This is a genomic window from Salinicola endophyticus (assembly GCF_040536835.1).
Classification (GTDB): Bacteria; Pseudomonadota; Gammaproteobacteria; order Pseudomonadales; family Halomonadaceae; genus Salinicola; species Salinicola endophyticus_A.
The window spans coordinates 4,146,290-4,202,387 of the sequence record NZ_CP159578.1 but is presented as its reverse complement, the minus strand read 5'-3'; the positions used below and the strand labels follow the sequence as shown (position 1 = coordinate 4,202,387).

At 67.5% G+C, this 56,098-nt stretch carries 50 protein-coding genes (2 of these 50 cut by a window edge); 23 read left to right on the top strand and 27 right to left on the bottom strand.

Annotated elements, in window-relative coordinates:
- Both otnK and otnC read left to right on the top strand, forming a co-directional pair.
- A protein-coding gene (gene otnK / locus ABV408_RS18945; protein WP_353980425.1) for a 3-oxo-tetronate kinase crosses the window boundary here: on the top strand, positions 1-1,196 show its 3' portion. The gene continues 61 nt to the left of window position 1, outside the view; 1,196 of the gene's 1,257 nt are visible here — the last part of the coding sequence; the start codon falls outside the window, past its left edge; its stop codon occupies positions 1,194-1,196.
- Entirely contained in the window at positions 1,193-1,852 is a 660-nt protein-coding gene (gene otnC / locus ABV408_RS18940) for a 3-oxo-tetronate 4-phosphate decarboxylase (RefSeq protein WP_353980424.1), read from the top strand. Before otnK ends, otnC begins: the two co-directional genes overlap by 4 nt.
- A gap of 86 nt (positions 1,853-1,938) precedes the next feature.
- On the opposite strand, the gene ABV408_RS18935 is transcribed toward otnC, so the two are convergent.
- The gene (locus ABV408_RS18935; RefSeq protein ID WP_353980423.1) at positions 1,939-2,991 is read right to left on the bottom strand and encodes a zinc-dependent alcohol dehydrogenase family protein; all 1,053 of its coding nucleotides are present in this window, start codon (positions 2,989-2,991) and stop codon (positions 1,939-1,941) included.
- A 167-nt stretch (positions 2,992-3,158) separates the two neighbouring features.
- Here ABV408_RS18935 and ABV408_RS18930 point away from each other — a divergent pair, with 167 nt between their 5' ends.
- Positions 3,159-3,623: an Lrp/AsnC family transcriptional regulator gene (locus ABV408_RS18930; protein ID WP_353980422.1), complete on the top strand. Its 465-nt coding sequence runs from the start codon at positions 3,159-3,161 to the stop codon at positions 3,621-3,623.
- A gap of 4 nt (positions 3,624-3,627) precedes the next feature.
- Here ABV408_RS18930 and ABV408_RS18925 read toward each other — a convergent pair whose 3' ends face one another.
- From ABV408_RS18925 to ABV408_RS18910, 4 genes are all read right to left on the bottom strand, one after another.
- Positions 3,628-4,992, bottom strand: coding sequence for a tryptophan 7-halogenase (locus ABV408_RS18925; RefSeq protein WP_353980421.1), 1,365 nt, complete (start codon positions 4,990-4,992; stop codon positions 3,628-3,630).
- Positions 4,989-6,989: a CTQ-dependent lysine 6-oxidase LodA gene (lodA, locus tag ABV408_RS18920; protein WP_353980420.1), complete on the bottom strand. Its 2,001-nt coding sequence runs from the start codon at positions 6,987-6,989 to the stop codon at positions 4,989-4,991. The genes ABV408_RS18925 and lodA overlap by 4 nt, the downstream gene beginning before the upstream one ends.
- A 287-nt stretch (positions 6,990-7,276) precedes the next feature.
- A complete protein-coding gene (recG, locus tag ABV408_RS18915; protein ID WP_207036718.1) occupies positions 7,277-9,355 on the bottom strand; it encodes an ATP-dependent DNA helicase RecG in 2,079 nt (692 codons plus the stop codon).
- Positions 9,352-10,272 (bottom strand): hydrogen peroxide-inducible genes activator, encoded by a 921-nt coding sequence (locus tag ABV408_RS18910; RefSeq protein ID WP_353980419.1) that lies wholly within the window; start codon positions 10,270-10,272, stop codon positions 9,352-9,354. The genes recG and ABV408_RS18910 overlap by 4 nt, the downstream gene beginning before the upstream one ends.
- 158 nt (positions 10,273-10,430) lie before the next feature.
- On the opposite strand from ABV408_RS18910, the gene ABV408_RS18905 reads away from it, so the two are divergent.
- Entirely contained in the window at positions 10,431-11,309 is an 879-nt protein-coding gene (locus ABV408_RS18905) for an SDR family oxidoreductase (RefSeq protein WP_353980418.1), read from the top strand.
- Positions 11,310-11,477: 168 nt separating this feature from the next.
- Here the strand turns inward: ABV408_RS18905 and ABV408_RS18900 are convergent, their stop codons facing one another.
- Together ABV408_RS18900 and ABV408_RS18895 are read right to left on the bottom strand one after the other, a co-directional pair.
- Positions 11,478-14,660: a multidrug efflux RND transporter permease subunit gene (locus ABV408_RS18900; protein WP_353980417.1), complete on the bottom strand. Its 3,183-nt coding sequence runs from the start codon at positions 14,658-14,660 to the stop codon at positions 11,478-11,480.
- A 94-nt stretch (positions 14,661-14,754) separates the two neighbouring features.
- Positions 14,755-16,014, bottom strand: a complete 1,260-nt coding sequence (locus ABV408_RS18895) for an efflux RND transporter periplasmic adaptor subunit (protein WP_353980416.1) — start codon at positions 16,012-16,014, stop codon at positions 14,755-14,757.
- Between the two features lie 367 nt (positions 16,015-16,381).
- On the opposite strand from ABV408_RS18895, the gene ABV408_RS18890 reads away from it, so the two are divergent.
- Complete coding sequence (locus ABV408_RS18890; RefSeq protein WP_353980415.1) at positions 16,382-17,362, top strand: AraC family transcriptional regulator; 981 nt, start codon at positions 16,382-16,384, stop codon at positions 17,360-17,362.
- A 30-nt stretch (positions 17,363-17,392) separates the two neighbouring features.
- Here the strand turns inward: ABV408_RS18890 and ABV408_RS18885 are convergent, their stop codons facing one another.
- The 4 genes from ABV408_RS18885 to gmk form a co-directional block, all read right to left on the bottom strand.
- Positions 17,393-17,782 carry a RidA family protein gene (locus ABV408_RS18885; protein WP_035472899.1) on the bottom strand — a complete coding sequence of 130 codons (390 nt, stop codon included), beginning with the start codon at positions 17,780-17,782 and terminating at the stop codon, positions 17,393-17,395.
- 182 nt (positions 17,783-17,964) lie between these two features.
- Positions 17,965-20,118 (bottom strand): RelA/SpoT family protein, encoded by a 2,154-nt coding sequence (locus ABV408_RS18880; RefSeq protein WP_353980414.1) that lies wholly within the window; start codon positions 20,116-20,118, stop codon positions 17,965-17,967.
- Positions 20,119-20,188: 70 nt separating this feature from the next.
- On the bottom strand, positions 20,189-20,446 hold the full coding sequence (gene rpoZ, locus ABV408_RS18875) for a DNA-directed RNA polymerase subunit omega (RefSeq protein WP_035472905.1): 258 nt from the start codon (positions 20,444-20,446) through the stop codon (positions 20,189-20,191).
- 167 nt (positions 20,447-20,613) lie between these two features.
- Positions 20,614-21,291, bottom strand: a complete 678-nt coding sequence (gene gmk, locus ABV408_RS18870) for a guanylate kinase (protein ID WP_353982256.1) — start codon at positions 21,289-21,291, stop codon at positions 20,614-20,616.
- Between the two features lie 200 nt (positions 21,292-21,491).
- Between gmk and ABV408_RS18865 the strand changes: the two genes are divergently transcribed.
- A complete protein-coding gene (locus tag ABV408_RS18865) occupies positions 21,492-22,691 on the top strand; it encodes an MFS transporter (protein ID WP_353980413.1) in 1,200 nt (399 codons plus the stop codon).
- A gap of 54 nt (positions 22,692-22,745) precedes the next feature.
- On the opposite strand, the gene ABV408_RS18860 is transcribed toward ABV408_RS18865, so the two are convergent.
- Positions 22,746-23,237 carry an RES domain-containing protein gene (locus ABV408_RS18860; RefSeq protein WP_353980412.1) on the bottom strand — a complete coding sequence of 164 codons (492 nt, stop codon included), beginning with the start codon at positions 23,235-23,237 and terminating at the stop codon, positions 22,746-22,748.
- Positions 23,238-23,239: 2 nt separating this feature from the next.
- The gene (locus ABV408_RS18855; protein ID WP_353980411.1) at positions 23,240-23,710 is read right to left on the bottom strand and encodes an antitoxin Xre/MbcA/ParS toxin-binding domain-containing protein; all 471 of its coding nucleotides are present in this window, start codon (positions 23,708-23,710) and stop codon (positions 23,240-23,242) included.
- Between the two features lie 140 nt (positions 23,711-23,850).
- Here ABV408_RS18855 and pyrC point away from each other — a divergent pair, with 140 nt between their 5' ends.
- Together pyrC and ABV408_RS18845 are read left to right on the top strand one after the other, a co-directional pair.
- On the top strand, positions 23,851-24,903 hold the full coding sequence (gene pyrC, locus ABV408_RS18850; protein ID WP_353980410.1) for a dihydroorotase: 1,053 nt from the start codon (positions 23,851-23,853) through the stop codon (positions 24,901-24,903).
- On the top strand, positions 24,896-25,681 hold the full coding sequence (locus ABV408_RS18845; RefSeq protein ID WP_353980409.1) for a carbon-nitrogen hydrolase family protein: 786 nt from the start codon (positions 24,896-24,898) through the stop codon (positions 25,679-25,681). The genes pyrC and ABV408_RS18845 overlap by 8 nt, the downstream gene beginning before the upstream one ends.
- A 31-nt stretch (positions 25,682-25,712) precedes the next feature.
- On the opposite strand, the gene ABV408_RS18840 is transcribed toward ABV408_RS18845, so the two are convergent.
- The 4 genes from ABV408_RS18840 to ABV408_RS18825 form a co-directional block, all read right to left on the bottom strand.
- Entirely contained in the window at positions 25,713-27,842 is a 2,130-nt protein-coding gene (locus ABV408_RS18840) for a TonB-dependent siderophore receptor (protein WP_353980408.1), read from the bottom strand.
- Between the two features lie 150 nt (positions 27,843-27,992).
- Positions 27,993-29,243 (bottom strand): ABC transporter substrate-binding protein, encoded by a 1,251-nt coding sequence (locus ABV408_RS18835; RefSeq protein ID WP_353980407.1) that lies wholly within the window; start codon positions 29,241-29,243, stop codon positions 27,993-27,995.
- Positions 29,244-29,360: 117 nt separating this feature from the next.
- Complete coding sequence (locus tag ABV408_RS18830) at positions 29,361-29,930, bottom strand: histidine phosphatase family protein (RefSeq protein ID WP_353980406.1); 570 nt, start codon at positions 29,928-29,930, stop codon at positions 29,361-29,363.
- A 75-nt stretch (positions 29,931-30,005) separates the two neighbouring features.
- Entirely contained in the window at positions 30,006-31,448 is a 1,443-nt protein-coding gene (locus ABV408_RS18825; protein ID WP_353980405.1) for an aminotransferase class V-fold PLP-dependent enzyme, read from the bottom strand.
- A gap of 137 nt (positions 31,449-31,585) precedes the next feature.
- On the opposite strand from ABV408_RS18825, the gene ABV408_RS18820 reads away from it, so the two are divergent.
- Together ABV408_RS18820 and ABV408_RS18815 are read left to right on the top strand one after the other, a co-directional pair.
- On the top strand, positions 31,586-32,035 hold the full coding sequence (locus tag ABV408_RS18820; protein WP_353980404.1) for an Lrp/AsnC family transcriptional regulator: 450 nt from the start codon (positions 31,586-31,588) through the stop codon (positions 32,033-32,035).
- A gap of 42 nt (positions 32,036-32,077) precedes the next feature.
- Positions 32,078-33,076, top strand: coding sequence for a D-2-hydroxyacid dehydrogenase (locus tag ABV408_RS18815; RefSeq protein ID WP_353980403.1), 999 nt, complete (start codon positions 32,078-32,080; stop codon positions 33,074-33,076).
- A 29-nt stretch (positions 33,077-33,105) separates the two neighbouring features.
- On the opposite strand, the gene ABV408_RS18810 is transcribed toward ABV408_RS18815, so the two are convergent.
- Positions 33,106-34,500 carry a PLP-dependent aminotransferase family protein gene (locus tag ABV408_RS18810; protein ID WP_353980402.1) on the bottom strand — a complete coding sequence of 465 codons (1,395 nt, stop codon included), beginning with the start codon at positions 34,498-34,500 and terminating at the stop codon, positions 33,106-33,108.
- A 132-nt stretch (positions 34,501-34,632) separates the two neighbouring features.
- Between ABV408_RS18810 and ABV408_RS18805 the strand changes: the two genes are divergently transcribed.
- From ABV408_RS18805 to ABV408_RS18795, 3 genes are read left to right on the top strand one after another with little or no spacing between them, the layout of a single operon-like run.
- Positions 34,633-35,361 carry an alanyl-tRNA editing protein gene (locus ABV408_RS18805; RefSeq protein WP_353980401.1) on the top strand — a complete coding sequence of 243 codons (729 nt, stop codon included), beginning with the start codon at positions 34,633-34,635 and terminating at the stop codon, positions 35,359-35,361.
- Complete coding sequence (locus tag ABV408_RS18800; protein WP_353980400.1) at positions 35,358-35,960, top strand: LysE family translocator; 603 nt, start codon at positions 35,358-35,360, stop codon at positions 35,958-35,960. Before ABV408_RS18805 ends, ABV408_RS18800 begins: the two co-directional genes overlap by 4 nt.
- Positions 35,961-35,997: 37 nt before the next feature.
- On the top strand, positions 35,998-36,432 hold the full coding sequence (locus ABV408_RS18795; protein ID WP_353980399.1) for a YqaA family protein: 435 nt from the start codon (positions 35,998-36,000) through the stop codon (positions 36,430-36,432).
- 18 nt (positions 36,433-36,450) lie between these two features.
- Here ABV408_RS18795 and ABV408_RS18790 read toward each other — a convergent pair whose 3' ends face one another.
- Both ABV408_RS18790 and ABV408_RS18785 read right to left on the bottom strand, forming a co-directional pair.
- Positions 36,451-37,389, bottom strand: coding sequence for a sensor domain-containing diguanylate cyclase (locus ABV408_RS18790; protein WP_353980398.1), 939 nt, complete (start codon positions 37,387-37,389; stop codon positions 36,451-36,453).
- A 36-nt stretch (positions 37,390-37,425) separates the two neighbouring features.
- Entirely contained in the window at positions 37,426-38,031 is a 606-nt protein-coding gene (locus ABV408_RS18785; protein WP_353980397.1) for a DUF924 family protein, read from the bottom strand.
- A gap of 218 nt (positions 38,032-38,249) precedes the next feature.
- On the opposite strand from ABV408_RS18785, the gene ABV408_RS18780 reads away from it, so the two are divergent.
- Complete coding sequence (locus ABV408_RS18780; protein ID WP_353980396.1) at positions 38,250-38,651, top strand: RcnB family protein; 402 nt, start codon at positions 38,250-38,252, stop codon at positions 38,649-38,651.
- 106 nt (positions 38,652-38,757) lie between these two features.
- On the opposite strand, the gene ABV408_RS18775 is transcribed toward ABV408_RS18780, so the two are convergent.
- The 3 genes from ABV408_RS18775 to ABV408_RS18765 all read right to left on the bottom strand — a co-directional run bounded on the left by ABV408_RS18775 (position 38,758) and on the right by ABV408_RS18765 (position 40,747).
- Positions 38,758-39,186 (bottom strand): organic hydroperoxide resistance protein, encoded by a 429-nt coding sequence (locus tag ABV408_RS18775; RefSeq protein ID WP_353980395.1) that lies wholly within the window; start codon positions 39,184-39,186, stop codon positions 38,758-38,760.
- 112 nt (positions 39,187-39,298) lie between these two features.
- A complete protein-coding gene (locus tag ABV408_RS18770; RefSeq protein WP_353980394.1) occupies positions 39,299-39,748 on the bottom strand; it encodes a MarR family transcriptional regulator in 450 nt (149 codons plus the stop codon).
- Positions 39,749-39,784: 36 nt separating this feature from the next.
- A complete protein-coding gene (locus ABV408_RS18765) occupies positions 39,785-40,747 on the bottom strand; it encodes a LysR family transcriptional regulator (RefSeq protein WP_353982255.1) in 963 nt (320 codons plus the stop codon).
- Between the two features lie 174 nt (positions 40,748-40,921).
- On the opposite strand from ABV408_RS18765, the gene ABV408_RS18760 reads away from it, so the two are divergent.
- Positions 40,922-41,995, top strand: a complete 1,074-nt coding sequence (locus ABV408_RS18760; RefSeq protein ID WP_353980393.1) for an SDR family oxidoreductase — start codon at positions 40,922-40,924, stop codon at positions 41,993-41,995.
- 262 nt (positions 41,996-42,257) lie between these two features.
- On the opposite strand, the gene ABV408_RS18755 is transcribed toward ABV408_RS18760, so the two are convergent.
- Complete coding sequence (locus tag ABV408_RS18755; RefSeq protein ID WP_353980392.1) at positions 42,258-43,097, bottom strand: inositol monophosphatase; 840 nt, start codon at positions 43,095-43,097, stop codon at positions 42,258-42,260.
- 299 nt (positions 43,098-43,396) lie between these two features.
- On the opposite strand from ABV408_RS18755, the gene ABV408_RS18750 reads away from it, so the two are divergent.
- Both ABV408_RS18750 and ABV408_RS18745 read left to right on the top strand, forming a co-directional pair.
- Complete coding sequence (locus ABV408_RS18750) at positions 43,397-44,620, top strand: carboxylate--amine ligase (protein WP_353980391.1); 1,224 nt, start codon at positions 43,397-43,399, stop codon at positions 44,618-44,620.
- Between the two features lie 58 nt (positions 44,621-44,678).
- Positions 44,679-46,673, top strand: a complete 1,995-nt coding sequence (locus tag ABV408_RS18745; RefSeq protein ID WP_353980390.1) for a hypothetical protein — start codon at positions 44,679-44,681, stop codon at positions 46,671-46,673.
- A gap of 34 nt (positions 46,674-46,707) precedes the next feature.
- Here ABV408_RS18745 and ABV408_RS18740 read toward each other — a convergent pair whose 3' ends face one another.
- Positions 46,708-47,895 (bottom strand): CynX/NimT family MFS transporter, encoded by a 1,188-nt coding sequence (locus ABV408_RS18740; RefSeq protein ID WP_405049921.1) that lies wholly within the window; start codon positions 47,893-47,895, stop codon positions 46,708-46,710.
- Between the two features lie 274 nt (positions 47,896-48,169).
- Here ABV408_RS18740 and ABV408_RS18735 point away from each other — a divergent pair, with 274 nt between their 5' ends.
- From ABV408_RS18735 to ABV408_RS18725, 3 genes are all read left to right on the top strand, one after another.
- Complete coding sequence (locus ABV408_RS18735; protein WP_353980388.1) at positions 48,170-49,102, top strand: helix-turn-helix domain-containing protein; 933 nt, start codon at positions 48,170-48,172, stop codon at positions 49,100-49,102.
- 205 nt (positions 49,103-49,307) lie between these two features.
- Positions 49,308-50,537 carry an MFS transporter gene (locus tag ABV408_RS18730; protein ID WP_353980387.1) on the top strand — a complete coding sequence of 410 codons (1,230 nt, stop codon included), beginning with the start codon at positions 49,308-49,310 and terminating at the stop codon, positions 50,535-50,537.
- A gap of 15 nt (positions 50,538-50,552) precedes the next feature.
- On the top strand, positions 50,553-51,998 hold the full coding sequence (locus ABV408_RS18725; RefSeq protein ID WP_353980386.1) for an amidase: 1,446 nt from the start codon (positions 50,553-50,555) through the stop codon (positions 51,996-51,998).
- Between the two features lie 246 nt (positions 51,999-52,244).
- Here the strand turns inward: ABV408_RS18725 and ABV408_RS18720 are convergent, their stop codons facing one another.
- Complete coding sequence (locus ABV408_RS18720) at positions 52,245-52,631, bottom strand: type II toxin-antitoxin system VapC family toxin (RefSeq protein WP_353980385.1); 387 nt, start codon at positions 52,629-52,631, stop codon at positions 52,245-52,247.
- A gap of 1 nt (position 52,632) precedes the next feature.
- Positions 52,633-52,872 (bottom strand): type II toxin-antitoxin system prevent-host-death family antitoxin, encoded by a 240-nt coding sequence (locus ABV408_RS18715; RefSeq protein WP_353980384.1) that lies wholly within the window; start codon positions 52,870-52,872, stop codon positions 52,633-52,635.
- A gap of 263 nt (positions 52,873-53,135) precedes the next feature.
- Here ABV408_RS18715 and ABV408_RS18710 point away from each other — a divergent pair, with 263 nt between their 5' ends.
- From ABV408_RS18710 to ABV408_RS18700, 3 genes are all read left to right on the top strand, one after another.
- Positions 53,136-54,587, top strand: coding sequence for an aspartate ammonia-lyase (locus tag ABV408_RS18710; protein WP_353980383.1), 1,452 nt, complete (start codon positions 53,136-53,138; stop codon positions 54,585-54,587).
- Between the two features lie 195 nt (positions 54,588-54,782).
- Entirely contained in the window at positions 54,783-55,697 is a 915-nt protein-coding gene (locus ABV408_RS18705; RefSeq protein ID WP_353980382.1) for an MBL fold metallo-hydrolase, read from the top strand.
- Positions 55,698-55,764: 67 nt separating this feature from the next.
- On the top strand, positions 55,765-56,098 hold the 5' portion of the coding sequence (locus ABV408_RS18700; RefSeq protein ID WP_353980381.1) for an FAD/NAD(P)-binding oxidoreductase. Its footprint extends 929 nt past the window's final position; 334 of the gene's 1,263 nt are visible here — the first part of the coding sequence; its start codon is at positions 55,765-55,767; the stop codon falls past the right edge of the window.

Genomic DNA, 56,098 nt, shown 5'->3' with positions numbered 1-56,098 from the left:
TGGTCAAGAGCGGGTTTCGTACCCGCCAGGTCATCGGCGTGCCCGACAGCGACAGCCCAAACGAGCCGGTGGATGCCGTCGTGGTCGCGCTGAAGTCGCGCAGCATTCCTGCCGCGGACGCCGTCTCCCAGTCGCTGGCGGCGCTCGAGTGGTTGCGTCGCCAGGGCTGCGAGAAGTTCTTCTTCAAGTACTGCTCCACCTTCGACTCCACCCCCGAGGGCAACATCGGGCCGGTGGCCGAGGCGCTGATGACTGCGCTGGGGGTCGATGGCACGCTGTTCTGCCCGGCCTTTCCGGCCACCGGGCGCACGGTCTATCAGGGGCATCTGTTCGTGGGCGACCGCCTGCTCAACGACAGCGGCATGGAGCGGCATCCGCTCAACCCGATGCGCGACGCCGATCTGGTGCGCTGGCTGGGGCAGCAGACCCAGGCCGCCACCGGCCTGGTCGACCACGCTTGCCTGAGCCGCGGCGAGGCGGCCACCCGCGAGCGCATCGATCAGCTGATCGCCGAGGGGCGGCCGCTGATCGTCACCGACACCCTGGACGATGCTCAGCTCACCACCCTGGCCCGCGCCAGCGCCCATCTGCCGCTGGTCACCGGCGGCTCGGGGTTGGCGCTCGGCCTCGGCGCGCTCTACCAGCCGGCGGTCAGTGACCCCGGCCAGCTGCCGTCGGCCCAGGGCAGTGCGGTGATCCTGGCCGGTAGCGCCTCGCGCCGCACCCGCGAGCAGATCGAGCACGCCACTGCGCGTCTGCCCACCTATACCCTCGACCCGCAGCGCCTGGCTGATGATTTCGACGCCACCCTCGAGGCGGTCATGGTCTGGGCCACGCCGCAGCTCGGCGAGACGCCGCTGCTGATCCACAGCGACACCCGACCCGAGGCGGTCGAGGCGGCCCAGGCGCAGCTCGGGGTCGAGGCCGCCGGGGCGCTGATCGAGCGCGCCCTGGCGACCCTGGCCGAGCGTCTGCTCGCCCAGGGCGTGCGCCAGTGGATCGTCGCCGGCGGCGAGACCTCCGGGGCGATCGTGCAGGCGCTGGGAATCGCGGCGCTGCGCATCGGCCCCGAGATCGCCCCGGGGGTGCCCTGGACCCACGCCGCCACCGCCAGCGGCGATATCCATCTGGCGCTGAAGTCAGGCAACTTCGGCGCCCCCGAGATGTTCACCAGCGCCTGGGAGATCATTCGATGAGCGACGCCACCAGCGAACGCCAGCTACGCCAGCGCATTGCTACCCTGGGCCAGCGCCTCTATGCCCGCGGCCTGAGCCCGGGTACCAGCGGCAATATCAGCGTGCGTCTCGACGAGCAGAGCTGGCTGTGCACGCCGACCAACTCCTGCATGGGCGAACTCGAGCCGGAGGCGATCAGCCGGCTCGACTGGGAGGGCAACCATCTCGGCGGCGAGCCGCCGAGCAAGGAGTACTTCTTCCATCTGGCCTACTACCGCCATCGGCCGGCGGCGCAGGCGATCGTCCACCTGCACTCGAGCTACTCCAGCGCGGTGGCCTGTCTCGACGATCTCGACCCGCACAACGCGCTGCCGCCGATCACCCCCTACTTCGTGATGCGCATCGGCAACCTGCCGCTGCTGCCGTACCGCCGCCCCGGCGATGCGCGGCTGGGCGACGACATCGCCCGCTACGCGTCCAAGCACGCCGCGGTGCTGCTGGCCAATCACGGCCCGGTGGTGACCGGCAAGACGCTCGACGCCACGGTCAGCGCCGCCGAGGAGCTGGAGGAGACCGCCAAGCTCTACCTGCTGCTGCGCGACAAGCCCTACCGCGAACTCAACCGGTCGCAGATCGAGGAGCTCAAGGAGGTGTTCGGTGCCGAGTGGGAGAGCTGAGCAGGGGAAGTAGAAGAGAAGGAAAAGAGGAGGAAGGACATGCCTGCGCCGGACGGGCGCAGGCAGTTGGTGGTACCCGTCTACGTCTAGGTAGCACACGCAAAGTCGGTGATCACCGTGGCCCCCACACCCTGGAACGAATCCATCGCCATCAGCGCCGCCGGCGCTTCGGCCAAGCCAATACGCCGGCCGACCAGCCGCGCCGGGTCGAGCCGGCCGTGGCGCACCATGTCGAGCATGGCGCCGTAGCGGTGCGCCTGCATGCCGTGGCTGCCCAGAATCTCCAGCTCCTCGGCGATCACCCGGTGCATGGGCAGCGGCGGCGACTGCTGGTCCCCTGCCATCAGCCCCACCTGTACGTGCTTGCCGCGGGTGCGCAGACTCAGGATCGAGTTCTGGCAGGTGAGCCGGCTGCCCAGCGCGTCCAGCGAGACATGGGCGCCACCCTGACTCAGCTCGCGGACCGCTGCGACGACATCCGCACACTGCGTGGCATTCAGCGTCGCCGTGGCACCGAGTTCCCGCGCCAGGTGCAGCTTGGCGTCGTCGATATCCACCGCCACCACCTGGGCGCCCAGGGCGCTGGCGATCATGATCGCCGACAGCCCGACCCCGCCGCAGCCGTAGACGCTGACCCACTGCCCGCCGCTGACCCGGCCCTGATCGACCACCGCCCGGAAAGCGGTGGCGAAACGGCAGCCGAGGCCCGCGGCGGTGGCGAAGTCCATGCTCTCGGGTAGTGCGACCAGGTTGAGATCGGCCTGCTGCAGACTGGTGTACTCGGCGTAGGAACCCCACTGGGTGAAACCGGGCTGCACCTGGTTGTGGCACACCTGCTGGTGGCCGCTGCGGCACTCGTGGCAGGCGCCGCAGCCGCTGACGAAGGGCACGGTGACCCGCGCGCCCGGCTGCCAGCGGGTCACCTCCTTGCCCACCGCGACGATGGTGCCGGCCAGCTCGTGCCCGGGCACGTGGGGCAGCACGATGTCGCTGTCGTGCCCCATCCAGGCGTGCCAGTCGCTGCGGCACAGCCCCGATGCCTCTACCCGCACCACGACACCATGAGGCTCGGGTGAGGGGTCGGGCACGGTCTGGATACTGGGAGGTGTCTGGAAGCTTTCGAAGACCACGGCTTTCATGGCGATGACTCGTACGCTGGAGGGTGGGAGAGCGCGGCGTGACGACTGGCCGATCCTGAGAGACAGGCTACCGCGAATGGCCGAAATAGCTTTGCGTTATTTCCCCTCATCGCGGCTGGATGGCAAGCTTGTTTTAACGAATCGCCAGAATAGAGAAGGATCTTCCCTTGAAGCCGCTGGATGACATCAACCTGCGTCTGCTGGATCTGTTGCAGCAGGATGGCCGCATGACCAACGCCAGGCTGGCCGAAGCCCTGGCGCTGAGCGAGACGCCGTGCTGGCGACGGCTCAAGCGCCTGGAAGAGGAGAAGCTGATCACCGGCTATCAGGCCAATCTGGACCGCAAGCGGCTGGGGCTGGGGGTGCTGGCCTTCGTCCAGCTCAACTGCTCGGAGCACGATGCCGGCTCGGTGGCGGCGTTCGAGCGGATCATCAACGCCAGCCCCAATATCCTCGCCTGCCACAACACCACCGGCGACGACGACTTCCTGCTGATCATCGTGGCCAAGGATCTGGACGATTACAGCCAGTTCGTGGAGCGCGAGCTGCGACGGCTGCCGGGGGTGACCAATATCCGCTCCAGCCTGTCGCTGCGCGAGGTGAAGTCGACCAACCGGCTGCCGCTGGGTTGATGGATCAGGCCACGCGGTGACCCAGCGTGACCAATCCCGCCGCGGCCAGCTCCTGCAGGCCGAGAATGATGCGTTGATCGGGCAGTTCCGGGTGGTGCTCGGCAAAATCACGCACCACCTGGTGGGAGGAGGCGCCCGATCGGCAGTGGGCGAGCAGGGCCCGTGCCTGGCCAGGCGTCAGGTGCACAGAGGCGGCCGCATCGAGCCGGGTTACCGGCGCCACCTCGGACAGTGGCGTCATGGGGTCCAGCTCGACCCGGGTGCGCCGGCGTTGCCAGAACCGCTGGTCCGGCCAGCGCGTTTCGCGGCGGTAGATGTTCCAGCGTGAGTTCAGATATTGCTGGTAGTCATCGTGCAGACTCTGCGCGTAACTGGGCAGCATGTCGGCGTTGTGGGTCAACGCATTGACCGCGACCAGCGCGCCGTGGATGCCGCTGCCCAGGGCATAGGGAATGCCCGTGGAAGACAGCGGGTCGCGCGCCGTGGCCGCGTCGCCGACGGCGACCCAGCCGTCGCCCCCGGGGTCGACGAGACGTGAGGTATGCGCGGGAAAACCGCGTGGGGGCGTGATGAAACGCACCCCTTCGGTCAGTGGCGCGATCAGTGGCATCGCTGCCAGCCGTTGCTGCCAGCACTGAGCGTCTGTCAGTCGCCGTTCACCGGCCAGATCGGCATCGCTCATCGCCACCACCACCAGACGGCGTCCCGGTAAGGGGGCCGCGTACCACCAGCCGTAGTCGCAGGCCTCGACGTGGATGGCCGAAGGGATCGTGGCTTGCGCCGGCAACTGTGCGACACGCGCGATACCGACGAGCCGGTCCTCGTGACAGCGTACCGTGCCGATGTGTCGCGCCAGCCGTCCGCTGCGCCCGGTGGCGTCGATCAGAAATCGGCTACGCAGCGAACGCGGCCCCGTCTCTTCCCCCTGCAGCTGCAGTTGCCACTCCCCCGACGCTAGACGTTGCGCGCTCCGTAAGCGGGTCCGTTGCCACAGGTGACCGCCACGCGCCTGGAACGTCTCGGCCAGCAGGCGATCGAAGCCGGTTCGGTCGAGACTCCAGCCGTTGCCGTGCAGCGTGAACAGGTAGTCGAGCGCCTGAGGGGTCTCGCCGCCCCAGGCGGCGAGACTGCCGAACGATGCCAGCGGCTGGGTGGCGCGAAAGCGCTCCCAGACACCGAGGTAGTCGAGCAGGGGGCGGGCCCCCGGCGACAGGGACTCGCCGATACGGGGTCCGTCATAGGCGTCGGCCTCGACCATGGCGATGGCGAGATCGTCGCGCTGCAGCAGCGTGAGGCCGGCGGCACTACCCGCCGGCCCGCCACCCAGGATCACCACATCCCAGAGCCGCTCCGCCGATGACCGGCTCATGTGCCGGAGGCGCGCTGGATCACGCCTTGCGCCAGGGCGGCATGGTTACGTTCACGCTCGACGAAGTAGGGGAAGCCCTCGGGGCCCTGGTTGACGATGAAACCGAGCCGGCTCCAGTTAGCGATGATCGCGGCGGTCGAGTCGATACCGCGCTGGTAGGGAACGCGCTGTCCGGCGGCGATCACCGTCTGGTCGTCGATGCGCGAGACCACCGCGTCCAGCACCTGAGCGTCGGGCTCGATGTCTCCGGTGACAACGTGCATGGGGCTCTGCGGTGGCCACCAGTAGACATAGAACGTCGGTGGCACCTGGATGCCGGTACCGTCGGCGAACTGGTTGATGCTCGGATTGGTGATGTTGGGCGTCTGCACCGTGCACTCGTGGAAGTCGGCCTGCCACGGGATCGCCATGCGTTTGGTCAGATCGCCCGGTTCACAGCCTTGACCCTCGGCTTCGTCGGCGGTGGGGCTCAGGCCGTGTTCCCGGTAGTACGTCTGCAAGCGGGCGTCGCCATGTTGGTGATGCGCCAGCTTGAGCTGTAGGGGAGCCTGATAGATGGGGGCGTTGCGCACGATCCAGGTGGTTTCGATGCCGGGTGAGAAGGGCGCGCCGACGCAGTTGCCGGTGTGGGCTTCGTCGAGCCGTTCGGCCAGGTCGCGTGATTTGGCGGCGCCGGTGCGGAACTTGCCGGCCGCCCACTGGTGCAGGAAGAAGTACTGGGTCGGCGAGAGGGTCTCGAACTTGTAGATGGGGCCCTGGTTGGTCACCGAGTTGTCGCCGGAGTTGAGCGGCATCAGCGGGATACCGTCTTTCGAGAACAGCTGGTTGGGGCCGTTGGGCACCTTGTCGATCCACTCGGCGTAATCGAGCGGCAGAACCGGCACCCGGAAGTAACCGAAGTAGCGCCAGCGATGTTCGGCATTGGCGGACGAGGCATCGCGCAGATCGAAGCCGGGGTTGGCGAAGTCGTCGAGATAGGGGATGTCGGCGACCCAGCGATAGCCCTGCATCCGTTCGATGATCGGCCTGACCTGGGTCTCGTAGTCGACTTCGTACTCGGGGTCGTAGCCTGCCAATGGGGTGTAACCGGCGTGACTCGGAAAGGCGCTGGCGGCGTCGCAGTTCTCGCGGTAGATCGCCGGGTCGGCGTTCATATGGCGGATCGCGACGTCGTAGGCGGTATCGTACAGCGTGGTGATGTTGACCAGCTCGGGGGCGTACTTGGGACTGCCGATCAATAGCCAGCCGGCCTCGGCCTCGACCGTCTCACCGCTGGTCAGATGCACGGTGGCGAGCACGTAACCGTCGGCGATGTCATCCCAGTAACCGGCGGCGCCACGGAAGGAGGTGATATCGCCGGTGCCGGTGACCTGGCCGAATCCGCTGAGGGCGATCAGGTTGCCGGCGTCATCGAGGCGTAGCTCGCCGAGCGAGTCGATCTGCTCACCACCGGCGTCGAGCGGCGGGAAGCTGCCGCACGGGTAGTCGTCGGGAATGTTGTAGCGCGAGAAAGCGACCTGGTCGCCGGGGCGCTCGATATGGCGCGGGCCGGGGTCGATGATCAGCCGCTGACGTGCCTTGTCACCGATGACACCGGGATTGTTGACCGGAATGTGCTGGTTGGCATAGCTGTTGGCGGCCCCGAACTCGAGATTGCCCTGCAGCTCGGAGAAGGTGTACCAGACCGGCTTCTTGTTGGCGATGTGCACCGTCCAGACGATCTTCTCGATGTCGTCATCGGCCAGCGAGACCGCACGGGTGCCTTCGGCATCGCGCGCGAAGACCTGGAACTTGGCCGCCTGGCGCTTGATTCTGCCGATGCTGTCCTTGAACTGCCGCACGGGCGACGGTGTGCCATCGGTGTCGATAGGATTGCCCGATGCGTCGCAAGCGATCGGCAAGCCGCCGACGCGCTCCGGCGCCAGATAGAATTCGTCCGGGCTGTTGCCCAGGCGTGCCACGCCGATACGTGGATGAATCTCGTAGTGACCGGCCATGCCGACCTCCCTGTGCACATTCGCTGTTATCGGCGGTGCAGTCCGGGTTGGCGGCACCGCTCCACGGGGCGAGTCGGAGCGGCCACTGGCGGTCGTCAGCCTTCCACGCCGGAAGACTCGCTATAGAAAAAATAGCAATTGCTAATGCAGAATTGCCAAATAAAAGAACGGGTAAGTGCATGAGTTGGCAGTTTATTTCGTCTAACGTAAATGGCTTACATAGTTAAAAGGAAAAGGCTTACACGGTTGAACGGTAATGGCTTACAGCGAGGGAGTGGCAGGTTCGTTCACACCTGCCCGTACCTGCCCGCCTCGTCGCCCAGCCAGCGCTGGATCAGCGCCGGGGCCACGTCGGGGGCCTCTTCGAGCAGTGCCGTCGCCAGCGCGGTGACGGTATCGAGCAGGTCGCGGTCGCGCTCCAGGTCGGCGATCTTCATCTGCGCCAGCCCGGTCTGGCGGGTGCCCAGCACCTCGCCGGGGCCGCGCAGTTCGAGATCCTTCTCGGCGACCTTGAAGCCGTCGGTGGTGTCGCGCAGGATGCCCAGGCGCTCGCGGGAGTGGTGCGACAGCGGCGGGTGATAGAGCAGCACGCAGTAGCTGTCGACGCGCCCGCGGCCGACCCGGCCACGCAGCTGGTGCAGCTGGGAGAGCCCCAGGCGCTCCGGGTTCTCGATGATCATCAGGCTGGCGTTGGGCACGTCGACCCCCACCTCGATCACCGTGGTCGCCACCAGCAGATCGAGCTCGCCACGCTTGAAGGCGTCCATCACCTCACCTTTCTCGGCGGCCTTCATGCGCCCGTGGACCAGCCCGATCTGGAGTGCCGGCAGCGCCTCGGTCAGGGTGTCGCGGGTGACTTCTGCAGCCTGACAGGTGAGTGCCTCCGACTCTTCGATCAGCGTGCACACCCAGTAGGCCTGGCGACCCTCGGCGCAGGCGCTGCGGATGCGCTCGATCACCTCCGGGCGGCGCTCGTCGGGCACCGCCACGGTATGCACCGGGGTGCGCCCCGGCGGCAGCTCGTCGATCACCGAGAGGTCGAGATCGGCGTAGGCGCTCATCGCCAGGGTGCGCGGGATCGGCGTGGCGGTCATGATCAACTGATGCGGGGTCAGGCCGCCGTTTTCGCCCTTCTGGCGCAGCGCCAGGCGCTGGTGCACACCGAAGCGGTGCTGCTCGTCGATCACCGCCAGCCCCAGGCGCTGGAAGCTGACGTCATCCTGGAACAGCGCATGGGTGCCCACCACCACCTGGGCGCGGCCATCGGCGATCGCCGCCTTGGTGTCGCCGCGCGCCTTGCCCTTGAGCTTGCCGGCGAGCCAGCCCACCTCGATGCCCAGCGGTTCGAGCCAGCTGCGGAACTGGCGGAAGTGCTGCTCGGCGAGAATCTCCGTCGGCGCCATCACGGCGGCCTGGCAGCCGCCGGCGACCGCGGCCAGTACCGCCATCGCGGCGACCACGGTCTTGCCCGAGCCGACATCGCCCTGGACGAGACGCAGCATCGGTACCTCGCGCTCCAGGTCGCGCCCGATCTCGTCGAGCACGCGGCGCTGGGCCTGGGTCAGCGAGAACGGTAGCTGGGTCAGAAAGCGCGCCTGCAGATGGCCGCTGCCGGCGAGCTTGGGGGCGCCGTCGGTCTGGATGCGCAGGCGCACCTGACGCAGGCTCAACTGGTGCGCCAGCAGCTCCTCCAGCGCCAGCCGGCGCTGGGCCGGATGGCGCCCGGCGGCGAGCACCTCCTGCGGGGCGTCCGGCGGCGGCTCGTGCAGATAGCGCAGCGCTTCGAGCAGGCCGGGCAGGCGAAAGCGCTGGCGCAGCGTCGCGGGAATCCACTCCGGCAGCGCGTCCGGCGCCTCCGCCAGGCGCTTCAGTGCCTGCTGGATCAGCGCCCGCAGGCGCGGCTGGGCGAGCCCTTCGGTGGCCGGGTAGATGGGGGTCAGGTGCTCGTCCACCGGCGGCGCTTCGCTCTGCACCAGACGGTACTCGGGGTGGTAGATCTCGAGCCCGGTGCTGCCGGCGCGGGCTTCGCCGAAGCAGCGCACCTGCACGCCCTTTACGAACTGCTGCTGCTGGGCCGGCGAGAAGTGGAAGAAGCGCAGGCTGAGAATGCCGGAGCCATCCTTGAGCCGCACCAGCAGGCTGCGCCGGCGCCCGCGGATCACGTCGGCGGCGCTCACCTCGCCCTCGACCACCGCCTCGGTCCCTGCCCGCAGGGTGCCGATCGGAGTGATCCGGGTACGATCCTGGTAGCGCAGCGGCAGATGGAACAGCAGATCGGCGATCTGGACGATCCGCAGCCGGGCCAGCTTGAGCGCGAGTGCTTCGCCGACGCCGGCGAGGTCGGTGACCGGTGCGTCGAGGCTCATGCCGCCTCGACGTCGCTACCGTGAACCTGATCGATCGCCTGGATCAGCGCATCGATCGCGCGCGGCCGCGGGAAGCTGGCACGCCAGGCCAGGGCCACGCTGCGGGTGGGGGCGTCACCCTTGAACGGCCGGCTCTCGAGCAGGCCACCCTCGTAGTGGCTGGTGCCGATGGCCAGTTTGGGCAGCACCGTGATACCGAGCCCCGAGGCGACCATGTGGCGGATCGTCTCGAGCGAGCCGCCCTCGGCGATCAGGGTGTTCTCGGGGTTGTTGAGCTGGGCGCTGATCGCCGGGCACGCCTCGAGAATCTGGTCGCGGAAGCAGTGGCCCTCGCCGAGCAGCAGCAGGCGCTCCTTGAGCAGATCCTCCTTGTCGATCGCGGCGCGCTCGGTCCACGGGTGACCGGCCGGCAGCAGGATCTCGAATGGCTCCTGATAGAGCGTCTTGGTGACCACGTCCGGCTCGTTGAACGGCAGCGCGACGAAGATCGCATCCAGCTCGCCGCTACGCAGCTTACGCCGCAGCACGCCGGTGAAGCTCTCTTCGATGTACAACGGCATCTGCGGGGCGATGCGCGACAGCGCCGGAATCAGATGCGGGAACAGATAGGGGCCGATGGTGTAGATGGCGCCGATGCGCAGCGGGCTGATCAGCTGGTCCTTGCCCTCGCTGGCCATCTCCTTGATCAGCGTCGCCTGCTCCAGCACGCGGTGCGCCTGCTCGACGATACGCTCGCCCAGCGGCGTCACCTGTACGGTGGACTTGGAGCGCTCGAACAGCGCGATGCCCAGCTCTTCCTCGAGCTTCTTGACCGCCACCGACAGCGTCGGCTGCGAGACGAAGCAGCGTTCGGCAGCGCGACCGAAGTGACGCTCCTGCGCCAAGGTTACGATGTAACGGAGTTCTGTTAGAGTCATGAGGTGGGACCGAAAGGCTCCCTTAATTCGCAGAGAAGAGAATCATCGCAAAGGGCCGTAGACGTCACTCACGTCTGCGACCTGAGACCGTCTCTCGTGGTCATTCGTGTCTTCACGGATGTATTAACAAGGATGTTTTACCAAGAGGCCAGGGAAAGGTGAAGAAAACCACATTAATTCTAGGTTGCGGCGATATCGGCACCCAGCTCGGCAAGCAGCTGATCGCCGCCGGGCATCGCGTGATCGGCGCGCGGCGCAACGCCGGCGCGCTGGAAGGCACCGGGATCGAGCCGGTGGCGCTGGACGTCACCGACGACGCGGCCTTGGCCGCGCTACCGGATGCCGATTTCGTGGTCTACGCGGTGACCGCCGACCGCTTCGAAGAGAGCGCCTACGCCGCGGCCTATCCGGAAGGGCTCAAGGCGGTGATCGCCCAGTTCGCCCAGCGCGAGGCGCCGCCCAAGCGGCTGTTCTTCGTCTCCTCGACCAGCGTCTACGCCCAGCAGGGCGGCGAGGAGGTCGACGAGACCTCGCCCACCGAGCCCAACGGCTTCTCCGGCACGCTGATGCGCGAAGCCGAGCAGGCGTTGCTCGACCATACGCTGCCGGGCACCGTGGTGCGTCTCTCCGGCATCTACGGCCCGGGCCGCGACCGCCTGATCCGCCAGGTGAAGGAGGGCCGGATCGCCGCCGCCAACCCGCCGATGTACTCCAACCGCATTCATCGCGACGACTGCGCCGGGGTGCTGGCGCATCTGATCGGAATGGCCGAGCGCGACGAGCCGCTGGAGTCGATCTATCTCGCCAGCGACGGCGAGTCGGCGCCGCTCCACGAAGTGATGGCGTGGATCGCCAAGCAGCTCAAGGTGGAAACGCCGGAGGTGATCCAGTCACCGCTGCGCCGGCGCTCGAGCAAGCGCTGCAACAACGCTCGCCTGCGCGCCTCGGGCTACACCTTTCACTACCCCTCCTTCCGCGAAGGCTACGCCGATATCCTCAAGCAGGGCGGTTTTCTGCGCGACACCGCCAAGGCGTGATGTCGGGCGGCGATGATGCCGCCCGCCAACGCTCAGCCAGTCGAGAGATAGCCAGTCAATGCGAGATACGACAGAGCGCCCATTGCCGGGCGCTCTGTCGTTACTGGGTGGTTATCGAGTGGTTATCGAGTGGCTAGCGCCTATTCGGCACGCCTCGTGCGAGCTGGCCTATCTGACGTCGTCCATCCGCTCGGTACTCTCGCCTGCCAGCGTCGAGCCGTGATCCTGGCGCAGCGGCCCGGCCAGCTTGCGCAGCGCGACATAGAACACCGGCGTCAGCAGCAGGCCGAACAGGGTCACCCCGAGCATGCCGGCGAAAACCGCGACCCCCAGCGCCTGGCGTACCTCGGCGCCCGCGCCGTGGCCCAGCGCCAGCGGTATCACCGCCGCGGTGAAGGTGATCGAGGTCATGACGATCGGGCGCAGGCGTAGACGGCAGGCCTCCAGCGCCGCGGCCACGGTCTCGCGACCCTCGAGCTCCAGCTCGCGGGCGAACTCGACGATCAGGATCGCGTTCTTGCACGCCAGCCCGATCAGCACCACCAGCCCCACCTGGACGAAGATATTGGTATCGCCGCCCACCAGGCGCACCCCGATCAGCGCCGAGAGCACGCACATCGGCACGATCAAAATCACCGCCAGCGGCAGGGTCCAGCTCTCGTAGAGCGCGGCCAGCACCAGGAACACCAGCATCACCGCCAGCGGGAACACGATCAGCGCGGCGTTGCCCTGGGTCGCCTGCTGATAGCTGAGATCGGTCCACTCGAAGTCGATCCCTGCCGGCAGCACCTGGGCGCCGATCCGGGTCAGCTCGGCCATCGCCTGGGGCGAGGAGAGCACCCGCGGGTCGGCCTCGCCGGCGAGATCGGCGGCGGGGTAGCCGTTGAAGCGCAGCACCGGGTCGGGGCCGAAGGTCTGGTGGACCTTTATCATCGAGCCGATCGGCACCATCTCGCCCTGGGCGTTGCGGGTGCGCAGGCGAGCGATGTCCTCGACGCTGTCGCGGTAGGGGGCGTCGGCCTGGGCAATGACCTGCCAGGTGCGGCCGAACTGGTTGAAGTCGTTGACGTAGGTCGAGCCCAGATAGGTCTGCAGGGTGTCGAAGAGGTCGGCCACCGCCACCCCCTGCGACTTGGCCTTCAAGCGGTCGACGTCGGCATCGAGCTGGGGCACGTTGGCCTGATAGCTGGTGATCGGATAGGACATCCCCGGGGTCTGCATCACCGCGCCCTGGAAGGCGTTGACCGCTTCCTGCAGCGGGCCGTAGCCGAGGCCGCCGCGATCCTCGAGGAACAGCTGATAGCCGGAGCCGTTGCCGAGCCCCAGGATCGGCGGCGGCATGAACGAGAAGGCGATGCCGTCCTTGAGCGCGCCGAGCTTGCCGGCGAGTTCGGCATTGATCTCCGCTGCCGTGCGGGTGCGCTCGGTGAACGGCGTCAGGGTCAGAAACGCCAGACCGGTGTTGGAGGTGTTAGTGAACTGCAGGGCATTGAGCCCCGGGAACGAGATCGCATGCTCGACCCCATCGGTGTGCATGGCGATATCCACCACCTGGCGCAGCAGGGCGTCGGTGCGTTCGAGGGAGGCGCCCTCGGGCAGCTTGACGCCGGCGATCAGGTACATCTTGTCCTGCACCGGAATGAACCCGGGCGGCACCGTCTTGAACAGATAGCCGGTGGCCCCGAGCAGGATCAGATAGATCACGAACACCGCGCCGCGGCGTTTCAGGCTGCGCGACACCACGCCCCGATAGCGTTCGGAGCCGGCGTTGAAGAGCCGATTGAAGGGCCGGAACAGCCAACCGAACAGGGCGTCGATCACCCGCGTCAGGCGATCCTTGGGCGCATCGTGGGGCCTGAGCAGCATCGCCGCCAGGGCCGGCGACAGCGTCAGCGAGTTGATCGTCGAGATGACCGTGGAGATGGCGATGGTCACCGCGAACTGGCGATAGAACTGGCCGGTCACCCCGGAGAGAAAGGCCATCGGCACGAACACCGCGCACAGCACCAGGCCGATGGCCACGATCGGCCCCGAGACCTCGCGCATTGCCTGATGCGCCGCGGCGCGTGGCGCCAGCCCCTGCTCGATGTTGCGCTCCACGTTCTCCACCACCACGATGGCGTCGTCGACGACGATACCGATCGCCAGCACCAGCCCGAACAGGGTCAGGGTGTTGATCGAGTAGCCGAGCAGCAGCAGCACCGCGAAGGTGCCCACCACCGAGACCGGCACCGCCAGCAGCGGGATCAGCGAGGCGCGCCAGGTCTGCAGGAACAGCGTTACCACCAGCACCACCAGCAGCACCGCTTCCAGCAGGGTCTGGATCACCGAGTGGATCGAATCGGTGACGAACAATGTGGTGTCGTAGACGCTGCGATACTCGAGCCCGGCGGGGAACTGGGTCGCCAGCTCGTCCATGGTGTGGATCACCTGGTCGCGAATCTCCAGCGCGTTGGCCCCGGGCGACTGGAAGATGCCGATCGCCACCGCGTCCTTGCCATCCAGACGGGCGCGCAGGGTGTAGTCGCCGGCGCCGAGCTGCAGCCGGGCAACATCCTTGAGCCTGAGAATGTCGCCGTCGGCGCCGGTCTTGAGCACGATGTCGCCGAACTCCGCCTCGCTGGTCAGGCGCCCCTTGGCGTTGATCAGGGTCAGGAAGTCGCTGTCCGGCATCGGCTCGCCGCCGATCTGCCCGGCGGAGACCTGCACGTTCTGGTCGCGGATCGCCGCCACCACGTCGCCGGCGGTCAGGCCGTGGGCGGCGACCCGGTCCGGGTCGAGCCACACGCGCATGGCGTAGTCGCCGCCGCCGAACAGCTGCGCCTCACCCACGCCGGGGATGCGCGCCAGCTGGTCGCGTACGTGAAGGCGGGCATAGTTGCGCAGGTAGAGGGTGTCGTAGCGGTCGTCCGGCGAGACCAGGTGGACCACCATCAGAAAGGTCGGTGACTGCTTCTGGGTGGTCACGCCCTGGCGGCGCACCGCCTCGGGCAGGCGTGCCAGGGCCTGGCTGACCCGGTTCTGCACCCGCACCGTGGCCTGTTCGGCGTCGGTGCCGGGGCGGAAGGTGACGGTCATCTGCAGCACCCCGTCGGAGCCGGCGACCGACTTGTAGTACATCATCCCCTCGACGCCGGTGATCGCCTCCTCGAGCGGCGCAGCGACGGTGTCGGCGATCTCCTTGGGGTTGGCGCCGGGGTAGACCGTGCGCACCAGTACCGAGGGCGGCACCACCTCCGGATACTCGCCGATCGGCAGGTTGGGGATCGAGATCGCGCCGAGCGCGAGCATGACTATCGACAGCACCGCAGCGAAGATCGGGCGGTCGACGAAGAAACGTGAAACATTCATGCCTTGGGGCTCCTGCGCGGCGGATGCGATGCCCGCCGCTTGTCGTCGTTCCCGTGAATGGGGGGGCCGGCGGCGCACCTGGCGCCGCCGCCGCTCAAGAGCGCGTTGCGAGCGCGCCTTCGGCCGTGGGTTGCGGGTCGGTCGGTCGTGGATCGACCGGATGCGGTGAGATGGTCATGCCGGGGGCGTAGATCTTCTGGGTGCCGTTGACCACGATGCGGTCTCCCGGGGCGAGGCCGTCGCGGATCACCACCCGGTCGCCGACCGCGGCGCCGGTCACCACCGGTTGCGGCGTGACGCTGTTGTCATCGGCCACCCGATAGACGAAGCGCCGATCCTGGTTGGTCAGCACCGCCTGGCGGTCGATCAGCAGCGCCGCGGTGAGCGAGGCGACGGGCATCTCGACGCGGGCGAACTGGCCGGGGCGGATGCGCCCGTCCGGATTGTCGAGCACGGCGCGGTAGGTCAGGGTGCCGGTGGTGGGGTCGATACGGTTATCGACGAAGTCGAGCCGACCGCGATGGGGAAAGCCGCTCTCGCCGGTGAGACTGACCCGCACCGCCACGGGGTGGTCGGGGTCGACGCTCGCCAGCGTGTTCTCGGCGCCGCTCTCGTTGCTGTCGAAATAGACATAGAGTGGGTCGACCGAGACCAGCGTGGTCAACAGCGTCTGGTCGGCGCTGGCCAGGTTGCCGCGGGTGACCAGCGCTCGCCCGATGCGGCCGGCCACCGGCGCGGTGACGCGGGTGTACTCGAGGTCGAGCTCGGCGCTGGTGAGCGCGGCGCGGGCCTGCGCTTCACGCGCACGGGCATCCTGGGCCGCCGCCTGGCGCTGGTCGTGCTGCTCCTGGGAGATCATGTGGCGGCCGATCAGCCGGCGCGAGCGGCTGGCTTCGACATCGGCGAGCTGACGCTGGCTACGCGCCTGGGCCAGGGCCGCCTTGGCGGCATCGACGCGCGCCGCATAGGGGCGCGGGTCGATGCGCAAGAGCAGATCGCCGGCCTTGACCAGCTGGCCCTCGGTGAAGGCGATCTCATCGACATAGCCGCTCACCCGCGGGCGTAGTGCCACGGTCTCGGGCGCCTCGATGCGTCCGGTGAAGGTCTCGGTGAGCGTGATCGGCTCGGCTGCGACGGTGGCGACATCGACCTCGGGCGGTGGCGGGGCGGCGGCCTGGGGCTCGCCGTGGGCATCGCAGCCGGCCAGCAGCAGCGCTGCCAGCAGCCAGGTGGTTGTGAGCCAAGTGATTCGTAGCCAGGTGGTTCGCAGATACGCGATCTGCCGTCCCGTGATCGGCGTGACGGCGGCCAACCTCGCGCCAGGCGCGGGGGGCTGGTTGAACTTCTCCATCATGGTTCGCTCCGTGTGACATTCCCCGAAGGAGGGCAAGCTATTGGCTCAACTTAAGTTGAGGTCAAGCGTGGCGGGGAAACCGCCCGGGGGCATGGAGTGCCAATCTAAAGGCTGGCGGTGGTGGGGCGTTATCGGCTTCCTGTCGATTGCTTGCCCGATTCTCCGCAGAAACCGGTCAGCCACGGAAGGGGTTTCGGGACCGCCTGGGCGAGGGGCTGGCGCAAGGACGGCGTCTTGCCGAATTCTTCAGAGTACTTGCCCGATTCTGCAAGTCTCTGCCAGACGCGCCCAATATCGCCGAAAGTGGGCTTATACTCGCGCTCTATCGCTTGATGCCTTTCCATCCGTCCAGCAGGGGAGTGACGCCGTGACCGCCGCACAGGCCATCCCGAGGCACGCCGAGTCGTCGTTCGACGCCTTGATGAATACTCTCGTGGCGCGCATTCTCGCCCATGCCGACGCGGAGGGGTTCACTGCCAGCGCCATTCCCGGTCTGGAGCTGGTGCGCGCCAATTCGACCACGGCCTGCATGGGCTCGCGGGTCTACGAGCCGGCGCTGTGTCTGATCGCCCAGGGCGCCAAGACGGTGTGGCTGGGGGATCGCCAGATCGACTATGGCCCGCTGAGTTGCATGGTCTCGGCGGTGCCGCTGCCGATTCTGGGCAAGGTGACCCAGGCCTCGCCCCAGACCCCGTATCTGGGCATCAAGCTCACGATCGACCCCCAGGAGGTCACCGATCTGATCCTGGCGATGGGGCTGCCGGTGGCACGGCAGCCGGAGGAGGAGTTGTGCCCGGAGGGGGCCTGCGGGCTCGGCCATGTCCTGGCCGATCAGGGGATGCTGGAAGCGTTGTCGCGTCTGGTCGGGCTGCTGGATACGCCTCAGGACATCGCGATCCTGGCGCCGCTGGTGCGGCGGGAGATCCTCTATCGGGCGCTGGTCGGGGAGTTGGCACCCTATATGCGCAAGTTCGCCATGGTCGATGGCCAGACCCACCGCATGGCCCGGGTGATCGAGGTGCTCCAGGCGCGCTTCCGCGAGCCGCTGCGGGTGGGCGATCTCGCCGACATGGTGAGCATGAGCGAGTCGTCGCTGTTCCACAGCTTCAAGCAGGTGACGCGGATGTCACCGCTGCAGTTCCAGAAGCGCCTGCGTCTGCACGAGGCGCGCCGGCTGATGCTGGCCGAGGGCATGGAAGCCGCCACGGCCAGCTATCGTGTCGGCTACAGCAGCCCTTCCCACTTCAGCCGCGAATACAGCCGCATGTTCGGGGTGCCGCCGCGGGCGGACGTGATCAAGCTGCGCGGCGATCTGCCGGCAGCGACACCGGCATCGGCGGGGCGCTGAGGCGCCGCCACCGTTGCCGGCGTGCGGGGCTCAGTCGCCGATCACCATGACCGCCTCGGCTTCGACCAGGCTGCCCTTGGGCAGCTGCTTGACGCCCACCGCGGCGCGCGCAGGGAACGGGGCGCTGAAGAACTCCTCCATCACCTTGTTGACCACGCCGAAGTTGTCGAGGTCGGTGAGGTAGAGGTTGAGCTTGACGATGTCCTGCAGCGAGCCGGCGGCCTCCTTGCAGACGGCGGAGAGGTTGGTGAATACCTGACGCGCCTGGGCTTCGAAGTCGTCGGAAACCATCTCCATGGTGGCCGGATCGAGCGGGATCTGGCCGGAGAGATAGACGGTGTTGCCGGACTTCACGGCTTGGGAATAGGGGCCGATGGCGGCCGGGGCGTTGTCGGTGTTGATAACGGCTTTGTTGCTCATGGCGTACCCTCCAGGTGTTATCGATTGAGATACCGCGATCTTTTTCTGCGTATCGGGCTGCGCTTCACGTTTTATCGCGTCCCGGAACGACGTAAAAAACGACGCCCCGCCGTGGTTGGCCATGGCGGGGCAGCGTGTGTTCGTCTGTCTGGCCGGCGCGGGTGGGCGTCGGGATCTTGCTATCAGCTTCTCGCGCGAACGATGCGGCCGATGTGATTCAGATTACGCAGGCGCTTGATGATCCGGGCCAGGTGGACACGCCCCTTGACCAGAATGGTCAGGTTGACGATCGATAGCCGGGCATCGCGCTCTTCGATGCCGATGCGCTCGATATTGGCATCGGCGTCGGTGATCAGGCTGGCCAGTTCGGCGATCAGCCCGCGCCGGGTCTCCACCTCGATGCGCAGCGGCACCGGGAAATCCTGCTCGATCTGGTTAGACCACGTCAAGGAGACCAGCTTGTCGGGGTCATCGCGCAGCTCATCGAGATTACCACAATCGTGGCGGTGCACGACGATCCCCTTGCCGATCGACAGATGGCCGATCACCGGGTCGCCGGGCAGTGGGTGGCAGCAGCGGGCAAAGCTGATCGCCATGCTCTCGGAGCCGTTGATGACGATCGGTCCGGTGTGCGGGCCCGTATTCGACGAGGTGTCCGGCGACCCTGGGGCGTCCTCGTCGTCGCTCAGGCTGGCATCGGCAAGGCGCTTGGCGGTGGCGTGGGCCAGCCGGGTACCGAGGCCGATGGTCTCGAGCAGGTCATCTTCGTTGGCCAGGTCGAGCTCCGCCAGCAGCGCCGTGAGACGCTCCGCGGGCAGCTTCTCCAGGCTGGTGTCGAAACTGCCCAGCGCACGGTTGAGCAGGCGCCGGCCGAGCTGGATCGCCTCGCTGCGCTGCTGGCTCTTGAGCGCGTGACGAATCGCCGAGCGCGCTTTGGCGGTGATCACGAAGTTGAGCCAGGCAAGATTGGGCCGGGCGCCGGGCGCGGTGATGATCTCCAGGGTCTGGCCGCTCTCCAGCGGGGTCGAGAGCGGCGCCAGGTGGCGGTCGATACGACAGGCGATACAGCTGTTGCCGATATCGGTGTGCACGGTATAGGCGAAGTCGACCGCCGTGGCCCCCTGGGGCAGCTCCATGATGTCGCCCTTGGGGGTGAAGATGTAGACATCGTCGGGGAACAGGTCGTTCTTGACGTGTTCGATGAACTCCAGCGAGTCACCCGCATGGCGCTGCATCTCGAGCAGCCCGCGGACCCACTCGCGGGCCCGGGCGTGGCTGCCGACGGCGATCGGCCGCTCGGTCTGGCCGGCCTTGTAGAGCCAGTGGGCGGCGATACCGTTGTTGGCCATCGCCTCCATCTCGCGGGTGCGGATCTGTACTTCGATCGGCATGCCGCTGGGCCCGAACAGGGTGGTGTGCAGACTCTGGTAGCCGTTGGCCTTGGGGATCGCGATGTAATCCTTGAAGCGCCCGGGGACCGGCTTGTAGAGGTTGTGCACCGCGCCGAGGATGCGATAGCAGTTGTCGACATCGTCGGTGATGATGCGGAAGCCGAACACATCCATGATCTCGGCGAACGGCTTGCGCTGGTCGTGCATCTTGCGATAGATCGACAGCAGATGCTTCTGGCGGCCGACCACGCTGCCGGTGAGATCGTCCTCGTCCAGCCGACGCTGCAGGCTGGTCTGGATCTGGCGCATGGTCGTGCGGCGGTTGCCACGGGCCCGGGCCACGGCGCGCTTGATGCGCTCGGCACGCATCGGGTGGATCGCCTGGAACGAGAGATCCTCGAGCTCGACGCGGATGGTGTTGATCCCCAGGCGTCCGGCGATGCGGGCGTAGATCTCCAGCGTCTCGCGGGCGATACGGCGCTTCTTGTCGGGTCGCAGCGCCCCCAGGGTGCGCATGTTGTGCAGGCGGTCGGCGAGCTTGACGATGATCACGCGGATGTCCTGGGACATCGCCATCACCATCTTCTGGAAGTTCTCGGCCTGGGCGACCGCCTTGTCCTCGAAGGTGATCTGGGTCAGCTTGGAGACGCCGTCGACCAGCTCCGCCACCGCTTCGCCGAACTGGGCGGCGAGGGCATCCTTGGTCACTCCGGTATCCTCGATCACGTCGTGCAGCATGGCGGCCATCAGGCTCTGATGGTCCATGTGCATGTTGGCGAGGATATTGGCGACCGCGAGGGGGTGGGTGACGTAGGGCTCGCCGGAGCGGCGGGTCTGGCCGTCGTGGGCCTGCTCGGCGTAGTAGAAGGCGCGCCTGACCTGCTGAATCTCCTCAGAGGGTAGATAGCCGCCGAGGCGATCGGCCAGGTCATCGATGGTGAACATACAGCGCGCCTATTCCAGGAGTCGTGCCGGCGTCACGCCGAGGCGCGGGCCGCGGGCTCGCAAAGCTCGTTCAGAGTTCGAAATCCTGGTGCGGTTCGGGGCGCGGACGCGGCGGAGCGGCTTCGACCGGCTCGTCGAGCACGCTCTCGTCGATCTGGCCGGCGGCGATCTCGCGCAGCGCCATCACGGTGGGCTTGTCGTTCTCCCACGGCAGCAGCGCGTCGCGAGAGCCGCGCGAGAGCTGGCGGGCGCGCTGGGAGGAGATCATCACCAGCTTGAAACGGTTCTCGATATGGTCCAGACAATCTTCGACGGTCACGCGTGCCATGGTGGTAACCCTGCTGCCAGAAAATGAGTGGTCGCACCCCAGCCGAAGCGGGGCCATGCGGGACCGTGCAGTCTACTGGACCTTTGGCGTAGCTGACAAGGTGAAAGGCCCGCGTGCCGCCCGCTGGCGCGGGGCGGCGCGATGCTCGCCATGGCGCGGAATGAGGGTCAGCGCGGGGTATCGAGCAGCTCGGCGAGCAGGCTGGCGTAGCGCGTGCGCACCTTGTCGAGACGCGAACGGCGCGCGTGCACGATGCACTCCAGCTCGTGCAGGGCGTGCTCGAAGCTGTCGTTGATGATCACGTGCTCGTACTCGTCGAAGTGCGACATCTCGCTCACCGCATCGCGCATGCGCCGGTCGATGACCTCGGCGTCATCGGTACCGCGCCCGGCCAGACGCTCGCGCAGCGCCTCCTTCGAGGGCGGCAGGATGAAGATCGATTCGGCCTCGGGAGCCAGTTCGCGGACCTGGCGCGCGCCCTGCCAGTCGATCTCGAGGATCACGTCCTCGCCCAGTGCCAGGCGCTTTTCCACCTCGGCGCGGGAGGTGCCGTAGTGGCGGTCGAAGACCCAGGCGTGCTCGAAGAACTCGCCGCGCGAGATCATCGCCTCGAAGGTCTCCTCGGTGACGAAGTGGTAGTTGACGCCGTCCGCCTCGCCGGGCCGCATGGCGCGGGTGGTGTGGGAGACGGCGACGCCGATCGCCGCGTTACGTTCGAGCAGCGCGCGCACCAGGCTGGTCTTGCCGGCTCCGGAAGGGGCGGAGACGATGTAGAGCGTGCCCTGGGCGGCAGGCGTGGCAGCAGCGTTGGCGAAGGCGGAGACCGGGGTGTCGGGTCGAGACATGACGGGGCCGTGATCAGGGTGCGTGAAGCCGCACAGTATGCCACGAATCCACTGGGGGTTGGGATCGATACCCCGCGCGATGATGGCGGCGAGCGGTTGCGCCCTGGCGCGGCATTCACGATGCTTGTCGGCATCATCGCCGTTCACGGCGCGCGCTCCGAGCCCGCGCGGGCGACCCACCTCCTGCACAAGGATCTGTCATGAACGCTTCAGCCACCGCGGCCCGCGGCGGGCGCGCGGTCTTTCTGGGCGCCGCCTTCGCCTTCGCGCTCACCATGATCGGCACCACCATGCCGACCCCGCTCTATCCGATCTATCAGCAGACCTTCGGCTTCTCGCAGCTCACCATCACCATCATCTTCGCGGTCTACGCCGCCGGGGTGATGGCGGCGCTGCTACTCACCGGGCGCTGGTCCGACCAGCTCGGGCGGCGGCCGATGCTGCTGGCGGGGGTACTGATCTCGGCGGCCAGCGATCTGGTGTTCTGGCACGCCCAGGGGCTCGGCCCCATCCTGTTCGCGCGGGTGCTGTCGGGCATCTCCGCCGGCATCTTCACCGGCACCGCCACGGTCGCGGTGATGGAGCTGGTCCCCGACGCCTGGAAGCGGGTCGGGCCGCTGGTCGCCACCGCCGCCAACATGGGCGGTCTGGGGCTGGGGCCGATGGTCGCCGGGGTGCTGGCCGCGCTGGCACCGCTGCCGCTGGTGGTGCCCTACGTGCTGCATCTGGCGCTGGCGCTGCTGGCGGCGCTGTTCATCTGGCGCGCCCCGGAGACGGTCACGCGTCCGGCGCGCATTCGCCTGCGGGTACAGAAGCTCAAGGTGCCGCCGGAGGTGCGCGGGGTCTTCGTGCCGGCGGCGATCGCCGCCTTCGCCGGTTTCATGGTGTGCGGCTTCGCCACCTCGGTGACCCCGGCTTTCGTCGGTGGCCAGCTCGGCTATCACAACCCGGCGCTTATCGGCGTCGTCGCCGGCAGCCTGTTCATCGCCTCCACCCTGGGGCAGATGGTGCAGGACAAGCTGCCCGAGGCCCGGCGTCTGCCGATCGGCTGCGGCGTGCTGCTGGTCGGCGTCCTGCTCCTGGCCTGGGGTATGGCCGCGCAGACCCTGGCGGGGTTCATCCTCGGCCCCATCGTGGCGGGCATCGGCCAGGGCATCGCCTTTCGCGCCGGGCTGGGCGCGGTGGCCGCCGCCAGCCCGGTACAGCACAAGGCGGCGGTGGTCTCGACCTTCTTCGTGGTCGCCTATGTGGCGATCTCGCTGCCGGTGATCGGCATCGGCCTGGTCGCCAGCGTGCTCGGGCTACAGCTCACCGGCCTGCTGTTCGACGCCCTGGTGGCGCTGCTCTGCTGCGTGGCCATGGGCCTGCTGCTGCGCAGACCTACGGCCAAGGCGGGGTGAGGGTGTGAGTCGGAGCGTGTCCAGAATGCACAGCCTCCGTCTCACCTATAACGCCTAACGCGAGGGCGGGTTCAGACGGGTGTCGAGCGAGAATCGCTCTTGCAGGACCACGCGATACTGGCCCTGGGCGGCATGCGGGTTCATTACCAGGTTCGCGCTGTGGCGCGACACGGTCGAGGGCACGACGAAGAAGGGGTGGGCCTCGAGCAGAGTGTCGCCGTAGCGCTGCTGGCCCGCGCTGGGCGTGCCCGGCACCAGCCAGTTGGGATTCGGCAGCGTCTCGGCGTCCACCCAATGTATGCAGCTCGGGTCCGGAATCTCGATGCACAGGAGTGTGTGCGGGTCGGTATCCAGGGTCGCGAAGCCCTTGTGAACCGCGACTTCGAGTATCGCGGTGGCCGCATCCAGCGAGCCATACACGGCGGGCCGGCCGGGGGAGTTCCAGCGCCCGCCCGCGCGCTCTGCGCCGATGCCTTTCTCCCAGGTGGCGACATGGCGGTCGCGTTCCAGGCGCCAGAACCGGAGGCTTCGGCTCGCGGCGGCCATCGTCAGGTGTAGACCCCGTAGTCCAGACGCGTCAGTAGGTCATCGACCAGGTCATGGCCGACCGGGGTGGTGATCAGGTCCAGCGGCTTACGCCCCTCCAGGGCCATGGCCGGGGTATCCAGCCAGCGCTGGGCGGCTTCGGTGCTGCCGAAGACGTCTTCTGCGCGGGTGAGCGTTTCGGCGAAGCGCCAGGCGCGGCCGCTCTCTTCCGGGCTGAGGGTGTCGGGTTTGTCCCGCCGGCGATACAGGGTGCGTTCGGATACCCCGAGGACTTTGACCGCGATCTTTCTGTCCTGAAGCAGATCGACCTCTTCGAAGAACTTGATCACCCCTGACGACGCAAAGCCTTTCTCGATGAGGCGATGGATTTCGAAGGGTGAGGTGACCGCGACCCGGCGTTTACCCGTGAGGCGGCGGATTGCCCGCTCACTGATGCTGGGCTCCAGGGAGGGCTCGAACGGGGTGGTCGTCATGCTGAACTCCTCAAGGCGTTCGCCATATGACAAAATCATAGCGCCATCTGGCGCAAGATGTCATCTCGAGCGGCATCCCCCGGGCCTCGCGGGCTCTGATATGCTACGAGCCCCTCGTTCACCCCTGCCAGGAGTCTCCGATGACCGCCGCGCCCGACACGCTCACCCTCCGCCGCCCCGACGACTGGCACCTGCACCTGCGCGACGACGCGATCACCCGCACCGTGCTGCCCTACACCAGCGCGACCTTCGCCCGCGCCATCGTCATGCCCAACCTGGCGCCGCCGGTGACCACGGTCGAGGCCGCCGCGGCCTATCGTGAGCGTATTCTCGCCGCGCTGCCCACCGGTCACGATTTCACTCCGCTGATGACCTGCTATCTCAACGAGAGCGTGAGCGCCGAGACGCTGACCCGTGGACACGCCGATGGCGTCTTCACTGCGGCCAAGCTCTATCCGGCCAACGCCACCACCAACTCCCAGCACGGGGTCAAGCGCATCAGCGACGTCTACCCGCTGCTGGAGACGATGCAGCGCATCGGCATGCCGCTGCTGGTGCACGGCGAGGTTACGCGGGGCGAGATCGATATCTTCGACCGCGAGAAGGTCTTCATCGACGAGGTGATGAGCGATATCCGCCGCCAGTTCCCCGAACTGCGCGTGGTGTTCGAGCACATCACTACCAAGGATGCGGCCCAGTTCGTGCTCGAGGGAGACGAGTACCTGGGCGCCACCCTCACCCCGCAGCACCTGGCCCAGAACCGCAACGACATGCTGGTCGGCGGTATCCGCCCGCATCTCTACTGCCTGCCGATTCTCAAGCGTCAGGAGCACCAGGCGGCCCTGCGCCGCGCGGTGGCCAGCGGCCATCCGCGCTTCTTTCTCGGCACCGACTCCGCGCCGCACGTGTGTGCCGCCAAGGAGACCGCCTGCGGCTGCGCCGGGGTGTTCAATGCCGAGGCGGCGCTGTCGGTCTACGCCGATGTCTTCGAGCAGGAAGGGGCGCTCGATCACTTCGAAGCGTTCTGCTCCGAGAACGGCCCGCGTTTCTACCGTTTGCCGCTGAATGAAGGCACCGTCACGCTGACGCGCCAGCCCACGCCGGTGGCGCCCAGCGTGGGCGAGGGCGAGAACACCTTCATACCCTACAAGGCCGGTGAATCGCTGACCTGGAAGACGACGCTGAATGACTGAGGCGACGTCTGCGCGATCCGAGCTGGTGATCGGCCTGGTACAGCTGGCGGCGCAGGCCGGCGATCTCGACGCCAACCTGGCGAGGCACGTGGCGGCGGTCGAGGCGGCCGCACGCCAAGGTGTCTCGCTGCTGGTGTTTCCCGAACTCTCGTTGACCGGCTACGAGCCCGGTCTGGCCGCCGCGCTGGCCTTGTCGCCACGCAGCGAGCGTCTGGCGCCGTTGCGTGCAGCGGCCGAGCGCCGAGGCATGCACGTGGTGGCGGGGCTGCCGCTGAACGGTGAAACCCGGCCCCGGGTCGGGGTGGTGATCTTCGACCCGGCGGGCGGTGAGCCTCTGACCTATGCCAAGCGCTATCTGCATCCCGGGGAAGAGGCCGCCTTCGAAGTCGGCGAGACGCAGCTCGTTTGCGAGCTCGGCGGTGAGCGCGTGGCCTTCGCCATCTGTGCCGATACCAACGCCCCTGCGCATGCGGACGAGTGTGCATCGCTGGGCGCGACTGTCTATCTCGCCGGCGCCTTGATCACCGCGGGCGGCTATGACGCCGATACTCGGCGCCTGGCCGAGATCGCCGAGCGTTACGCCATGCTGGTCGGCATGGCCAACCACAATGGCACCAGCGGCGGTATGGCGGCGATCGGAGGCAGTGGCTTCTGGACCGATTCAGGCCCATTGGCCGTGGCCGACGACCATGACGCGCTCGTTATCGCCACCCGCCAGAACGACAGCTGGCACGGTCGGGTGGTTGGGTTGGATCTCGCGACCGTCATGGGGTGTTGACGGTCACGGGAGAACGCGTGAATCAGCCACGCTAGAACGTCACGCTGGCCTGCAGCGTGACTTCCAGCGGATCGCCCACCACCACCCGCGTATCGCCGCCGCTCGAGGGGTAGTAGGTGGTGTCGAACAGGTTGTGGACGTTGAGCTGGAGATGGGTGGCGTCGCCCAGCCAACGGGTCTCCCAGGCGACGAAAGCGTCGGCGACGGTGTAGGCGTCGAGGCGGAAGCTGTTGTCGCTGTCGCCTTCGCGGCTGCCCACGTAGCGCAGCCCGCCACCGACCCGCCAGCGGCCGGTGTCGGGGTCGAGTGCCAGCTCCTGTGCCAGCAGCAGCGCGGCGGTGTGACGTGCCACGTTGGGTAGCGCGTTGCCGGCGGTGCCGCCGTCGGCGTCCTCGATGACCTCGGCATCGGTGTAGGCGTAGTTGGCCAGCAGCGACAGCCGCTCGGTCAGCTGGCCCTGCAGCGACATCCCCGCGCCTCTGGCGCGGCTCTTGCCCACCGCCCGCGACACGCCGTTGTCGCTCACCACGACGTTCTCCTTGGTGATCTCGAAGTAGGCCAGTGCCGCCTCCACCCGCTCGTCGAGCAGGCGGCGCTTGAGCCCGGCCTCCCAGCCGCGGCCCCGCTCGGGATCGAAGCGCTGACCGGTGTCGCTGTCCGGCGTGTTGGGCACGAAGGATTCGCTGTAGCTGACATAGGTCGAGGTCAGCGGGTCGATCTGGTAGAGCAGGCTGGCATGGGGCAGAAAGAGCGTGTCGTCGGTGTCGGTCGCGACCACGAAGGGGCGGCCCTGGCCGCCATATTGTTCGGTCATCTGATAGCGCCCGCCGAGCCCCAGAATCCAGCGTTCGCCGAGATGCAGCGAGTCGTCGATATAGGCCGCGGTGCTATCGATCTCGTCCAGGCGATGGCTGCGTGCGCTGTCGTAGCGGGCGCCGTCCAGGGTCAGATCACCGTGATGCGGGGCGTAGATCGAGATCGTATCGGTGGCACCGCGATAGCGGTCGGCCAGGTAGTCGCGGCGGCGCTCGTGGTCGAGTCCGACGGTCATCTCGTGGCGGATGCCCGCCAGCTCGACGTCGCCGAGCAGTTCGGCGGCGGTATAGATCACCCGGCGGTCGAAGCCGCGATTGGCATCGGCGCGACGCCTCGCGGTGCCGTCCTCGCTGACGCTGAGCACCCGCGGCTGGCCGTCGTCGTACTGGCGCCGGGTCCAGCCGTAGGTCAGGCGGCTGGTCCAGGCGCGATTCAGATCCTGCTCCCAGCGCGCGCTGAACGACTGATCGTGACCGGTCACCCGCGACCACGGCTCGTCGAACCGGCGCTTGCGCGGGACATCGACGGGGTCACCGTCGACGAAGGCGGTACCGCGATCCAGCGTCAGATCGTAATCGCGATAGGTATAGGCGAACCACAGCCGGGTGTCGTCGTCCTCCCAGCTCAGCGAGGGCGCCACCACTGTCTGGCGGTGGCTGCCGAAGTCGCGCCAGCTATTCTCGTCCTGCTGGCCGACGATGAACCGGAATGCCGCGCCGCTGTCGCCCAGCGGGCCGGTGACGTCGACGCTGGCATCACCGCCGCCGAACGAACTGCCCTTGCCGCTGAGGGTGCGCTGCCAGGTGTACTGCGGCTTCTTGCTGACGATGTTGATCACACCGCCAGGCTCCTGGATGCCGTAGCGAAACGAGCTCGGCCCCTTGAGCACGTCGATGCGTTCGGTGGTGAACAGCGGAAAGGTATCGCGCGGCTGGCGGATGCCGTCGCGCAGGATCGAGCCGTCGCTGTTGCTGCCGAAGCCGCGCTTGATGAAGCCGGCTTCGGTACCGCCCATGGTGTTGCCTTGGGTGACCCCGGCGACGAACGCCATGGCATCGGTCAGGGAGTCGGCGCCGATGTCCGCGAGCAGCTGCGGCGTGAGCGCGTCGACGGTGCGTGCCTGGGAGAGAAAATCGGTGCGCCGGCCGGTGGCGAGGTCCGAGGCGCCGGGGCGGTAGCCTTCACTGGCGTCACCCGTAGCCCGGGCGCTGACCACCACCGGGTCGAGCGCGACCTCGCCGGTGTCTTCGGCGTGCGCCGGTGTGAGTGGCAACAGCGCCAGCATGGCGGCGAGTGGCTGCCAGCGCGGCAGGGCGCGCCCTGGGGCAAAGGATCGTGCAGTCATGTGTGGTGTTCCCTGGCGGCGTCGAGTGGCGCTCGGTGCCGGTGCGTTGTCGTTGAAGGTCGTCGTGACTTGTTGTTGTCGAGCGTCTTGGCTTGTTGTCGTTGAACGTCGCTGAACGTCGTGGTGCGTCGTTGGCGCGGCGTGGGGTGATCAGCGTTCGGGAGGCGCCTCGCCATAGGTGGCGCGGAAGGTGCCGTCGGCGGCGATCGGCAGGAAGTCGCGGAACAGCGCCTGCTGCGCCCCAGCAGGATCGAGTGCGGCGCACGCCTGGGGATGCAGCCAGCGGGCGATGGCTGTCAGCGCGAGGGCGCTGAAGGGGCTCTGGTGATAGCCGTGCCAGAGGGCGTGGAGGCCCCCCTGGTTGACCGCGGAAAGCGTCGCCCAGCCCGGGCGGCGGTTGACGACATCGGCCAGGTCCCGCTGTGTCTGCGCGGGGGTGACGCCGAAACCGGCGCGCACCGAGCCCCCCGCCGGCCACTGGGCCGCGGTGGCGATGATGACCGCCGGGTCGCGTGCCAGAATCGCTTCCGGATTGAGCACGTTCTCGCTGCCCGGGGTCATGTCGGCGGCGATGTTGTCGCCGCCGGCCCGGGCCACCAGGTCCGCCAGGCCGCTATCGAAGTTGCTGCGACAGCACCCCACCTTGAGGCCGGGGGCGATGTCGATCAGTACGCTGGGAGAGGTGTCTCTGGTGGTGTCATGGGCGGCAGCATCGACGCAGTCGGCGACCGCTGCCTCCAGCTCGGCCAGCCGCCGGTTCAGCGCCGCCGCCCGGGGCTGGACGTCGAGCGCGCGACCCAGCAGGGTCAGCGAGGGGCGGGTATCCGTCAGCGGGTGCTGCTGGAAATCGATGAACAGCACCGGGATGCCCAGGGCATCGAGCTGTGCCAGCAGCCGGGTACCGCGGATGGCGCCGTAGCGGGCGCGATTGACCAGGATCAGATCCGGTGCGAGCGTTAGCAGCGCCTCGGCGCTGGGCAGCGGATCGCCACCCGCCAGTACCGGTAACTGGGCCAGGGCGGGGAAGGCGTGGGTGAAGCGCGCCTGGGCTTCGGGGTCGAAGTCGGCGAGCGAGCCGTGCCAGCCGCTCAGGCGGGCCACCGGATCGGGCAGCAGCGCTGCCAGCGCCAGCAGATGCCGGGGATCGTCGAGGAAGATGCGCCGAGGCGCGTGGTCGAGGGTCACCACGCGCCCGGCGAGGTCGGTCACCTGTAGCGGATAGCGGGTCGCGGCGGGCGCATCGGCGCGCGTCCGGGTGTCGGTGTCGTCGTGGTCTGCGGCGTTGGCCACGCTGGCGAGAAGCAACAGACTCGCCAGCAGGCTGGCGCAGAGGATCAGACGATGAAGCGATCGGCGCCAGCGGCGCAGGGAAGAGGCGGAGCGGCCGTGGCAGGCGAGCATCGGCAGTATTTTTCTAGTTGATTAAAGATAATCATTATCATTTTTATTCATGAGTAGGTCAACGCGGCGCACCCTGCTGCGCCGCTGCCTGAGTAGCGGTGATGGTTCGCCCGCGCGCTAACGTACGATCCGGGCGCGGTCTGCGGCGGTAAAGTCGCGAATGTCCCATCGGTCGCCGGTGGCAGGGGCGATCCACAGCGGGATGGCGTTGGCCGAGCGCGGGCCGGTGGGGCTGCCGCTGGTGAGCCAGCGCACCGCGCGTACCAGCCCGGAGTGGCCCACCACCAGCGGGGTGTCGGCTTCGTCGAGCAGCGCATTGAGGGTGGTGGCGATGCGAGTGACGAACGCCTCCCAGGCTTCGCCGTTGGGCGGCGTGTCGGTATAGGGGATTGCGGTGGGGATCGGCTGCCCCTCCAGATCGCCCCAGTGGCGCTCCATCAGCCCCTCTTCCAGACGGTCGGGGGCGCGCCCCAGCGCCAGCTCGGCAGTGTGGCGGGCGCGCACCAGCGGGCTGGCGACCGCCAGCGACCAGTCGAGCCCGCCGACCAGCGCCTGAGCGCGGCGCGCCTCGGCCTCGCCGCGGGCGGTGAGAGGTACGTCGTGCTGCCCGCCGATACGCCGCTCCTGATTGCGCGTGCTCTGGGCGTGGCGCAGGAAGACGAAGGGGCGGCGACTCAGATGGGGCATGGCGATGGCTCGAACAGGAAAGCGGGCGCGACTAGCGCGGCGAAAGCGGTCATCTTACCTGCCTCGGCGCGGCTGTCATCCCTCGGCGGTTTCGGTCCGGAAGCGTGCGGTGGCCGGGTCGGCGCGGTAGTGGCGGGCCCAGGTCGGCGCTTCCCGGGCCAGCGTGAGCACGCCATCGAGAAGGCGCGCTACCTGCTCTTCGCTGTGGAGTAGGTGCAGGCTCAGCCGTACCCAGCCGGGCTTTTCCAGTTCGTGCCCCTGGTCGAGGCGTTCGACTAGTGCCGCCGAGGCGGAGGCGTCGATCCCCAGCAGGCGATGGGCGTAGGGTCCGGCGCAGGCGCAGCCACCGCGGGCCTGGATGCCATGGAGGTCCGAGAGCATGCGGGTAAACAGCTGATGGTGGATCAGGCCGCCGTCGGCGTCGTGTACGCGGAAGGAGAAGATCGGCAGCGCCGCCACATCCTGGCGCCCCAGCAGCGCCAGCCGCGGCTCGTCGGCCCAGTGGGCGAGGGCGCGGCGGCGCAGCTCGGCATCACGGCGGGCGATCTCGGGCAGCCCGATCGCTGACTTGACCATCAGCGCCAGCGCGGCGCGGATGTCACCGATCACGTTCGGTGTGCCGCCCTCCTCGCGCGCCGCCAGGTTGGCGCTGTAGCGGTGCGCCCAGGGTGAGACGAAGCTGACCGTGCCGCCGCCGGGCAGCGAAGGCGTGTGCCGCCGCGCCACGCTGTCGCGCACCACCATGACCCCGGAGGCGCCGGGGCCGCCGACGAACTTGTGCGGTGAGAAGACGATGGCATCCTTGCGGCAGTCCGGCGCGGGCGCCATGTCCATCGCCAGATAGGGGCCGGCACCGGCGTAATCCCATATCGCCAGGGCACCGTGGCGCTTGAGCCGGCGCGTGATGTCGTCGACGTCGCTGATGATGCCGGTGACGTTGGAGGCGGCCGAGAAGGCGCCGACGATCAGGTCACTGCCGGCGGCCTCCACCAGCGCCTGCTCCAGCGCCGCCGGGTCCGGCCCGCCGGCCTCGCCTTCGGGAATCTCGACCACCTCGGCGCCACTCTCGCGCCAGGCGAGCAGGTTGGAGTGATGCTCGTAGGGGCCGACCAGCACGCGGATGCGCTCGCCGCGGCCCACCCCGGCGGCGATATCGAGCAGTGCCACGATCCGGTTGATACCGGCGGTGGCGCCACTGCCGCTGAACACCACATGGCAATCCTCGGCGTTGAGCTCCCGCGCGATCAGCGCCCGTGCCTCCTGGCGCAGCCGGGTCATGGTCTGCCCGCAGTGCGACGCCTCGGTGTGCGAGTTGGCATAGAACGGCAGGACCTCTTCGCTGACGAAGCGCTCGACCTGGCGCAGCGCGCGCCCGGAGGCGACATAATCGGCGTAGAGCAGGCGGCGCTGACCGAAGGGCGTGGTGATCGGCAGGTCGTCGCCGATCAGGCCCTGGCGCAGGCGCGCCAGCAGGTCGGGGCTGGAGAGAACGTGTTGGAAGTCGGCGAGTGTGGTCATGGAGGCCTCGTCACGGAGGAGGACGTGCAAGCGCGATGTATGGGGCTATGATATCCCGTCTCGGGCGGGTAAATTTCTCGTTATGACCCGGTATCGACCCAAATATTGAGTGAATTGACCCCATGAGTGGCGTGAAATTGGATCATTTAAACCTCGCCATCCTGCGCGAGCTGCAGCAGCACCCCGGCTGCGCCCAGCGCGAGCTGGCCGAACGCGTCAATCTCTCCCAGAACGCTTGCTGGCGGCGGGTCAAACAGCTCGAGGAGGCCGGCGTGATCGAGGCGCGGCGGCTGGTGCTGAGCCGTCAGGCGCTCGGCTTCGGGCTGGTGGTGTTCTCGATGATCCGCACCCGCAGCCATTCACGTGCCTGGCTGGCGGCGTTCCGCGAGCACGTACTGGGCATCCCCGAGGTGATCGATTTCTACCGTATCGGCGGCGATTACGACTACATGCTCAAGATCGTGGCGCGTGATATCGGCGCCTTCGACCTGATCTATCAGCGCCTGATCGACGGCTTCGAGATCGACACCGTGACCTCCTATTTCGCCATGGAGGCGCTGGCCGAGAGCCGCCCGCTGCCGGTGTGAGCCCGGCCCCTCCATCGAACTCCCTGCTGCCGAGGAACCGTCATGCCCGTTGCCGCCAAGCCGCTCGAGGTGCATATCTACACCGATCCCGCCTTCCGCCAGTCGCCGGATTTCAGCGCCGAGCGGGTGCGCGACATTCTGGGCGAGTTCGCCGGGCTGGCATCGCGCATCGTGCTGGGCTTCAGCCGTGATGCGGCTACCCTCGACGCCGCCCTGGCCACCGCCGACGTGCTGGTGGTGGTCGGCAAGCTGGATCTGGTCGATGCCGCCGCGCGGGCGCCCGCGCTGCGCTGGGTGCATATCACCAGCGCCGGCGTCGACCGGGTGCCGCTGGCGGCGCTGCCGGCGGGGCTCTGCGTCACCAACGCCCGCGGCAATCACGAGGCGCGCACCTTCGAGTTCTCGCTGACGGCGCTGTTGATGCTCAACAACGCCGTGCCGGCGTTCGTCACCCAGCAGATCGAGCGGCGCTGGGCGCAGCGCGCGCTCGAACCGATCGAAGGCAAGCGGGTGGTGATCCTGGGCATGGGCGCGTTGGGCAGTTCGGCGGCGCGGGCGGCCCGGCAGCTGGGACTCGAGATCACCGGGATCAGCCGTAGCGGGCAGCCCCACCCCCTGGCCGATCTCAGCCTGCCCCAGGCGCGTCTGCCCGATGCCTTGGCCGAGGCCGACTTCCTGCTGATCACCCTGCCGCTGACCGCGCAGACGAGATGCCTGGTGGGTGCCGCCGAGCTGGCGGCGCTGCCACCGCATGCCGGCGTGATCAATATCGGCCGTGGGCCGGTGCTGGACGTCGCCGCGCTGGCCCGGCGACTGGAGGCGGGCCAATTGGGCGGGGCGGTGCTCGATGTCTTCCCCGAGGAGCCGCTGGCGCCGGAGTCACCCTACTGGCGCACGCCCAATCTGATGGTGATTCCCCACAGCGGTCTCTACGACGCCGACTATGTACCGCGCTGCCTGCGCAGCTTCTTCGCCAACGTCACCCGCTATCTGGCGGGTGAGATGCTGGAGAATCAGGTCGATCCGGCGCTGGGCTATTGAGAGCAGCGCGCGCCTGGCGTCAGGCCCGCTCACAGCGTCTGCCACAGCATCGGCCCCGGGTCGCCGAGGGTCTCGGCAATGGTGTCGAGGGCACGCTCGAGGGCGTCGCGACTCTCCGCGGCGCTGATGCACAGGCGCAGCGCCTGGGGTGCGCTGACGCTGCCGAGGCAGAAGCTCTCGGCACTGCTGACGGCGACCTGGCGCTCTCGCAGCTGGGCTTCGACATGGCTCGAACGCAGATCCGCGGGTAGCGGCAGCCATAGATAGAAGCCACCACGCTGGCCTTGAGGGCGGAAGGCTGCGAGCTTCTCCTGGGCGCGATCGAAGCGCCACTCCAGCTCTTCGCGCTGCCAGGCGAGCAGCGCATCGGCGTCGCCGCTGGCGATCCAGTGCGCGACCACACCATTCATCAGTGGCGGTGGCATCCAGCACTGCGCGCGCAGCGCCGCCGTCAGCCGTCCATGCAGCGCCTGCGGGGCGCGTATTGCCCCCACTCTGAGCCCGCCGCCGAGCAGTTTCGAGACCGAGAACAGCGTCAGCGTATGCGCCGGGGCGAGCTGGTATAGCGGCGTCTCCGTGGCACCCAGTTGCGGATAGATGTCGTCCTCGATCAGCCAGAACCCGCGTGCCTCGGCCAGCGCGGCCAGGGCGCGGCGGCGTGGCTCGCTCAGGCGCACCGTGGTCGGGTTGTGGCAATCCGGCATCAGATAGAGCGCGGCGAACGGCTGCTGGTCGTGGGCACGGGCCAGCGCGTCGACGTCGATGCCATGCGCATCGTGGGGAATCGCCACGCCCTTGAGCGATAGTTGCTGCAGCGCGCTGATCAGGCCCGGATAGGTGAGACGTTCGGCAGCGACCCGTTCACCCGGCAGCAGCAGAGCGCTGAGGCAGAGGTGAATGCCGTGCATGCCGCCCTGGTCGAGCAGCAGCTCGGCCGGGTCGAGCGCGCGGCCCATCTTGCCCAGCCAGGCCGCCAGGGTGGCAATCTGCCACGCCTGCCCGGGTTCCGGCTGGTAGTCGATCATCGCGCTGAGCTGCTCCGGGTCCTGCTGGATCGCCTGCATCGCGCGGGCCAGATGCAGGCTGCGCTGCGTGGTCGGCGGGGGGGTGGCGTGACTGAGATCGATCGACCCGCTGTCACGCGGCCGCGTGAACAGATGGTCGAAGGCGCCGATGCCAACCCCGGCGCCACGTACATAGGTGCCGCTGCCGACCCGTGCGCTGACCACTCCGCGCTGCTCGGCCACGGCGTAGGCGCGGGTGACCGTACCTACGGTCACGCCCAGAGCGTCGGCGAGGCGACGCTGCGGGGGTAGCTTGTCACCGGCGGCCAGCTCGCCGCTGGCCACCGCGGCAGCGATGGCATCGGCGAGCTGACGATAGCGCGGGCCGCTGCCGGAGAGTGTCGGTGTCCAGATTGTCATGGTGACAAAAATCGGGTTGACCCGTTTCCTGGTAAGTTTATGCTCGAATTGTTCGCAAGGTGACGCGAAAAGTCAATAAATTGAACCCATACAATTTAGCCCGGTCAGGCGCCGGGTCGAGAGGAGGTCGGTATGTCCACCCAGTTGCGTTTTCGCGATCTGCCCATGGCACGGGAGAGTCTGGCCAGCGTGACTGCAGTGGGTACCGATGGTGCGGTGGCGACCGACGCCACGCTCTTCTATCCCCAAGGGGGCGGCCAGCCCGGTGATAGCGGCGTGTTCATCACCGCCGATGGCCGGTGCCTGACAGTGCACGACACGCGCAAGGGCGAAGGCGACGAGGTGTGGCACTATCTCGATCCCGAGCACGGTCTCACCGTCGGCCAGAGCGTGACCCAGCAGATCGACTGGCCGCGGCGCTGGGCGCACATGCGCATGCATACCGCCCTGCACCTGCTCTCGGTGCTGGTGCCCTATGGGGTCACCGGCGGCAGTATCGGCGCCGAGCGTGGTCGGCTCGATTTCGATCTGGGCGAGGCCAGCCTCGACAAGGCGGCGCTGACCGCGGAGCTGAAGGGGCTGGTCGCGGCCGACCACCCGGTCTCCAGCGAGTGGATCAGCGAGGCCGAACTCGACGCGCGCCCCGAGCTGGTCAAGACGATGTCGGTGGCGCCGCCGCGGGGCGCCGGCATGATCCGCATGGTGCGCATCGGCGATATCGACTATCAGCCCTGCGGCGGTACCCATGTGACCTCCACCGCCCAGATTGGGGCGCTGCATGTGGTCAGCATCAAGAATCGCGGCGCCCGCAACCGTCGTATCACCCTGGCATGGGACGAAGCCACGGAGGGGCAAGCATGATGTCGCTCGGCTGGTGGCTCTCGGTGGCGCTGTTCTCGGTCTCTATGACCGGCACGCCCGGGCCCAACAACGTCATGCTCACCGCGTCCGGGGCGCTCTACGGTTACCGTCGCACGCTGCCGCACATCTTCGGCATCATGTCCGGTTGCTTCGTGCTGTTCATGGCCGTGGCACTGGGACTCGGGGTGCTGTTCGAACGCTTCCCTGCGCTGCAGCAGGCGTTGCGCCTGGTCGGTGCGGCCTATCTACTCTACCTGGCTTGGAAGATCGCGACCGCGCCTCCGCCCAACCTGGCCGCGACCGAGGGCGCGCGTCCGCTGACCGCCTGGCAGGCGGCGGTGTTCCAGTTCGTCAATCCCAAGGCGTGGGTCATGGGCATCGCACTGATGGCGGGCTTCATGCCGACCGAGGGCTCGCTGGTCGCCAATGCGGCAATGTTGTCGCTGTTCATGGAGCTGGTCGCCTTTCCCTGTATTTCGCTGTGGGCGGGTTTCGGCATGGCGATCGGGCGGCTGCTGAAGACGCCGCGGGCGTGGCGTATCTTCAACGGCGTGATGGGGTTGGCGACGGCTGCCTGTGTCGGGTTCATTCTGAGCTGAGATCCAGGAATATCAGGCGCCCGATCCGGAGAGAGGCGTGAGCTATCTGACCCTGTTCGTGACCGCGCTGGTCTCCGCCACCCTGTTGCCGGCTTCGTCGGAGGTGCTGCTGGGGGCGCTGGCGACCCAAGGGCATGCGCTGTTCTGGCTGTGGCTCTGGGCCACCGCGGGTAACACCCTCGGGTCGGTGGTCAATGGCGTGCTCGGCCGTCAGGTGGATCGCTTCCAGCAGCGTCGCTGGTTTCCGCTCAGCCAGGCGCAACTGGCCCGCGCCCGGGCGCGTTTCAACCGCTACGGTCAGTGGTCGCTGCTGTTCGGCTGGCTGCCCATCGGCGGCGATGCGCTGACGCTGATCGGCGGCGTCATGCGGGTGCCGTGGCTCAACTTCGTGGTGCTGGTGGCGGTCGGCAAGGGGCTGCGCTATGCGCTCGTGCTATGGCTGGTGCTGGGTGTCGCCGGCGGTGGGGGCTGACGCCTCGGCAACCGTGGCTCACCTGGCCTGGGCGACACGATTGCGCCCGCGGCGCTTGGCGCGATAGAGCGCGCGGTCGGCGCGTTCGAGCAGGGCGTCCTGGTTTTCGTCGCGGTAGGCGGCGACGCCTGCCGACAGCGTCACCTCGAGGGCGTGGCTGGTCAGCGAGGTCGACGCCAGCGTCTGGCGGATGCGCTCCACCGCCTGGGTCGCCTGATCCAGGCTGATTCCGGGCAGTACCAGCAGCAGTTCGTCGCCACCGAGCCTGACCGCGGCATCGCTCTCGCGCAGCGATTGTCGCAGCAGCTCGGCGATACCGACCAGGATCTCGTCACCGATGGCGTGGCCATGGGTGTCGTTGATCTGCTTGAAACCGTCCAGATCGATCACCGCGATGCACAGTGGCTGGCCATAGCGCTGGTGCTCGTGAATCTCCGCTTCGAGCCGGTCGAGGCCGGCACGGCGGCTCTGCAGACCGGTCAGCTCGTCGTACATGGCGATTTTGGTCAGGCGCTGGTTGGCCTCGCGCAGCGAGCGCTCGAGCGCCTTGTGCTCGCTGATGTCGACCACGAAGGTCGCCTTGTAGACATTGCCCTGATCATCCTCCACCCGGACCGCCTCGGCCAGAACCGAGATCGGTTGGCCCTGGCGGTTGACCACTTCCCACTCGGCGCGTGCCCCCGGCGTGCCGATCAGCGGGTCGCTGTCCTCGCCCGTCTCGATGAAGGTGCGGTGTATGCGCCGCATCATGTCACGATGTTCGGGGGCCAGCATCATGGTGAACTCCTCGCCCAGCAGCTCCTCCTCGGCATAGCCATAAAGACGGCAGTAGGCGGCGTTGACCATCTGGAAATGGCCCTCGGCGTCGGTGATGCAGATCGCCAGCGGGGTCGAGCGGATCAGGGTCATCAGCGCTGCGTCGGAGAAGTGCGGGGGCGAGGTCGAGCGCTGTGGCATGGCGATATCCTGGTCAGCGTGAAGTAGAAGCGTGGCTCAGAAGGCCGACCCGGGCTGGCGCAGGAAGGCGATCTCCTCCGGGGTCGAGACGCGTCCGAGAATGGCGTTGCGGTGCGGATAGCGGCCGAAGCGCTGCAGGATCTCGCGGTGACGGTGCTCGTAGTCGAGCTGTGTCTCCATGCCGGGAGCGTCGAACAGCGCGACCGCGCGGGCGTGGATCGCCAGCGACTCGCTGTGCATGAACGGCATGTAGGCGAAGATGCGCTGCGTCAAGGGCAGGGTGGTGTCCTCGCTGCGGGCGATCAGCTCCTGGGCCAGTGCCAGGGCCAGCGGGTCCTGGGCAAAGGCGGCGGGGGTATTGCGATGAACGTTGCGCGAGAACTGATCGAGCACCACGATCTCGGCCAGGCGCCCGGTGGGGGTGTCGCGCCAGTGCCACAGCTCGCAGCGCGCGGCGGCTGCCAGCGTGGCGCCGAAGCGAGCCGCGATCTCGTCGTCGAGTGCGGCATCCTTGGCAAACCACTGCTTGGGTGTGAGCGTCTCGAACCAGAAGTCGCACACGGCCTGGGGCGTGGCGATGTCGCGTGTGGTCTGGGTATGGGTGTCGGGCGTCTCGGCGCTATCGCGGGGCGTATCCGGCATGGCCTGTCTCTTGGCGGATGAGTTTCCTCAGCATAGTTAACCATGACGCGTATTGGCTATAGGGTCGGACGGCGGGGCGCTGTAACGCGATCCGCGGCGGCGAGCTCCACTATTCGTGAACGCTGTTTCCTTATTCTGCCGGCACACTCGATTCATCTCCCGGCGACTGGCGCCTCGGCGCCACCGACTGTTCACCCCCGGCGAGAGAGGAGACCCATATGGCCAACGACCGCAATACGGCGTATTGCCTCCCGCCTTACAGCCGTCTCGGGCGCCGTCTCACTGCCCTGACCCTGATGGCCGCCCTGGGGTTGGGTGGCGCTGCCCAGGCGCATCCGGGGGGCGGCCCCGGCCCAGGCGGGCCCCCGGGCCATGCGCGCCATCATCACCACCATGGCGAACGCGGCCATGACCGCCACCATGAGCCAGCACGGGCGTGGCATCCCGGCGGGCGGGTCGCTGACCGCTACTACCGCGATGACCGCTACTGGGTGCGTGACTGGCACGCGCGGCATCTGCGGGAGCCGCCACGGGGATACCGCTGGCTGAACATCGACGGCGACTATGTGCTTGCCGCGGTTGCCACCGGCGTGATCACGGCGATCATTCTCAATCGCTGAGCCGGTTGCCTGGCCTGGCGCTGCGCCAACAGCAAGACGCCCCGGCCCCCTTTGCAAGGGGCCGGGGCGTCCGGGTGGAGCGAACGTCAGCGCTGCCGACGCCGGCTCAGACCTCGACGTTGAGGGTGACGTCGATATTGCCGCGGGTGGCGTTGGAGTAGGGGCAGACCTGATGCGCTTTCTCGACCAGCGCTTCGGCCTGCTCACGATCCATGCCCGGCAGCTTCACCGTCAGGCTGGCTTCGATGCTGAAACCGTTACCCTTGGGGCCGATGCCGACTTCACCCTGGATCTGGGTGTCGTTGGGCAGCTTGGCCTTCTCTTGTGATGCCACCAGCTTGAGCGCGCCGATGAAGCATGCGGAGTAGCCAGCCGCGAACAGCTGCTCGGGGTTGGTACCCTCACCGCCGGCGCCGCCCAGCTCCTTGGGAGTCGACAGTTTGAGGTCGATGACACCGTCGGCGGAGGTGGCACGACCGTCACGACCGCCGATGGCGGTGGCTTCGGCACGGTAGACGACTTTATCGAGTGACATGAAGCTTCTCCTTCGGGTTCAAGATCGCGATCTATTGAATCGTGCGCGATCTAATTGAGTGAAAACAATCTGCTATACACCACATCGCACTTCTATCTCTCTCGCCAATGCGTCACTGGCCGTCGAGTCGCTGACGCAGCCCATGCAAGGCATCGCGTAGCTCGGCGGCCTCTGCCGGCGTGCACTGGCCCGCACAGCCGGCAGCATGGGGAACCGCCTTGGCGCGTTCACGCAGCGCACGGCCCTGCTCGGTCAAGGCGATCTCCACCTGGCGTTCATCCTGGCGCGAGCGCTGGCGCGTGACCAGGCCGGCTGCTGCCAGGCGCTTCAGCAGTGGCGTCAGCGTCGCCGAATCCAGGTACAAGTGTTCGCCGATCTCCGACACCGTCTGACGATCCCGCTGCCATAGCACCAGCATGGTCAGATACTGGGGATAGGTCAGGTCGAGCTCGCGCAGCAGGCCGCGGTAGAGCTTGTTCATCGCTAGCTGGGTCGAATAGAGCGCGAAGCAGAGCTGCGATTCGAGCGCCAGAGCGTTGTCGGTGTCATCCGGTGTCGTCATGCGGTCAAGATAGATCGTGCGCGATTCAATCGCTAATTAGCTTTGTCTATGGTCGCTCGCAAGGCCGTCTATACGCTCACGCCAGCGATCCCAGGCCGGGCGCGGCGCCAGCGATTCGCGCAGATAGTCGAGAAAGGCACGGACCTTGCGTGTGCGCAGGCGGCGCTCGGTGGTCAGGACGTGAATATCTCGGCGACCCGGCATCACCTCGCCGCGCCACGCCTCCAGCAGTGGCACCAGCTCGCCTTGTGAGAGCGCATCGCCGATCAGCCAGGTAGGAAACAGCACCAGCCCCTGGCCCAGCAGTGCGGCGCGCAGCAGGCTCTCGGCATCGTTGCTGTAGAGGTTGCCGCTGACCTCAAACGGCGTCGAGCCGCTCTGATCCGGCGTCTGGAAATACCAGCGCTGGCGTCCCATCTCGCCCTGGTAGAGCAGGCAGTTGTGATCGCTCAGCGCCTCGGGTGTCTGCGGTGCCCCGTGCATCTCGAGATAGCTCGGGGCCGCGGCCACCACGTAGTTCATCGGTGCCAGGCGGCGCGCCACCAGCGAGGAGTCGGCCAGGTCGCCGACACGAAAGGTGATGTCCTGGCCCTCTCTCACCGGGTCGATGACCTGGTCACTCAGCTGTAGCTCGGCGGTGATACCGCTGTGGCGGCGCTGGAAGGCATGCAGCAGCGGCACGATCTGGCGCTGGCCGAAGGCGACAGGCGCGTTGATGCGCAGCACGCCGCTGGGCTCGGCATCGGGGTAGGCCAGCGCCTCGGTGGCGAGATCGAGCCGTTCCAGAATCTCGCGAATCTCTTCGTAGTAGCGCCAGCCCGCGTCGGTGAGCGCGACGGCGCGGGTATGCCGGTAGAGCAGCGGCTGGCCGAGCGCCTCTTCCAAACCGCGGATCTGGCGCGAGACCGAGGAGACCGCGCGGTGAAAATGCCGGGCGGCGGCGGTGAAGCTGCCGGTCGCGGCGACGCGCTCGAAGATGCGCAGGGCGTTGAGATCCAGCGTGTCGAGATTCATCGCCTGCCGCGTTTTCGGTCTGTCCGCCATCGAGTTGCGTCCCATGCAATAAAGATTTGCGATGCTTTCGATTGTAGCAACGATCCGGCGCTACCAGACTGCGCTCATCGATCCGGCACGCTGCCGGATCTTCCGGAAATCGAAAGGAGGTCATCGACCATGCGTAAGGGGACTGCACTCGTCGTCGGCGCCACCGGCATCACCGGCGGCAATCTGGCCAGCCATCTCGTCGCCAGCGGCTGGACCGTCTACGGCCTGTCACGTCGCGCCACCGAGCAGAGCGGCGTGATTCCCGTCGCCGCCGACCTGCTGGACTCGCCCGCCACCGAGCAGGCGCTGGCCGGCCTGCCGATCACCCACGTCTTCTACTGCACCTGGATTCGCCGTGACAGCGAGCGCGCCAATGTCGAGGCCAATAGCCAGATGATGCGCAATCTGTTCGCCGCCCTCGACTCGGCCCCGCTCGCGCATGCCTCGCTGGTCACCGGCACCAAGCAGTATCTGGGCTCGTTCGAGGCCTACGGCAGCGGGCGGATCGAGACGCCGTTCCGCGAGTCCGAGCCGCGCGTGCCCGGCGACAACTTCTACTATGCGCTGGAAGACGTGCTGTTCGAGACCGCCGAGCGCCGTGGCTTTGCCTGGAACTTGCATCGCCCGCACACGGTGATCGGCTATGCCCGCGGCAACGCCATGAACATGGGCACGACGCTGGCGGTCTACGCCTCGATCTGCCGCGAGACCGGGCGTTCGTTCGTCTTTCCCGGCTCGCAGACCCAGTGGAACGCGCTCACCGACATGACCGATGCGCTGGTGCTGGCGCGGCAGATGGAGTGGGCGGCGACCACGCCGGGTGCGGCCAATCAGGCGTTCAACACCGTCAATGGAGACGTCTTCCGCTGGCGCCGGATGTGGCGCGAGATCGGTGAGTATTTTGGTTTAGAGGCTCAGGGCCCCGAAGCCTCGGACGACCCGGCGTCGATGCAGCCGCTCGATGAACAGATGGCCGATGCCGAATCGATCTGGCGCGAGATCGTCGCCAAGCACGATCTGGTCGAGCCGGATGTCGCCAAGCTCGCCTCCTGGTGGCACACCGATGCCGATCTCGGCCGCGACCAGGAGTGCGTCAACGACACCACCAAGTCGCGGGACTTCGGCTTCGACCATTTCCGCGAAACGCGAGCGGCGTTTTTCGATCTGTTCGATCGTCTGCGGGCGGAGAAGATCATTCCCTGATCGGTCCGGCTGATCGGTTCGTCCCGATTGGCTATAGAAAAGAAAACCGGCGCCCTCTTGGCGCCGGTTTTCGTCGTCTTGGTGGTCAATGATGATGGCCAATGCCCTGCGTAAAAAGTCGACGAGCGAAGGCAAGGCCGGGGCGCGCAGCTAAGGCAAAAATTGGCGAAAACGCGGAGTTTACGGGGTGTAAATGAGCATTTTTGACCGGGCTGGCGTTCCAGCCAATTTTTAACGCCGCATGGGCGAGCGCAGGCACTTTTTAGCCCAGAAAGCCGAACTTCTCGCGCAACTGCTCCCAATGCCCCCGCGAACTGGCCGCCAGCACCGTGCCCTTGTGAATCGTCGGCTGGTAGGGCGTGCCGTCGAGCAGCGCCGAATAGCCCCCGGCTTCGGCGTGGATCATCAGCCCGGCGGCGTGATCCCACGGCATCAGCTTGCCGGTGAGCATGAAGTCGACGAAGCCGAACGCCATGGTGCGGTACTCATGGCAGGCGCAGCCGAACGCCATCATGCGCTGGAAGTCGGGGAAGGTCGCCGCCAGCTGGTACTGCTGCGGCTTGGGGAAGAGCCGGATCGAGGTCGAGCCGACCATCTCGCCGAAGTTCGCGGTATCCGACACTTGCAGCCGGCGCTGGGTGCCATCCGGGCGGCCGAACCAGGCGCCCTCGCCGTGGCGCGCGACGATCCAGTCGTCCGCCATGGGGTCGTAGAGCAGCCCGAAGATCGTCTCGCCGAAGCTGGTGGCGGCCAGGATCACGCCGAACTGGTTGAGCCCGCGGGCGAAGTTCCAGGTGCCGTCGACCGGGTCGATGATCAATGCCAGCTCGGCGCCGGCGATATCGCCGAGGCTGGCGCTGCCATCGGCCACCGCCTCTTCGCCGATCACCGTCGCCTCCGGCAGCAGCTCGCGAATCGCCGCCGTCATCATCCGCTCGGCGCCCTGATCGGCATCGGTGACCAGATCGTCAGGTGCACTCTTGGCGCGGATCGCCTCCTCCGAGAGGTTGCGAAAGCGGGGCAGAATCTCGCGCTTGGCGGCATCGCGCACGATCTCGATCAGATGCTGCTGTTGCTCGAGGCTGATGGCTCTGGCTGGCATGCGAATCTCCTGGGCGATGGGGGAGCTCCTAGGGTATCCGATTCCGGCGTGGTTGACGCCTCTCTGCTGCCAGGCGGGGGTTTATGGTGTAGGCACCCTAAATGCTGCGTCGGCATGGCCATCGAAAGGTTCTGATATTCCTAATAAAGAATGATGGTAAAAGCTTTTTCCTGGCTTCTATCTGCTGGGATGTTGACGGCTTTTGGGCGACTTTGCGGCGGCAGGGTGGCGCGGGTCGGCATCTCCCCTACACTGAGGTAGGCATACATCACAACGACAGCGAACAGGGAGACACGACCATGGAAAAGAATCCCGACAAGGGCTACATCGCGCTGCTGGGCTGGAGCCTGGGCGCGGTGGAGGCCGCTGCAGCCTTTGATCGTCGCTATGTGGTGGTCGCCCCGGAGTGGGCCGAAGAGTACTGCCGCCAGCACGAGATCCCCTACCTGCCGTGGAACTTCGAACGTCTCAACGATCGTTCGATGGAGATCGCCGAGACCCTGCGCGACATGGGCGTGGACGCGGCGGTGCCGCTGTTCGAGGAGACGGTGGAGTGGGCCGGGGCAATCAACTCGGTGCTGATGCAGAACCCGCGCCTGCACGGCCAGGCGGTGCTGTTCCGTGACAAGGCGCTGATGAAGCGCCGCGCGCAGTTGGGCGGCATCCGCGTGGGCATCTTCGAAGAAGCCCACGAAAAGAGCGATGTGGTGCGCTTCTTCAAGCGCGTCAACCAGACGCTGCTCAAGCTCGACGGCGACCCCGAGGATCCGATCCACCTCAAGGCCTTCGACAAGGCTGGCTGCCTCGGGCACCGGGTGATCCGCACCTATGAAGAGATCGACGCCATCCCCGAGAGCGAGTACCCGCTGCTGATGGAGAGCCATCTGGACGGCTGGGAGTTCGCCGTCGAAGCCTGGGTCTGGGACGGCAAGATCCAGTTCCTCAACATCTCCGAATACGTCACCCTCGGCTACTCGGTCTTCGTCCCGGCGACGCCGGAGCTGGAGCAGTACCGCGAGCAGATCACGCGCCAGATCGAGCTCTTGATAAAGACCTTCGATATCCAGTTCGGCCAGATCCACCCGGAGTACTTCGTCACCAGCGACGGCACCATGTACTTCGGCGAGGTCGCCTACCGCCCGCCGGGGTTCAAGGCGTTCGAACTGATCGAGCGCGCCTACGGCTTCAATGCCTATCAGGCGTCGATGCTGGTGTTCGACCCCAAGGCCACCGCCGAAGAGGTCGCCGCCTTCTTCCCCGAGCCGGTCACCGGGGCCAAGGGCCACGCCGGCTGCTTCGGCGTCTATCCGCGCCGGCGTGTGGTCAGCCGCCTGGAGATCCCGGAGGAGACCGAGCAGCACCCCTATTTCGACTACCACGAACTCAGCACGCCGCTGGAGGAGACCGTGACCAAGCGCACGGCGTTCGGCACCCACTGGGGGCTTCTGTTCTTCTTCGGCGAAGACCCGCACACCCTGCGCGACCTGCTCAAACATCAGGAGTCGCTTGATTTCTACGTCTGATCCGCGACAGTGGCAGAGTCTTTTCGGAGTCGCCCAGAGTGGCGGGGAGTGTCAGCGCATGTCGTCAGATAACGAGCTGCCGGTCAGCGAGCAGCGCCTTGGTGCGCTGCTGCAACAGCTCGAGGCGGCACTCGCCGCCCTCGAATCGGCGCCCAGTTTTTCCCGCCCGGGGCGCGCCGGGCGGGTCTTCGACCTGGCGCGGCGTATCCTGCTCGAACCGGACGGCTGCGCGGCGCTTGAGCAGCGCGCCCAGGCGATCGAGCAGGCGGGGACGTTCGCCGACTCCGACTGGGCCGAACCGCAGCGCCTGCAGCCAGCGCTGACCCCGGCCTCGCTCGGTAGCCCCCAGGCCGAGACAGTGGTGATCGAGGCGCTCAGCGAACTGCGCCTGCTGGCGGTAGCGCGGGGCGACTACGCGCATCCGTTGATCTCCGCCGAGCAGGCGCACAACCACCTGACCCAGGTCCTGGCGCTCAATCTGTCGCGTATCTTCGTCTTCTCCGGCGAGGCCGAGCGTGAGACCCAGGGGCGTCTGGCCGAGGTGCCGCGGGCGCTGTTGCGCTATCTCGCCGAGCGGGTCGGCTACGAGTTCATCGTCGAGACCATGATCGACGAGATCTGGCGGCTGCTCGGCCAGCGCCCGCTGATGGTCGCCCCGGTACGCCGCATGATCGATCAGCTGGCGCTGTGTCAGGCCAACCCGGAGATCGACCTTGGCACCAGCGGCCAGGGCGCGGCGCGGCTGGTCAGCAGCCTCTACGGGCCGACCCAGGGCTGCCGCGAGGACCCTGGCGTCGAAGCCTATGCTAGCCGTCTCTCCGGCATGGACACCGCGGCGCTGCAGCAGGAGGCCACCGGCATGGCGCGGGCGATGCACGATACCGGCCTGGTCTCGCCCTATCACCCGGTGCTGCTGCGCTATCTGCTCGATCACGGCGACCACCTGATCAGCGAAGCGCTGGGGCTCTCGACCACCGGGCGCGACTGCCTGCTCTGCTATCACCAGTTGATCCGTGCCCTGATCGATGCGGTGGCGCATCCGGCCACCGCCCAGGGGATCTACGGGCTGGCGCAGCTGCTCGAACGCGGGATTCTCTACCAGCCGCCGCTGGCGCCGGCGCTGTGGCGTCAACTGGGCCTGCTGCTGAGCGATAGCGCCCGCCAGCGCCTGCGTCTGGCCTACGGTGATGCCACCCCCCCCGAGGCGCGGCTGCTGGAGGGCGTGCTGTGCATGCTCGGCCTGCCGCTGGGCGTGGGGCAGGGCAACAACCCCACCTGTCAGTCGGCACGCGCGCTCTCCATGTGGGCCTACAACGACCCCGACTATCTGCTGCAGATGGTGACCTGGGCGGCCCGCGACGACGAGATCGTGATGCACTTCGAAGGCCAGCCGATCTCCTCCAATGCCAGCGCCGCGGGGCTCTCCAATGGCATGGCGCTGGATCTCGACCCGGTCTCGCTGCTGGTGGTGCCGCACCTGGACCGTATCTATGCCGAAATGGGGCGGCTGTGCATCGGCCGCGAGGGCGACCCGCACCGCTGGGTCAATCCCGAGTTTCATGGCTGGTGGGCCGGGCGCGGTTTCCATATCTGCGTGGACATCGCCAGCGGCCGGATCGATGACCCCGAGACCTTCTATCGCCACTTCTACGCCGCCTACCACCCGCTCTACAACGGCAACCAGCCGCTGGTGCATCCGCAGCCGGCGGGGATCGCGGTGACCGACAGCGCCGCGCGCTTCATCGGCTGGCACGCGATCACCATCCTGCGGGCTGCGCTCGGCCCCGACGAAGGCATGCGGGTCTACTTCTTCAACCCCAACAACGACAGCGGCCAGGACTGGGGCGACGGCGTGGAGGTCAGTACCGATGGCAATGGCGAGCGCTTCGGCGAGGCCTCGCTGCCGTTCGCCCAGTTCGCCTCGCGGCTCTATATCTTCCACCTCGACCCACAGGAGGAGGGCGCCCCGGCGCATGTCTCCGCCGACGAGCTGGGCGAAGTGATGGGCTACCTGCGGCGTAGCTGGGGCGCCGAGCGCCTGGCCCCGGCCTGAGCCGGGGCCATGATCTGATGTGCCGGGTCGGGGCTCAGCCGCCCTGAACCGAGGCCACCTGCCGGTCGCGGCCGGCGCCCAGGGCCGCGACCATGGCGCCCAGCGCAATGGCCACCAGCAGCCCGCCGACCGCGTTCCAGCCGCCGCTCCAGTCGTGCAGCAAGCCCACTAGCAGCGGCCCCAGCGCCGCCAGGGTGTAGCCGATGCCCTGGGCCATGGCGGAGAGGCTGGCCGCAGTCAGCGCATCCGGTGCGCGCAGCGCCAGCAGGGTCAGCGCCATGCTGAAGGTGCCGCCCTGACCCAGCCCGAGGATCACCACCCACAGCCAGATGCCACCGATGGGCGCATACAGGCAGCCCATCAGGCCAGTGAGCGTCAGCCCCATCACCGCCACCAGCACCGCACGCTGATCTTTCATGCGGCTGCCGATCCACGGCGCTGCCAGCGCCGTGGTCACCTGCAACAGAATCGACACCGACAGCGCCAGCCCCGCGGTTACCGGCGCCAGGCCGCGATCCTGCAACAGCGTCGGCAGCCAGCCGAAGACGGTATAGGCGAGCGACGACTGCAGCCCCATGAACAGCGACACCTGCCATGCCAGCGGGTCGTGGCGCAGGCGCGCTCCGGTGCGGGCCGCCACCCGGGTAGCCGCGCTGCCGCGCAGTTGCGGCAGCCACAGCAGCGCGGCGAGCACCGCGGGCAGCAGCCAGAACGCCAGCGCGCCTTGCCAGTCCGCCCCCAGCGCCTGGCGCAGCGGCTCGGTGGTGCCGGCCGCCGCCGAGGCGCCGAGGTTGAGCGCCACGGTGTAGAGCCCGGTCATGATGCTGACCCGCTCGGGGAAGTCGCGCTTGACGATACCCGGCAGCAGCACCCCGATCACGCCGATGCAGCCGCCGGCCAGGGCGGAGCCCAGCAGCAGCCCCAGGGCGCCGACGTAGGGGCGTAGCGCCAGCGCCACCCCTAGCACCAACAGCGCCAGGAACACGCTGCGCTCCGGCCCCAGGCGACGTACCAGACGTGGCGCCAGCGGCGCGGCCAGCCCCAGGAACAGCACCGGCAGCGTGGTCAGGATGCCCTGCACGCTGGGCGAGAGTGACAGCGCCTCGGCGATACTGCCGAGCACCGGCGAGACGCTGGTGAGCGCCGGACGCAGATTGAGCGCCACCAGCAGCAGCGCAACGAGAGTGAGCAGGCCCCGGTGGGGCAGAGTGGAACGGGACACGGGAATCATCCTTGAGCATCGCGAAGGCGGCACCCCTGGCGCCGCCGAGACGTGGCGAAGGATGGTGGCTGGCCGCGCCGAGCGCAAGGCACAGTACCGGATGCGGGCTGTATGGTCGCGCCTGCGCGAGCCGGTATGGGCCGGTATGGGCCGGTATGAGCCGAGGCGGGCCACGATGCGCTGGCCGTTGCGTGCCGGCCGCGGATCGCTCTAGTCTTAGCGCGACGGCGCGCCTGACGGCGGATTTCGGCGCGCGACTCTCGAGGGGGAGAGGATGCGATACCACGTGCGTGGCTTCCGCGACTCCCAGCAGCACGCGGCAGCGATCGCCGGCTGGCAGCAGGTCTATGCGCAGCTCGGACCCGGGTGTCTCAGCAGTGAACTGCTGCTGCTGTCGGGCGAGCGCTTCCAGATCATTCACGAAGTGTTCGACAAGCGCGTCGTCCAGTACGGCAAGGCGCCCGCTGATCGCTTCTGTGTGTCCTTGGCCACTGCCCCGACCGTGGATGATCCGCGGGGCAAGGTGGCATCTCCGCGCCTGCTGATGCTGCGCGGCGGCGGCGAGTTCCTGCTGCATGCCCCGGCCGGCATGGCGCTGCTGTCGTTCTGTGTCGATCTCGAGCGGCTGCGGCGCCTGGCCGAGATCGAGCTGGGCGCGGCCGGGGTGGCGCGCCTCACCGCGCTGCCGGCGCTGGAGGTGCCCCTGGCGCGGCTCGAGGCGATCAGGCTGGCGATCTTCCGCCACGTCGGCGGCCTTGGCCGGCGGCGTGGCGATGACGATGGCCTGCGCGAACGTAGCCTGGAAGAGACCCTGATGACCCTGCTGCTCGATCTGTGGCTCGAGGTCGGCGGCAACACGCCGCGGCGCGGTGTCGGCGTGAGTGCCTATCTCGTCAGACAGAGCCAGGCGCTGGTGCTGGCCGAGCCGGCGCGGCCCCCCAGCGTGCTGGAGCTGTGTGAGCGGCTGCACGTCAGCCGACGCACGCTGCAGGACAGCTTCCAGCGGGAGGTGGGCATGCCGCCAGTGGCGTTTCTGCGCAGCCTGCGGCTCAACGCCGTGCGCCGCAAGCTGGCGAGCGCCGCGGCCAGGGGCGCCACGGTGGGCGACGTGGCCCAGGAGATGGGGTTCAATCATCTCAGCCACTTTGCGGCGAACTATCACCAACTGTTCGGTGAATATCCCTCCGAGACCTGGCGGCGGGCCTGAGCGCGAGTGCGGCCCAGGTGTCTGCGTCCCATCCACTTCGTTCTGCCCACTCCCTGCTACCCGCCGATAGTGCCGATTCGGGATAACGCCCGCTCTCGGCTCACGCTTAGGCTCTTGATCAATAATCACAACGATCGAGGTGCCCCATGCACCAGCGTGTCCGTGTGCTGCCGGCCGTGGCCGGCGCTACCCAGCGGATGGCCGTATGAGCGGCGTGGCGCCAATGGGCAGGCGTCAGCCCGGGGCGCGCGAAGGGGCGGTATTGCTCCTGGGCAGCAGTTTGACCATCGTCGGTTCGGTGATGGTGGCGCCGGTGCTGCCCAAGATGATGGCGGAATTCGCGCCTACCCATCCTCATGCCGAGCTCTGGGTGCCGCTGGCCATCACCGGGCCGGCGCTGGCGATCGCATTGTTCGCGCCGGTGGCCGGCTGGCTGGCGGATCGTGTCGGGCGCAAGCCAATGCTGGTGGTCGCGACCCTGCTCTACGCCATTCTGGGCGCGCTGCCGGCGCAGCTCGAAGCGCTGATGGGCGTGGTCGCCGTGCGGCTGGCGTTCGGCGTGGCCGAGGCCATGGTCATGACCGGCTGTTCGACCCTGATCGCCGACTACTGGCGCGGCGAGCAGCGCCTGCGCTACGTCAATGGCCAGGTGATAACCATCGGGCTGGTCGGGGCGATCTTCTTCGCCCTGGGTGGCATGCTCGGCGAAACCTCCTGGCGAACCCCCTTCTATCTCTATCTGCTGCCACTGCTGCTGGTGCCGTTCATGCTGCGCGTGCTGTGGGAGCCCTCCCTCGCGCGTCAGCAGGCGCCCGACCAGGCGCCGGGCGAGGGCCGGGTGGACGTGGCCGCGCTGGTGGCCGGCTGCGTGCTGATCGGCTTGGGCATGGTGCTGTGCTTCGTCGTCACCATCCAGACGCCGGCGATCCTGGTCGGCCTGGGCGTGACATCCAGCACCCTGATCGGGCTGTGCGCGGGCTGGGCGCTGCTCGCCTCGCTGCTGGGGGCACTACTCTGGCCCTGGGCGCGGCGGGCGTTGGGGCTGCACGGCTGCAATGGGCTGCTGTTGCTGCTGCTCGCCGCCGGGCTATGGATACTCGCCGAGGCGCCCGACTACAAGGGCGTGCTGCTGGCAGTGACTCTCCACGGGATCGGCGCCGGCATGCTGGTGCCCAACGCCATGGCGCCGGTGATGAGCGCCCTGACACCCAGGACCCGCGGCCGAGGGATGGGCCTGTTCACCGGCTGTTTGTACATCGGCCAGTTCGTCAGCCCGCTGGTGGTGGGCCTCGCGGCGGATATCGGCGGCGATCTGACACACGCCATTCTGCTGCTCGCCGCGCTCGCGGCGCTCTACGCCCTTGGCTGGGGTGGCGTCGCGCTGCGCGGCCGCGCGGGTCTGGCCGCCACCCGACACGACCGTTCCCCTTCTTGATCCGGAGACTCCTCGATGACGAATGACATTCACTATTGGCTGGATACGCAAGACGGGGTGGGGCTCGGCCAGTGCGTGCGCAACGGCGAAGTATCCAGCGCGCAACTGGTGGAGGCGGTCATCGAACGTCTCGAACGCGTCGAACCGCAGCTCAATGCGGTGGTCGAGCGGCGCTACGACAGCGCCCGCGAGTGCTGCCGCCGGCCCGTGGATGCCACGAAGGCATTCGCCGGCGTGCCGACGCTGATCAAGGATCTCTTCGCGCCGCTGGAAGGCGCGCTGATGACCCAGGGCTCGCGCGCCCTCGATGCGGTACCCGCGCCCTTCGACGATGAACTGGTGGCGCGCCTGCGCCGGGCCGGGTGTTTGCCGCTGGGTACGACGACCTCGCCCGAGTTCGGTACCTCCTACACCACCGAATCGAGCCTGCACGGCGCCACCCGCAACCCCTGGGACCCGGATTGCAGCGCCGGCGGCTCCAGCGGTGGGGCGGCGGCGCTGGTGGCCGCTCGGGTGGTGCCCTTCGCCCACGGCAACGATGGCGGCGGCTCGCTGCGCGTGCCCGCCTCCTGCTGCGGGGTGTTCGGGTTCAAGCCGAGCCGCGGGCTGATGCCCTCGGGCCCGCTGGTCGGCGAAGGTTGGGGCGGCCTGGCCGTCGCCCACGCCATTACCCTCAGCGTACGTGACAGCGCCGCGCTGCTCGACGCCACTGCGGGGGCCGACCTCGGCGCGCCCTACGCGGCGCCGACGATGCCGGTGAGCTATCAAGCGGCGACCGAGCGTGACCCCGGGGCGCTGCGCATCGGGCTGATCGAAGGCCCGGCGCTGGCCTCGGAGGCCGCGGCCGTCGCCCGCCAGAGCGCGGCGCTGTGCGAGTCGCTGGGGCACCGCGTCGAACCGGTCACGCTGCCGCTCGACTGGGAGGCGTTCTATCACCGCTGTTTCGACATCATCGGCCCCAGCACCCGCGAGACCCTGGAAACCCTGGGCGAGATGCGCGGTGCGCCCATCGACGAGCAGCTGCTGGAGCCGCGCACCCGGGTGATGCTGCGTGAGCGCGGTAGCCTCGATGCCACCCGTTACATTGCCGCGATCAATGAGATGCACGCCCTGGGCCGGCGATTGGCGGCGCTCATGCAGCAGTTCGACGTGCTGCTGTCGCCGACCCTGGCACGCCAGCCGCCGCGCATCGGCGAGCTCGACGCCTTCGACGAGCGGCTCTCGCTGGCTGAGATCATCGACGCCTTCCACGGCTACTGCCCCTTCACCGCGCTGTTCAACGCCACCGGTCAGCCGGCGATGTCACTGCCGCTCTACTGGACCGAGGCCGGGCTACCGCTGGGCACCCACGTTGCCGGGCGCTTCGGCGAGGAGAGCCTGCTGCTCTCGCTCGCCGCCCAACTCGAACGCGCCCGCCCCTGGGCTGGGAAGCGGCCGCTGATCCACGCGGGGTCGAGATAGCTAATGCGGTAGGGCGGCATTGGACCTGCCGGTATCACTGCCGAGTTGTCGGGTCCCGCGTGATTGATGCCTCGTGCGTGAAAACGCTCAGAGCGCTTTTTTTGCCAGCGCTTCATCGCCGCTATAGGGGATCGATGATGTAGTGCTGTCTGCCGGATGCCGGGATGGCAGAGGCAACCGTAACGCTTGAGCGTTTCTCCAGAATCACTGGTGTCGCAGAAAGGCAGAGCATCCAGCTTTGCTATCTCAAATCCGCCGAATCGGCCCTGGATAACGCGCGACCAGCTCGTCCGCCGTCAGCAGAAGAAAGCCTTCGGACTCGGCCTGGGCGATCAGGATACGGTCGAACGGATCCTTATGAATATCCGGCAAGTGGCTAACGGCCAGGGCGTGCTGAGAGGTAATGGGTAGCTCAAGATAGCCATTGTCGATCAGCCCGCGGCGCAATAGATGCGGGTCGACCTGGAAGTCCGCGCGCTTCAGACCTGTCTTGATCACGATCTCCCAAAGACTCGCGGCGCTGAAGTAGAGCCTATTGTCGTTATCGTCGATCAGCGCAACGGCTTCTGCGGATAGACGGTTCGGCTCTGCGGCGGCCCATAGCAGCACATGGGTATCGAGTAGCAGATTCACGTCAGGCTCCGAACATGTCAGCGATCTCTTCCTCGCCCATACGATCGAAGTCCTCGGGAACCTTGAACTGGCCTTGCATGAAGCCAAGCCGCTTCTGCTGACCGGCGCCCGGGCTATCGATGGCCGTGACCTTGGCGATTGGCTTGCCAGCCTTGGCGATAATGAATCCTTCCCCCTGCGCAGCTTTGGCGAGCAGCCGCGAGAGCCGGGTCTTGGCTTCGTGAATGTTGACGGATTCCATGATCGCCTCCTGGACTTAGTCTATTGAATCTAGTCTATCCATGTCAGGTCGATTCGACACCAGAATTCGGCATGGCGCTCAGCCAGTACCCAGCTCTTCGACTCTCGCACGATCCCATGAAAACGCTCCCATACCTTCCCGGTATGCACCACCACGTAACGGCATTGGGCAGGCGACCCGGCGCGGCGTTACCTTACGCCCAGCGGCGCCGGCAACCCGGCGCCCAGGCCGTTCGACCCCCCTGACTGAAGACGATACCCACCATGATGGCGACCCCGGATCTCGGCACTGACGCCGACGCGATCCCCACCCGTGAAGAGAAGGACCTGCTGGGCGTGCTGCCCGTGCCCCAGAGCGCCTATTACGGCATCCAGACCCAGCGCGCGGTGGAGAACTTCCACCTGAGCGGCGTGCCCCTGGCGCACTATCCCAAGCTGGTGATCGCGCTGGCCATGGTCAAGCAGGCCGCGGCGGAGGCCAATCACGAGCTGGGCTATCTCGACGCCAACCGGCTGGAGGCGATCCGCCACGCCTGCCAGACGCTGATCGCCGGCGAGCACCACGATCAGTTCGTGGTCGACATGATCCAGGGCGGGGCGGGTACCTCGACCAACATGAACGCCAACGAGGTGATCGCCAATCTGGCACTCGAACACCTCGGCCACGCCAAGGGTGACTACGCCCACCTGCACCCCAACAACCACGTCAACATGGCGCAGTCGACCAACGACGCTTACCCCACCGCGATCCGCCTCGGCCTGCTGCTGGGCCACGATGCCTTGCTGGGTAGCCTGGCGCAGCTGCGCGATGCGCTGGCGGACAAGGGCGTGGCCTTCGCCGACGTGCTCAAGATGGGCCGCACCCAGCTGCAGGATGCGGTGCCGATGACGCTGGGCCAGGAGTTCAACGCCTTCGCCACTACCCTGGGCGAGGATCTGGGCCACCTGGAGGCGCAGATTCCGCGCCTGCTGTGCGAGGTCAACCTGGGCGGCACTGCCATCGGTACCGGGATCAACTCCGACCCGCGCTATCAGCGCCTGGCGGTGGAGCGTCTCGGCGCGATCAGCGGCCAGCCGCTGGTGCCGGCCCAGGATCTGATCGAGGCCACCTCCGACATGGGCGCGTTCGTGCTCTTCTCGGGCATGTTGAAGCGCCTGGCGGTGAAGCTCTCCAAGATCTGCAACGACCTGCGTCTGCTCTCCAGCGGCCCGCGCGCCGGCTTCAACGAGATCAACCTGCCGCCGCGCCAGCCCGGCAGCTCGATCATGCCCGGCAAGGTCAATCCGGTAATCCCCGAGGCGGTCAACCAGGTGGCGTTCGAGGTGATCGGCAACGACCTGGCGCTGACCATGGCCGCCGAGGGCGGGCAGCTCCAGCTCAACGTGATGGAGCCATTGATCGCCTACAAGCTGTTCGACTCCATCCGCCTGCTGACCCGCGCCATGCACATGCTGCGCGAGCACTGCATCGAGGGCATTACCGCCAACGAGGCCCACTGCCGTGAGATGGTGGAGCGTTCGATCGGGCTGGTCACCGCACTCAACCCGCATATCGGCTATGACAACGCTACGCGCATCGCCCGCGAGGCGCTGGTCTCCGGCCGCGGCGTGCTGGAGCTGGTGCTCGAAGAGAACCTGCTCGATGAAGCCTCGCTCGCCGATATCCTGCGTCCGGAGAATATGATTGCGCCCAGGCTAGCGCCGCTGCGGGTCTAGGCAACTCCTATTAGGGGGCAGACAGAGAAGCCGCGACGGTCATGGCCGCCGCGGCTTCTTGCGTTGGGGGGGGCGCCAGACTGGCGGGTCGGTATCTCGGAGGAGACGATCACGGCATAAGTTATATTCAAAAATCATATAACGTTAGAACCTAAATGGCGCTATGCTGGAGAGGTCGCCCACCAAGGAGCTGTCATGCACACCTTCGCTCTCTCCCGTGGTGATCGGGAACGCGGCCGGCCCGATGTCGCCGGTTTCTTCGATCCGCGCACCTTCAGCGTCCAGTACGTGGTCAGCGATCCGGCCACGCGGCACTGCGCGATCATCGACCCGGTGCTCGATTTTGATGAGAAATCGGGGGCGACCGCCACCCACCACGCCGATGAGCTGCTCGCCTATATCGCCCGCGAAGGCCTCGAGGTCGCGTGGATTCTGGATACTCACCCCCACGCCGATCACTTCTCCGCCGCGCGCTACCTGCACGACAAGACCGGCGCGCCGACCGCCATCGGCGCCCAGGTGGTCGAGGTCCAGGCGCTATGGAAGCGCATCTACAACTGGCCGGCGCTGCCCACCGACGGCAGCCAGTGGGACCGCCTGTTCCGCGATGGCGAGACTTTCACCCTGGGTGACCTGCCGGTGCGGGTGATGCACTCGCCGGGGCACACCCTTGCCTCGATCACCTATGTGATCGGCGACGCCGCCTTTGTCCATGACACCCTGTTCCAGCCCGATTTCGGCACCGCCCGGGCCGACTTTCCCGGGGGTAGCGCTCACCAGCTATGGCATTCGATCCAGGCGATTCTGGCGCTGCCCGACGACACCCGGCTGTTCACCGGCCACGACTACATGCCCGACGGCCGCGAGCCGCAGTGGGAGAGCACGGTGCGCGAGCAGCGCCAGCACAACAAGCACCGCCTGGGGGAGAGCAGCGAGGCGGAGTACGTCGCACTGCGTCAGCAGCGCGATCACGAGCTGCCGATGCCCAAGCTGATCCTGCATGCGCTGCAGGTGAACGTGCGCGGGGGCCGCCTGCCGGAGCCGGAAGACAACGGCAAGCGCTACCTCAAGATCCCGCTGGATGCGCTGGAGGGCGCGGCCTGGGAGTGAGATGGCGCGCTCGATACGCCGCCCTCATCGATACGACACAAGCACAGGCCGCAGGAGAGACAGCCTCATGAGTGAGACCCCAGCCGCACCGACGGCATCCACCACCCGGCACCACGATGTGGTGATCGTCGGCGGCGGTGCCGGCGGCATCGCCACGGCGGCGAGCCTGCATCGACGCCAGCCCGATCTGGATGTCGCCATCGTCGAGCCGGCGCAGGATCACTTCTATCAGCCCGGCTGGACACTGGTCGGCGGTGGCGTCTTCACCCCGGAGCAGACGCGCCGTTCGATGCGCTCGGTAATGCCGAGTTTCGTCACCTGGCATCAGACCCGTGCCGAGCGCCTGCTGCCAGAATCCCGCCAGGTCGCGCTGGGGGACGGTTCGACGCTCGGCTACCGGG

Bases quoted from the DNA above. Each gene is read 5' to 3' on its own strand.
- otnC (WP_353980424.1), top strand. From the start codon at position 1,193: ATGAGCGACGCCACCAGCGAACGCCAGCTACGCCAGCGCATTGCTACC.
- ABV408_RS18935 (WP_353980423.1), bottom strand. From the start codon at position 2,991: ATGAAAGCCGTGGTCTTCGAAAGCTTCCAGACACCTCCCAGTATCCAG.
- ABV408_RS18925 (WP_353980421.1), bottom strand. From the start codon at position 4,992: ATGAGCCGGTCATCGGCGGAGCGGCTCTGGGATGTGGTGATCCTGGGT.
- lodA (WP_353980420.1), bottom strand. From the start codon at position 6,989: ATGGCCGGTCACTACGAGATTCATCCACGTATCGGCGTGGCACGCCTG.
- recG (WP_207036718.1), bottom strand. From the start codon at position 9,355: ATGAGCCTCGACGCACCGGTCACCGACCTCGCCGGCGTCGGCGAAGCA.
- ABV408_RS18910 (WP_353980419.1), bottom strand. From the start codon at position 10,272: ATGACTCTAACAGAACTCCGTTACATCGTAACCTTGGCGCAGGAGCGT.
- ABV408_RS18900 (WP_353980417.1), bottom strand. From the start codon at position 14,660: ATGAATGTTTCACGTTTCTTCGTCGACCGCCCGATCTTCGCTGCGGTG.
- ABV408_RS18895 (WP_353980416.1), bottom strand. From the start codon at position 16,014: ATGATGGAGAAGTTCAACCAGCCCCCCGCGCCTGGCGCGAGGTTGGCC.
- ABV408_RS18885 (WP_035472899.1), bottom strand. From the start codon at position 17,782: ATGAGCAACAAAGCCGTTATCAACACCGACAACGCCCCGGCCGCCATC.
- ABV408_RS18880 (WP_353980414.1), bottom strand. From the start codon at position 20,118: ATGTTCACCATCGATGACCTGGCCGATCGCCTCGGCGGCTATCTACCC.
- rpoZ (WP_035472905.1), bottom strand. From the start codon at position 20,446: ATGGCACGCGTGACCGTCGAAGATTGTCTGGACCATATCGAGAACCGT.
- gmk (WP_353982256.1), bottom strand. From the start codon at position 21,291: ATGTCTCGACCCGACACCCCGGTCTCCGCCTTCGCCAACGCTGCTGCC.
- ABV408_RS18865 (WP_353980413.1), top strand. From the start codon at position 21,492: ATGAACGCTTCAGCCACCGCGGCCCGCGGCGGGCGCGCGGTCTTTCTG.
- ABV408_RS18860 (WP_353980412.1), bottom strand. From the start codon at position 23,237: ATGGCCGCCGCGAGCCGAAGCCTCCGGTTCTGGCGCCTGGAACGCGAC.
- ABV408_RS18855 (WP_353980411.1), bottom strand. From the start codon at position 23,710: ATGACGACCACCCCGTTCGAGCCCTCCCTGGAGCCCAGCATCAGTGAG.
- pyrC (WP_353980410.1), top strand. From the start codon at position 23,851: ATGACCGCCGCGCCCGACACGCTCACCCTCCGCCGCCCCGACGACTGG.
- ABV408_RS18845 (WP_353980409.1), top strand. From the start codon at position 24,896: ATGACTGAGGCGACGTCTGCGCGATCCGAGCTGGTGATCGGCCTGGTA.
- ABV408_RS18840 (WP_353980408.1), bottom strand. From the start codon at position 27,842: ATGACTGCACGATCCTTTGCCCCAGGGCGCGCCCTGCCGCGCTGGCAG.
- ABV408_RS18835 (WP_353980407.1), bottom strand. From the start codon at position 29,243: ATGCTCGCCTGCCACGGCCGCTCCGCCTCTTCCCTGCGCCGCTGGCGC.
- ABV408_RS18830 (WP_353980406.1), bottom strand. From the start codon at position 29,930: ATGCCCCATCTGAGTCGCCGCCCCTTCGTCTTCCTGCGCCACGCCCAG.
- ABV408_RS18825 (WP_353980405.1), bottom strand. From the start codon at position 31,448: ATGACCACACTCGCCGACTTCCAACACGTTCTCTCCAGCCCCGACCTG.
- ABV408_RS18815 (WP_353980403.1), top strand. From the start codon at position 32,078: ATGCCCGTTGCCGCCAAGCCGCTCGAGGTGCATATCTACACCGATCCC.
- ABV408_RS18810 (WP_353980402.1), bottom strand. From the start codon at position 34,500: ATGACAATCTGGACACCGACACTCTCCGGCAGCGGCCCGCGCTATCGT.
- ABV408_RS18805 (WP_353980401.1), top strand. From the start codon at position 34,633: ATGTCCACCCAGTTGCGTTTTCGCGATCTGCCCATGGCACGGGAGAGT.
- ABV408_RS18800 (WP_353980400.1), top strand. From the start codon at position 35,358: ATGATGTCGCTCGGCTGGTGGCTCTCGGTGGCGCTGTTCTCGGTCTCT.
- ABV408_RS18790 (WP_353980398.1), bottom strand. From the start codon at position 37,389: ATGCCACAGCGCTCGACCTCGCCCCCGCACTTCTCCGACGCAGCGCTG.
- ABV408_RS18785 (WP_353980397.1), bottom strand. From the start codon at position 38,031: ATGCCGGATACGCCCCGCGATAGCGCCGAGACGCCCGACACCCATACC.
- ABV408_RS18780 (WP_353980396.1), top strand. From the start codon at position 38,250: ATGGCCAACGACCGCAATACGGCGTATTGCCTCCCGCCTTACAGCCGT.
- ABV408_RS18775 (WP_353980395.1), bottom strand. From the start codon at position 39,186: ATGTCACTCGATAAAGTCGTCTACCGTGCCGAAGCCACCGCCATCGGC.
- ABV408_RS18770 (WP_353980394.1), bottom strand. From the start codon at position 39,748: ATGACGACACCGGATGACACCGACAACGCTCTGGCGCTCGAATCGCAG.
- ABV408_RS18760 (WP_353980393.1), top strand. From the start codon at position 40,922: ATGCGTAAGGGGACTGCACTCGTCGTCGGCGCCACCGGCATCACCGGC.
- ABV408_RS18755 (WP_353980392.1), bottom strand. From the start codon at position 43,097: ATGCCAGCCAGAGCCATCAGCCTCGAGCAACAGCAGCATCTGATCGAG.
- ABV408_RS18750 (WP_353980391.1), top strand. From the start codon at position 43,397: ATGGAAAAGAATCCCGACAAGGGCTACATCGCGCTGCTGGGCTGGAGC.
- ABV408_RS18745 (WP_353980390.1), top strand. From the start codon at position 44,679: ATGTCGTCAGATAACGAGCTGCCGGTCAGCGAGCAGCGCCTTGGTGCG.
- ABV408_RS18735 (WP_353980388.1), top strand. From the start codon at position 48,170: ATGCGATACCACGTGCGTGGCTTCCGCGACTCCCAGCAGCACGCGGCA.
- ABV408_RS18730 (WP_353980387.1), top strand. From the start codon at position 49,308: ATGAGCGGCGTGGCGCCAATGGGCAGGCGTCAGCCCGGGGCGCGCGAA.
- ABV408_RS18725 (WP_353980386.1), top strand. From the start codon at position 50,553: ATGACGAATGACATTCACTATTGGCTGGATACGCAAGACGGGGTGGGG.
- ABV408_RS18715 (WP_353980384.1), bottom strand. From the start codon at position 52,872: ATGGAATCCGTCAACATTCACGAAGCCAAGACCCGGCTCTCGCGGCTG.
- ABV408_RS18710 (WP_353980383.1), top strand. From the start codon at position 53,136: ATGATGGCGACCCCGGATCTCGGCACTGACGCCGACGCGATCCCCACC.
- ABV408_RS18705 (WP_353980382.1), top strand. From the start codon at position 54,783: ATGCACACCTTCGCTCTCTCCCGTGGTGATCGGGAACGCGGCCGGCCC.